The sequence below is a fragment of the Streptomyces sp. NPDC047982 genome (assembly GCF_043204165.1).
Taxonomy (GTDB): domain Bacteria; phylum Actinomycetota; class Actinomycetes; order Streptomycetales; family Streptomycetaceae; genus Streptomyces.
The window spans coordinates 172875-230545 of the sequence record NZ_JBIDBS010000001.1 but is presented as its reverse complement, the minus strand read 5'-3'; the positions used below and the strand labels follow the sequence as shown (position 1 = coordinate 230545).

The 57671-nt window shown below is 69.1% G+C and carries 50 protein-coding genes, 3 pseudogenes and 1 riboswitch (1 of these 54 only partly in view); of the genes and pseudogenes, 26 read left to right on the top strand and 27 right to left on the bottom strand.

Annotated features, from left to right (window positions below; translation table 11 throughout):
- From rpsF to rplI, 4 genes are all read left to right on the top strand, one after another.
- A protein-coding gene (gene rpsF, locus ACGF2V_RS01020) for a 30S ribosomal protein S6 (protein WP_015609864.1) crosses the window boundary here: on the top strand, positions 1-233 show its 3' portion. Its footprint begins 58 nt before the window's first position; only the last 233 of its 291 coding nucleotides appear in the window; the start codon falls outside the window, past its left edge; the stop codon is at positions 231-233.
- A gap of 73 nt (positions 234-306) precedes the next feature.
- Positions 307-891 (top strand): single-stranded DNA-binding protein, encoded by a 585-nt coding sequence (locus ACGF2V_RS01015; protein WP_362705725.1) that lies wholly within the window; start codon positions 307-309, stop codon positions 889-891.
- 42 nt (positions 892-933) lie between these two features.
- Positions 934-1170: a 30S ribosomal protein S18 gene (rpsR, locus tag ACGF2V_RS01010; RefSeq protein WP_003967857.1), complete on the top strand. Its 237-nt coding sequence runs from the start codon at positions 934-936 to the stop codon at positions 1168-1170.
- 18 nt (positions 1171-1188) lie between these two features.
- Positions 1189-1635, top strand: coding sequence for a 50S ribosomal protein L9 (gene rplI, locus ACGF2V_RS01005; protein ID WP_073790804.1), 447 nt, complete (start codon positions 1189-1191; stop codon positions 1633-1635).
- Between the two features lie 230 nt (positions 1636-1865).
- Here the strand turns inward: rplI and ACGF2V_RS01000 are convergent, their stop codons facing one another.
- Positions 1866-3203, bottom strand: coding sequence for an MATE family efflux transporter (locus tag ACGF2V_RS01000; protein WP_362705728.1), 1338 nt, complete (start codon positions 3201-3203; stop codon positions 1866-1868).
- A 459-nt stretch (positions 3204-3662) separates the two neighbouring features.
- On the opposite strand from ACGF2V_RS01000, the gene dnaB reads away from it, so the two are divergent.
- Positions 3663-5135 carry a replicative DNA helicase gene (gene dnaB, locus ACGF2V_RS00995; protein WP_389043626.1) on the top strand — a complete coding sequence of 491 codons (1473 nt, stop codon included), beginning with the start codon at positions 3663-3665 and terminating at the stop codon, positions 5133-5135.
- Positions 5136-5482: 347 nt separating this feature from the next.
- Here the strand turns inward: dnaB and ACGF2V_RS00990 are convergent, their stop codons facing one another.
- Positions 5483-5830: a hypothetical protein gene (locus tag ACGF2V_RS00990; RefSeq protein WP_362705731.1), complete on the bottom strand. Its 348-nt coding sequence runs from the start codon at positions 5828-5830 to the stop codon at positions 5483-5485.
- A gap of 201 nt (positions 5831-6031) precedes the next feature.
- Between ACGF2V_RS00990 and ACGF2V_RS00985 the strand changes: the two genes are divergently transcribed.
- From ACGF2V_RS00985 to ACGF2V_RS00975, 3 genes and pseudogenes are all read left to right on the top strand, one after another.
- On the top strand, positions 6032-6652 hold the full coding sequence (locus ACGF2V_RS00985) for a hypothetical protein (RefSeq protein WP_362705733.1): 621 nt from the start codon (positions 6032-6034) through the stop codon (positions 6650-6652).
- 886 nt (positions 6653-7538) lie between these two features.
- Positions 7539-7855, top strand: a pseudogene (locus tag ACGF2V_RS00980) (dihydrofolate reductase family protein); the annotation flags it as partial.
- A gap of 112 nt (positions 7856-7967) precedes the next feature.
- Complete coding sequence (locus ACGF2V_RS00975; protein ID WP_362705735.1) at positions 7968-9350, top strand: serine hydrolase domain-containing protein; 1383 nt, start codon at positions 7968-7970, stop codon at positions 9348-9350.
- A 266-nt stretch (positions 9351-9616) separates the two neighbouring features.
- Here the strand turns inward: ACGF2V_RS00975 and ACGF2V_RS00970 are convergent, their stop codons facing one another.
- The 3 genes from ACGF2V_RS00970 to ACGF2V_RS00960 all read right to left on the bottom strand — a co-directional run bounded on the left by ACGF2V_RS00970 (position 9617) and on the right by ACGF2V_RS00960 (position 11923).
- Entirely contained in the window at positions 9617-10069 is a 453-nt protein-coding gene (locus ACGF2V_RS00970) for a GNAT family N-acetyltransferase (RefSeq protein WP_362627159.1), read from the bottom strand.
- Between the two features lie 450 nt (positions 10070-10519).
- Positions 10520-11392 (bottom strand): GNAT family N-acetyltransferase, encoded by an 873-nt coding sequence (locus ACGF2V_RS00965; RefSeq protein ID WP_362627196.1) that lies wholly within the window; start codon positions 11390-11392, stop codon positions 10520-10522.
- Positions 11393-11641: 249 nt separating this feature from the next.
- Positions 11642-11923, bottom strand: coding sequence for a hypothetical protein (locus ACGF2V_RS00960; protein ID WP_362705738.1), 282 nt, complete (start codon positions 11921-11923; stop codon positions 11642-11644).
- Between the two features lie 461 nt (positions 11924-12384).
- On the opposite strand from ACGF2V_RS00960, the gene ACGF2V_RS00955 reads away from it, so the two are divergent.
- Positions 12385-13566 carry an FAD-binding oxidoreductase gene (locus tag ACGF2V_RS00955; RefSeq protein WP_362627155.1) on the top strand — a complete coding sequence of 394 codons (1182 nt, stop codon included), beginning with the start codon at positions 12385-12387 and terminating at the stop codon, positions 13564-13566.
- 197 nt (positions 13567-13763) lie between these two features.
- Here ACGF2V_RS00955 and ACGF2V_RS00950 read toward each other — a convergent pair whose 3' ends face one another.
- From ACGF2V_RS00950 to ACGF2V_RS00935, 4 genes are all read right to left on the bottom strand, one after another.
- Positions 13764-14243 carry an NUDIX hydrolase gene (locus tag ACGF2V_RS00950; protein ID WP_362627153.1) on the bottom strand — a complete coding sequence of 160 codons (480 nt, stop codon included), beginning with the start codon at positions 14241-14243 and terminating at the stop codon, positions 13764-13766.
- A 63-nt stretch (positions 14244-14306) separates the two neighbouring features.
- Positions 14307-15203 (bottom strand): LysR family transcriptional regulator, encoded by an 897-nt coding sequence (locus ACGF2V_RS00945; RefSeq protein ID WP_362627150.1) that lies wholly within the window; start codon positions 15201-15203, stop codon positions 14307-14309.
- 185 nt (positions 15204-15388) lie between these two features.
- On the bottom strand, positions 15389-16519 hold the full coding sequence (locus tag ACGF2V_RS00940; protein ID WP_362627147.1) for a cystathionine gamma-lyase: 1131 nt from the start codon (positions 16517-16519) through the stop codon (positions 15389-15391).
- Between the two features lie 66 nt (positions 16520-16585).
- Positions 16586-16963 (bottom strand): phage holin family protein, encoded by a 378-nt coding sequence (locus tag ACGF2V_RS00935; RefSeq protein WP_362627144.1) that lies wholly within the window; start codon positions 16961-16963, stop codon positions 16586-16588.
- 69 nt (positions 16964-17032) lie between these two features.
- Between ACGF2V_RS00935 and ACGF2V_RS00930 the strand changes: the two genes are divergently transcribed.
- From ACGF2V_RS00930 to ACGF2V_RS00915, 4 genes are all read left to right on the top strand, one after another.
- Positions 17033-17350, top strand: coding sequence for a cupin domain-containing protein (locus tag ACGF2V_RS00930; protein WP_362627141.1), 318 nt, complete (start codon positions 17033-17035; stop codon positions 17348-17350).
- A 171-nt stretch (positions 17351-17521) separates the two neighbouring features.
- Complete coding sequence (locus ACGF2V_RS00925; protein WP_362627138.1) at positions 17522-17734, top strand: DUF5326 family protein; 213 nt, start codon at positions 17522-17524, stop codon at positions 17732-17734.
- 249 nt (positions 17735-17983) lie between these two features.
- Complete coding sequence (locus tag ACGF2V_RS00920) at positions 17984-18754, top strand: helix-turn-helix domain-containing protein (protein WP_362705741.1); 771 nt, start codon at positions 17984-17986, stop codon at positions 18752-18754.
- A gap of 101 nt (positions 18755-18855) precedes the next feature.
- Positions 18856-19293, top strand: a complete 438-nt coding sequence (locus ACGF2V_RS00915) for an SsgA family sporulation/cell division regulator (RefSeq protein WP_362627132.1) — start codon at positions 18856-18858, stop codon at positions 19291-19293.
- A 119-nt stretch (positions 19294-19412) separates the two neighbouring features.
- On the opposite strand, the gene ACGF2V_RS00910 is transcribed toward ACGF2V_RS00915, so the two are convergent.
- Positions 19413-20747, bottom strand: a complete 1335-nt coding sequence (locus tag ACGF2V_RS00910; protein WP_362627130.1) for a YibE/F family protein — start codon at positions 20745-20747, stop codon at positions 19413-19415.
- 71 nt (positions 20748-20818) lie between these two features.
- Positions 20819-20952: riboswitch (TPP riboswitch) on the top strand.
- Between ACGF2V_RS00910 and thiC the strand changes: the two genes are divergently transcribed.
- Together thiC and ACGF2V_RS00900 are read left to right on the top strand one after the other, a co-directional pair.
- Positions 20947-22761 (top strand): phosphomethylpyrimidine synthase ThiC, encoded by a 1815-nt coding sequence (thiC, locus tag ACGF2V_RS00905; protein ID WP_362705744.1) that lies wholly within the window; start codon positions 20947-20949, stop codon positions 22759-22761. (Overlaps the previous riboswitch by 6 nt.)
- Before the next feature lie 99 nt (positions 22762-22860).
- Entirely contained in the window at positions 22861-23088 is a 228-nt protein-coding gene (locus ACGF2V_RS00900; protein ID WP_362627124.1) for a GNAT family protein, read from the top strand.
- Positions 23089-23194: 106 nt separating this feature from the next.
- Here ACGF2V_RS00900 and ACGF2V_RS00895 read toward each other — a convergent pair whose 3' ends face one another.
- The 3 genes from ACGF2V_RS00895 to ACGF2V_RS00885 all read right to left on the bottom strand — a co-directional run bounded on the left by ACGF2V_RS00895 (position 23195) and on the right by ACGF2V_RS00885 (position 26578).
- A complete protein-coding gene (locus ACGF2V_RS00895; RefSeq protein ID WP_362627122.1) occupies positions 23195-24013 on the bottom strand; it encodes a hypothetical protein in 819 nt (272 codons plus the stop codon).
- A 194-nt stretch (positions 24014-24207) separates the two neighbouring features.
- On the bottom strand, positions 24208-25266 hold the full coding sequence (locus ACGF2V_RS00890; RefSeq protein ID WP_362627119.1) for a metallophosphoesterase: 1059 nt from the start codon (positions 25264-25266) through the stop codon (positions 24208-24210).
- A gap of 199 nt (positions 25267-25465) precedes the next feature.
- Positions 25466-26578, bottom strand: coding sequence for a LacI family DNA-binding transcriptional regulator (locus ACGF2V_RS00885; protein WP_362627116.1), 1113 nt, complete (start codon positions 26576-26578; stop codon positions 25466-25468).
- Positions 26579-26992: 414 nt separating this feature from the next.
- On the opposite strand from ACGF2V_RS00885, the gene hisC reads away from it, so the two are divergent.
- The 5 genes from hisC (at position 26993) to ACGF2V_RS00860 (ending at position 36340) form a co-directional block, all read left to right on the top strand.
- Positions 26993-28072 (top strand): histidinol-phosphate transaminase, encoded by a 1080-nt coding sequence (gene hisC / locus ACGF2V_RS00880; RefSeq protein WP_362627113.1) that lies wholly within the window; start codon positions 26993-26995, stop codon positions 28070-28072.
- 383 nt (positions 28073-28455) lie between these two features.
- Positions 28456-29967 (top strand): cytochrome ubiquinol oxidase subunit I, encoded by a 1512-nt coding sequence (locus tag ACGF2V_RS00875; RefSeq protein ID WP_362705748.1) that lies wholly within the window; start codon positions 28456-28458, stop codon positions 29965-29967.
- Between the two features lie 17 nt (positions 29968-29984).
- The gene (gene cydB, locus ACGF2V_RS00870) at positions 29985-30986 is read left to right on the top strand and encodes a cytochrome d ubiquinol oxidase subunit II (RefSeq protein ID WP_362627107.1); all 1002 of its coding nucleotides are present in this window, start codon (positions 29985-29987) and stop codon (positions 30984-30986) included.
- A gap of 84 nt (positions 30987-31070) precedes the next feature.
- Positions 31071-34610: a thiol reductant ABC exporter subunit CydD gene (cydD, locus tag ACGF2V_RS00865; protein ID WP_362705751.1), complete on the top strand. Its 3540-nt coding sequence runs from the start codon at positions 31071-31073 to the stop codon at positions 34608-34610.
- 140 nt (positions 34611-34750) lie between these two features.
- On the top strand, positions 34751-36340 hold the full coding sequence (locus ACGF2V_RS00860; RefSeq protein WP_362705754.1) for a GAF domain-containing protein: 1590 nt from the start codon (positions 34751-34753) through the stop codon (positions 36338-36340).
- A 205-nt stretch (positions 36341-36545) separates the two neighbouring features.
- Here the strand turns inward: ACGF2V_RS00860 and ACGF2V_RS00855 are convergent, their stop codons facing one another.
- Entirely contained in the window at positions 36546-37394 is an 849-nt protein-coding gene (locus ACGF2V_RS00855; protein WP_389043655.1) for an HAD hydrolase family protein, read from the bottom strand.
- Positions 37395-37586: 192 nt separating this feature from the next.
- Here ACGF2V_RS00855 and ACGF2V_RS00850 point away from each other — a divergent pair, with 192 nt between their 5' ends.
- Entirely contained in the window at positions 37587-37841 is a 255-nt protein-coding gene (locus ACGF2V_RS00850) for an LLM class flavin-dependent oxidoreductase (protein WP_362705760.1), read from the top strand.
- A gap of 97 nt (positions 37842-37938) precedes the next feature.
- Here the strand turns inward: ACGF2V_RS00850 and ACGF2V_RS00845 are convergent, their stop codons facing one another.
- From ACGF2V_RS00845 to ACGF2V_RS00820, 6 genes are all read right to left on the bottom strand, one after another.
- The gene (locus tag ACGF2V_RS00845) at positions 37939-38172 is read right to left on the bottom strand and encodes a hypothetical protein (RefSeq protein ID WP_362705762.1); all 234 of its coding nucleotides are present in this window, start codon (positions 38170-38172) and stop codon (positions 37939-37941) included.
- On the bottom strand, positions 38172-39818 hold the full coding sequence (locus tag ACGF2V_RS00840) for a putative T7SS-secreted protein (RefSeq protein WP_362705765.1): 1647 nt from the start codon (positions 39816-39818) through the stop codon (positions 38172-38174). Before ACGF2V_RS00840 ends, ACGF2V_RS00845 begins: the two co-directional genes overlap by 1 nt.
- Positions 39819-39820: 2 nt before the next feature.
- Complete coding sequence (locus ACGF2V_RS00835) at positions 39821-40453, bottom strand: hypothetical protein (RefSeq protein ID WP_362627088.1); 633 nt, start codon at positions 40451-40453, stop codon at positions 39821-39823.
- The gene (locus ACGF2V_RS00830; RefSeq protein WP_362627085.1) at positions 40450-40917 is read right to left on the bottom strand and encodes an SseB family protein; all 468 of its coding nucleotides are present in this window, start codon (positions 40915-40917) and stop codon (positions 40450-40452) included. Before ACGF2V_RS00830 ends, ACGF2V_RS00835 begins: the two co-directional genes overlap by 4 nt.
- A gap of 274 nt (positions 40918-41191) precedes the next feature.
- Complete coding sequence (locus ACGF2V_RS00825; protein ID WP_362705767.1) at positions 41192-42835, bottom strand: hypothetical protein; 1644 nt, start codon at positions 42833-42835, stop codon at positions 41192-41194.
- A 491-nt stretch (positions 42836-43326) separates the two neighbouring features.
- Positions 43327-44229 (bottom strand): LLM class flavin-dependent oxidoreductase, encoded by a 903-nt coding sequence (locus ACGF2V_RS00820; RefSeq protein WP_362705769.1) that lies wholly within the window; start codon positions 44227-44229, stop codon positions 43327-43329.
- Between the two features lie 779 nt (positions 44230-45008).
- Between ACGF2V_RS00820 and ACGF2V_RS00815 the strand changes: the two are divergent.
- Positions 45009-45689 (top strand): annotated as a pseudogene (locus ACGF2V_RS00815) (LLM class flavin-dependent oxidoreductase); the annotation flags it as partial.
- 143 nt (positions 45690-45832) lie between these two features.
- Here ACGF2V_RS00815 and ACGF2V_RS00810 read toward each other — a convergent pair.
- From ACGF2V_RS00810 to ACGF2V_RS00800, 3 genes and pseudogenes are all read right to left on the bottom strand, one after another.
- Positions 45833-46375, bottom strand: coding sequence for an RNA 2'-phosphotransferase (locus ACGF2V_RS00810; RefSeq protein ID WP_362705772.1), 543 nt, complete (start codon positions 46373-46375; stop codon positions 45833-45835).
- Between the two features lie 165 nt (positions 46376-46540).
- Complete coding sequence (locus ACGF2V_RS00805; RefSeq protein WP_362705776.1) at positions 46541-47521, bottom strand: MerR family transcriptional regulator; 981 nt, start codon at positions 47519-47521, stop codon at positions 46541-46543.
- Positions 47522-47651: 130 nt separating this feature from the next.
- Positions 47652-48027, bottom strand: a pseudogene (locus tag ACGF2V_RS00800) (hypothetical protein); the annotation flags it as partial.
- 207 nt (positions 48028-48234) lie between these two features.
- Between ACGF2V_RS00800 and ACGF2V_RS00795 the strand changes: the two are divergent.
- Genes ACGF2V_RS00795 through ACGF2V_RS00780 form a run of 4 tightly spaced genes read left to right on the top strand, consistent with a single transcriptional unit; the run spans position 48235 to position 51931 of the window.
- Positions 48235-49365, top strand: a complete 1131-nt coding sequence (locus ACGF2V_RS00795) for an ABC transporter ATP-binding protein (protein ID WP_362705780.1) — start codon at positions 48235-48237, stop codon at positions 49363-49365.
- A complete protein-coding gene (locus ACGF2V_RS00790; RefSeq protein WP_362619724.1) occupies positions 49362-50273 on the top strand; it encodes an ABC transporter permease in 912 nt (303 codons plus the stop codon). Before ACGF2V_RS00795 ends, ACGF2V_RS00790 begins: the two co-directional genes overlap by 4 nt.
- Entirely contained in the window at positions 50270-51181 is a 912-nt protein-coding gene (locus tag ACGF2V_RS00785) for an ABC transporter ATP-binding protein (RefSeq protein ID WP_362619726.1), read from the top strand. Before ACGF2V_RS00790 ends, ACGF2V_RS00785 begins: the two co-directional genes overlap by 4 nt.
- A 30-nt stretch (positions 51182-51211) precedes the next feature.
- A complete protein-coding gene (locus ACGF2V_RS00780) occupies positions 51212-51931 on the top strand; it encodes an ABC transporter permease (protein WP_362619728.1) in 720 nt (239 codons plus the stop codon).
- Positions 51932-52363: 432 nt separating this feature from the next.
- Here the strand turns inward: ACGF2V_RS00780 and ACGF2V_RS00775 are convergent, their stop codons facing one another.
- The 4 genes from ACGF2V_RS00775 to efeB form a co-directional block, all read right to left on the bottom strand.
- Positions 52364-53161: an HAD family hydrolase gene (locus tag ACGF2V_RS00775; RefSeq protein WP_362705783.1), complete on the bottom strand. Its 798-nt coding sequence runs from the start codon at positions 53159-53161 to the stop codon at positions 52364-52366.
- Entirely contained in the window at positions 53158-54447 is a 1290-nt protein-coding gene (serS, locus tag ACGF2V_RS00770; RefSeq protein ID WP_362619732.1) for a serine--tRNA ligase, read from the bottom strand. The genes ACGF2V_RS00775 and serS overlap by 4 nt, the downstream gene beginning before the upstream one ends.
- A 670-nt stretch (positions 54448-55117) precedes the next feature.
- Positions 55118-56053 (bottom strand): prephenate dehydratase, encoded by a 936-nt coding sequence (gene pheA, locus ACGF2V_RS00765; RefSeq protein ID WP_362619734.1) that lies wholly within the window; start codon positions 56051-56053, stop codon positions 55118-55120.
- Between the two features lie 268 nt (positions 56054-56321).
- Positions 56322-57551, bottom strand: coding sequence for an iron uptake transporter deferrochelatase/peroxidase subunit (gene efeB, locus ACGF2V_RS00760; RefSeq protein WP_362619932.1), 1230 nt, complete (start codon positions 57549-57551; stop codon positions 56322-56324).
- Positions 57552-57671 lie beyond the last annotated feature (120 nt).

Genomic DNA, 57671 nt, shown 5'->3' with positions numbered 1-57671 from the left:
CCCCGCTGATCGAGAACTTCCTCTCCGTCGTCCGTGAGGGCAACGGAAAGGTCGAGAAGGTCGACACCTGGGGCCGTCGTCGTCTCGCTTACGAGATCAAGAAGAAGCCCGAGGGCATCTACTCGGTCATCGACCTGCAGGCCGAGCCTGCGGTCGTCAAGGAGCTCGACCGCCAGATGAACCTGAACGAGTCGGTCCTCCGGACCAAGGTCCTCCGCCCCGAGATCCACTGAGCATTCCGCTCAGCGGTCATCGGGTCCGAGTAGCAGCAAGCAGCCAGAAGCAATCCCCGCCGAGAGGTTCACCATGGCAGGCGAGACCGTCATCACGGTCGTCGGCAATCTCGTCGACGACCCCGAGCTGCGCTTCACCCCGTCCGGTGCGGCGGTCGCGAAGTTCCGCGTCGCGTCCACTCCCCGCATCTTCGACCGGCAGACCAACGAGTGGAAGGACGGCGAAGGCCTGTTCCTCACCTGCTCGGTCTGGCGGCAGGCGGCGGAGAACGTCGCCGAGTCGCTCCAGCGAGGCATGCGCGTCGTCGTGCAGGGCCGGCTGAAGCAGCGGTCGTACGAGGACCGCGAGGGCATCAAGCGCACGGTCTACGAGCTGGACGTCGAGGAAGTCGGCCCCAGCCTCAAGAACGCCACGGCCAAGGTCACCAAGACCACCGGCCGCGGTGGCCAGGGTGGGTACGGCGGCGGCCAGCAGGGTGGCGGCAACTGGGGCGGCGGTCCCGGTGGCCAGCAGGGCGGCGGCGGCGCTCCCGCCGACGACCCGTGGGCCACGAGCGGTCCGTCCGGCGGCCAGCAGGGCGGCGGAGGCGGCTGGGGCGGAAGCTCTGGCGGCTCCGGCGGCTCCGGCGGCGGCTACTCGGACGAGCCTCCCTTCTAGGGCGGCTCGACCCCCACTTCTTGATCACACAGGAGAAACATCATGGCGAAGCCGCCTGTGCGCAAGCCTAAGAAGAAGGTCTGCGCGTTCTGCAAGGACAAGACCCAGTACGTGGACTACAAGGACACGAACATGCTGCGGAAGTTCATTTCCGACCGTGGCAAGATCCGTGCCCGCCGCGTGACCGGCAACTGCACGCAGCACCAGCGTGACGTCGCCACGGCCGTGAAGAACAGCCGTGAGATGGCGCTGCTGCCCTACACGTCCACCGCGCGATAAGGAAAGGGTGACCGATTCATGAAGATCATCCTGACCCACGAGGTCTCCGGCCTCGGCGCCGCGGGCGACGTCGTCGACGTCAAGGACGGGTACGCCCGTAACTACCTGGTTCCGCGTGGCTTCGCCATCCGCTGGACCAAGGGTGGCGAGAAGGACGTGGCGCAGATCCGCCGCGCCCGCAAGATCCACGAGATTGCCACGATCGAGCAGGCCAACGAGGTCAAGGCCAAGCTGGAGGCTGTGAAGGTCCGCCTGGCCGTTCGCTCCGGCGACGCCGGCCGTCTCTTCGGCTCCGTGACCCCGGCCGACATCGCCTCGGCGATCAAGGCCGCCGGTGGCCCCGACGTCGACAAGCGTCGCGTCGAGCTCGGTTCGCCGATCAAGACGCTCGGCGGGCACCAGGTGTCCGTGCGTCTGCACCCCGAGGTTGCCGCGCAGCTCGGTATCGAGGTTGTCGCTGCCTAAGGGCGCAGCTCATCAGAGCAGAGTGAAGGGCCGCACCCCCGCCGGGGTGCGGCCCTTCATCGTTCTCGTGCCGAGTGACTGTTCCCGTGCGCGGGTGATGCCGTTCTCGCGCTGATCGCTGCCGTTCTCGTGCGAGGCCGGTTCCGCGCGGAGTGCCCGAAGCTGGTGGGCGCAAACCGCCGGCATGTTTCACGTGAAACGCGGCGTTTCACGTGAAACATGCCGGCGGCTCAACGTGTAGCGCCCGTCACCACCCACTTGCCTGACCTGGTGCGAAGCCAGAGGGTCGCCATGCGAACGGCCATCATCAGCGTCATCGCCCACCACAGTGCGGTCAGGCCGCCGCCGAGTACCGGCACGAGCAGGGCGGCCGGGGCGAAGACGGCCAGCGTGACGATCATGGCCCAGGCGAGATAGGGCCCGTCCCCAGCCCCCATCAGCACGCCGTCCAGGACGAATACCACGCCTGCGATCGGCTGGGACAGTGCCACGACCAACAGCGCCGGGAACAAAGTGTCCTGAACGGCCTGGTCGCCGGTGAACAGGGGCACGAACAGCGGCCGCGCGAGGACGATCAGCGTTCCGAGTGCGATCCCGGAAGTGATGCCCCACTGCACCATCCGGCGGCAGGCCTGGCGTGCGCCTTCGGAGTCACCGGCTCCCAGGTAACGGCCGATGATGGCCTGCCCCGCTATGGCGATGGCGTCGAGTGCGAAGGCCATCAGGCTCCAGAGCGAGAGGACGACCTGGTGTGCGGCGATCTCGGTGTCGCCGAGGCGTGCGGCGACGGCCGTGGCGATCATCAGTACCGCCCGGAGCGAAAGCGTACGGACCAGCAGCGGAACGCCGGCCTGGGCGCTGGCCCTGATGCCCGCCGCCTCGGGGCGCAGCGAAGCGCCGTACTGCCGAGCCCCGCGTACTACGACGACCAGATAGGCGGCGGCCATGGAGACCTGCGCGATGACGGTTCCCCAGGCCGATCCGGCGATACCGAACCCGGCGCCGTAGACAAGCCCCGCATTGAGGACAGCGTTGGCCGTGAAACCGCCGAGGGCGACGTAGAGCGGGGTTCTGGTGTCCTGCAGGCCGCGCAGAACGCCGGTGGCGGCCATCACCACGAGCATGGCCGGGATGCCGAGGCTGGAGATCCGCAGATAGGTGGTGGCATAGGGGGCCGCAGTGTCGGAGGCTCCGAGGACGTCCACGATCAGGGGTGCCGCGGGGAGTACGACGGCGACGACGCATGTGCCGAGCAGAAGGGCCAGCCAGATGCCGTCCATGCCCTGTTGGATCGCGGAGGCCCGATCGCCCGCTCCGACCCTGCGTGCCACGGCCGCCGTGGTGGCGTAGGCGAGGAAGACGAAGACGCTGACGGCGGTGGTCAGCAGGGCGGCCGCAACGGCCAGACCGGCCAGCTGCGCCGTGCCGAGGTGGCCGACGATGGCACTGTCGACCATCACGAAGAGCGGTTCGGCGACGAGTGCGCCGAAGGCCGGTACGGCGAGAGAGATGATCTCGCGGTCGTGCCGTCGACGGCGGGTCGGGGATGGTGCCGGGGCCTGGGTCATGGGGGTCAATCTAATCTTCCACAGGTAATAGACGCAATGTAGACGTAGTCCTTACATATGCTGCGGCTCGGCGCTCCTCCGTGTGCAGTTGGTCGTGATCTTGCGTGGACCTGAAAAGTTTTTCTCTCCCACAGCCGGTGGATGGGGAAGTGCCAGGTCAGGGCGTCGATGCGGGGGCGGCTATGAATTTGTCCACAGTGCTGTCCCCTGCTCCGTGCACAGGTTCTGCGGAGTTCTCCACAGCATCTGGTCTGTCGTCCACATGCCCTGTGGATAACCAGATTGGCTGACGGTGCCGAGCGGCCTACCGTGGTCCGGCGCCCGCACCCTGTTCCGGCCCTGAAGCCTTGTAGAACTCGACGCGCCGGAACCGGAGTCGGGCGTCTTGTTTGTCGGTGCCGTGCCGTAAGAAAGAGTGGCACGGCGAGGTCCGCGGAGCGGACGGGAGGAGGTGGCCCGGTGAGCATTCCCGAGCCTTTGGACTGGGCCGACACCGGTCCCGGCGACCGTCTGCCCGTGTCCCGCCAGCGCCGCGGTGGGGGCCGTGACCGCGCCGACCGGCGCGAGGACGGCATGGGCGACGACGGCTGGGAGGGGGGCCCTCCAGGCTTCGAACGGGTGCCGCCCCAGGACCTCGACGCCGAGCAGTCGGTGCTGGGCGGCATGCTTCTGTCGAAGGACGCCATCGCCGACGTCGTGGAGATCATCAAGGGCCACGACTTCTACCGCCCCGCCCACGAGACCGTCTACCAGGCCATCCTGGACCTCTACGCCAAGGGCGAGCCGGCCGACCCGATCACCGTGGCGGCCGAACTGGTCAAGCGTGGCGAGATCACGAAGGTGGGCGGAGCGCCGTACCTGCACACGCTCGTGCAGTCCGTGCCGACCGCGGCGAACGCCTCCTACTACGCGGAGATCGTTCACGAGCGGGCCGTCCTGCGGCGGCTCGTCGAGGCCGGTACGAAGATCACGCAGATGGGATACGCGGCCGACGGCGATGTCGACGACATCGTGAACTCGGCCCAGGCCGAGATCTACGCCGTCACGGAGCAGCGCACCAGCGAGGACTATCTGCCACTCGGCGACATCATGGAGGGTGCCCTCGACGAGATCGAGGCGATCGGTTCGCGCAGTGGCGAGATGACCGGCGTGCCGACCGGCTTCACCGATCTCGACGCCCTGACGAACGGCCTTCATCCGGGGCAGATGATCGTCATCGCGGCTCGTCCCGCCATGGGCAAGTCCACCCTGGCACTGGACTTCGCACGGGCCTGTTCGATCAAGAGCAACATGCCCAGTGTGATCTTCTCGCTCGAAATGGGGCGCAACGAGATCGCGATGCGCCTGCTCTCGGCCGAGGCGCGGGTGGCACTGCACCACATGCGTTCGGGCACCATGACCGACGACGACTGGACGCGGCTGGCCCGGCGGATGCCGGACGTGTCGGCCGCTCCTCTCTATATCGACGACTCCCCGAACCTCTCCATGATGGAGATCCGCGCCAAGTGCCGTCGTCTCAAGCAGCGCAACGACCTCAAACTCGTGGTCATCGACTATCTGCAGCTGATGCAGTCCGGTTCCTCGAAGCGTGCCGAGAGCCGCCAGCAGGAGGTCTCGGACATGTCCCGCAACCTCAAGCTGCTCGCGAAGGAGCTGCAGGTCCCGGTCATCGCCCTCTCCCAGCTCAACCGCGGGCCCGAGCAGCGCACGGACAAGAAGCCGATGGTGTCCGACCTTCGTGAATCGGGGTCCATCGAGCAGGACGCCGACATGGTTATACTCCTGCACCGCGAGGACGCGTACGAGAAGGAGTCCCCCCGCGCGGGCGAGGCCGACCTGATCGTGGCCAAGCACCGCAATGGCCCCACGGCGACGATCACCGTGGCCTTCCAGGGGCATTACTCCCGATTTGTGGACATGGCTCAGACCTGATCCATCTGTCCCAGCGACGGCTGCCTGCGTGCTGCTGGTTGACAGCCGCACAGCCCTCGATTCCGCCGCCCGAAAACTCGGCAACGTGATCGACGGAGTCGATGCCTTCCGCATCCTCCAACTGCTTGATGATCACTCTTGCTGGCCCGACGTTGTCACTGCCCTCGTCCATCTCGCCGACCACTTCGATGCCACCGAGATCCCCATCGACTGCGCGCGCCGCCGCAGCCTCGACTACTTGCGTCTGCTGCCGTCCGAGGATTGGGCAGAGAGCTGCCACGAGACCGGCACACCGCCTGGCACTGGCCTCCGCGAGGAGAGCACGCGTTGCCACCTGTTCCGCCGGATCAGCGGACGACCCACTCGAAGCCACCCCAGGCCATCCAGGCATCCACGACGCCGACTTCCGCACGGAATGCGTCCGCTTTACCGCACTGCGGACCCCCGCAATGGCCCGGGCTCTCGACGTCGAAGCACGGCCTTCCTCGCCGCCCAAAACATCCACAACGAAACCGGTCAGTCGGCATGCGCCCATCAGCTTCCTGGGCGGACTCGTACTCCCCGGTGCGGACCCCGACCACACTGATGTCCACCTCTTCCACGGGCTTGTCCGTCAGCGCGAGAACTCCGTCCGACATGCCGCGGAGATCCTCGGCACCGGTGTCGAGGCAGTCCGCCACCTCCTCGATCAGCACCCGGCCCCTACGCCTCCCGCCGGAGCCACAGGAAAGGTCCTCAAGCGGGCGAGGGAGACCTGCCGAGGACTGAACCGGCCCGCTTCTGTCTCGACCAGCACCGCTCTCTCGAAAAGATCGGCGATTTGACCGGCTTCTCCCGCAGGGTGTTGAGCTGCTTCGCCCGCGAGTAAGAGGTCGCGCAGGTAGGTGCAGAGGCTGATGTCGGTCATGCACGACAACGGCACCGTCCGCCGCCAGGCAGTTGATAGCGTGATCGTCGTGACAGAACTGGAAGAGCTGGTCCTGAGCCCCGGCGAACGGGCCCGGGGGGTTCACGTCGACAGCGTGATGTTCACGATGGACTGGGCCGGTGAGGACTACCCGGGCCAGCTGGCTGCGTTCGTGGCTGGTCGAGTACAGGCCTTCGGGGCGGAGCCGACAGACGTCGACACCAACGTCGTCTACCGAGCGGCCGAGACCGACCCGACTCTGCGCCGCGGTGATTTGCCGGTCCGTCAGCTCGATCATCTGTCCGGTGTGCTGGCAGATCTCCGCTGCACGCTCATGGTGTGGGAGAACGGCACCGACACCTACGAGGTACTGGTCGCGCTGACCGATGAGCGTGTGCCGCCCGGGTTGATGCACCAGGGCCTCCCGGTGCGGGCCTGGGGCTCGGAACCCGAAGAGACCCTGGTCAGCCTGGACTGCCCGAACTGCTCGCAGATGCTGGTCTGGGAATTGTCGGCGGACCAGACCCTGGCCGACGAGCGCTGCGATTGTGGAGCCGCGTTGTTCGACGCCACTGGCCGTCCGCTGCCTCACGTCACTCTCCACGGCTGAGCCGCTCAGCGCCCTCTGACCCGACTCGTCCTCACCGATGCACTGCTCATCGAATGCAGCGCCCACTGATCCGCACCAACCCCGCCTGCCCGTCTTCACGTCACAGCGATCTACACCCAGCACTTCATGCTCGTCGGGTGCGGATCGCGCCCAGAGACGCCGGTGGTCAAGGCCGTGGCTCGATGGCGGGGCCCGGCAGCAGGACAGGCACGGGTGCCGACGATCAGGGAGTTGCGACGTTCTGTGATCACTGGGGAGACTTGTGCCCCGCAAGGCGGCTGCCGAGGTGCTAGGGAAGCTGCACATCGACAGTTCGGCTTGTCCGTCGTCTGCCTGTCCGTCGCAGCCGCGAACCCGCGCCGACCGAGCCCGGCACCTGGCGATATGGCTCGGCTCGTGTGATGCCGTCGGCTGCGTCCAGGCCGCGCCGACCGCCCCGCTGACCGTCCGGTTCGCCGCGGTGCATGCCGTCTCCGCCAACACCGCCGCTGCCGGGAACCTTCCGACCGAGCGGTACTGGACCACGCCACCGCCGACCATGCCGAAATCAACGCCGGGAGCGTCGCCGGATCCGATCTCCCGGCCGAACCGGCGGCGCCTCAGGCCGGCCCTTGCGTGCCGCTCGGTTTTCCCCGTTCAGCGCGTTCGGCCCTGAGCGCGCTGAGCCCCGGTCCCGGATCGGGCGGCAGCCCCGCCGAGAAATACGATCGCGTGCTCATTCACGAGGGGAGATCATGCGCAGCCCAGGCCCCATGGAACGCTCCGGGCAGCGGTCTGCGTCATCACCGTCGACGGGAAGAAGGTCGCCGACAACCGACGCGGCACGTCCGACACGATGTGCCGGTACCGGCGAAGCGAGGACCCCCGGGCGTAACAACGGCCGGAGCGAGAGCTCGTCGCCTCGCGGTCCCTCGGAGAGTCCCCCGACCCGAACGTCGAGCTCATCACCGGTGAGTGGTTGCTAGGGTCCGGGAACTCAAGGCGGAGAAGAACGGGCTCGGGATCTGGCTCTGCGGTGGTTCGCAGCTCGCCGGAGAGCTGATCGGTGAGGTCGACGAGCTGGTGATCAAGACGTATCCGCTGGTCTACGGCTCAGGCATGCCGATGTTCCGTTCGGACTTCGCGGTCACCGAGTTCGCCTTGGACTCGGTCCGTTCCTTCGGCAACGGCACCTTGGTCAGGACCTACAGCAGGAAGCGCTGACGGTCTGCGGGCCGGACCGCTGCCCCGGCCCATCGGAGAGGCGCTGCGGCAGAGTGCCCGCCGCGTCGAAACGAGTTCGCCAGGACTGTGCCCCTGTGGGTAGTTGTTGAGCATGACCTCTTCACACGAACACCTGCTTCCCAGTACGCAGCGCGCGTTGCTGCACCGAATCGCCACCGCGCAGTCGGAAGGACGGACCCCTTCGCTCGTTGCCGCGGTACAGAGGCGGGGACGAACGGTCTGGAGCGGCTCCCGCAGTTGCGTGGACGGCCACGCGCCTGATGCGGACACGCAGTTCAGGGTCGGTTCGATCACCAAGATCTTCACCGCCGTACTGGTTCTGCGGCTCCGGGACGAGGGGCTGCTGGACCTGGACGACCCTCTGGAGAAGCATCTGTCCGACACGGGCGTCGGCACGGTCACCATCCATCAACTCCTGGGCCACAGCGCGGGGCTGGGCGCCGAGTCACCCGCGCCGTGGTGGGAGAGGACTCCCGGCGCGCTGCGTCCCGAGCTGGCCGACGTGCTCGGCGAACGCACGGAGCTGCACACCCCGGGCCACCGCCACCACTATTCGAACCCCGGCTACACACTGCTGGGTTCCCTGATCGAGCAGCTGCGGGGGGCGAGCTGGGAGGAGGTGCTCCGGCGCGACATCCTGGAGCCGCTGGGCATGCACCGTACGAGCGTTCACCCCCGGGCACCGCACGCGGGTGGATGGGCCGTGCACCCCTGGGCGGACGTCATGCTGCCCGAACCGGCGGAGGACCTCGGGCTGATGGCCCCGGCCGGCCAGCTCTGGTCCACGACCGAGGATCTCCTCCGGTTCGCGGCCTTCCTGGCCGAGGGGGATGACCGAGTGCTCTGCGCCGCCTCCGTGGAACAGATGCGCGAACCTTCCGCGCCGTCCCAGCCCGGCGACTGGGACGGCTCATACGGTCTGGGCCTCCAGATCGAGCGAAGGAACGGCCGTACGCTCTTCGGCCACACGGGCTCGCTGCCGGGCTTCCTCGCCGCCCTGTGGTTCAGCATGGACGACGACGTGACCGCCGTCGTGCTGACGAACGTCACGTCGGGGCCGGTGGTCGGCGGTGTCGCCGGCGACCTCGTCGAGATCGTCGCCGAGGCCGAGCCCCGTATTCCAGAGCCCTGGCGTCCCCTGCCGGAGGCGGATCCGGAGCTTCTCGCGCTGACCGGCCCCTGGTACTGGGGTACACGGGCGCATGTCCTTCGCCTGGAACCGGGCGGCGGGCTGGATCTGCAGCCGCTGCGAGGCATTGGCCGCGGGGCCCGGTTCACCGCTCTGCCGGACGGCACCTGGATGGGTCGGGACAGCTATTACGCGGGAGAGATTCTGCGCGTCGTCCGAAACGACGACGGCAGCGTGAATCACCTCGACCTTGGCTCGTTCGTCTTCACACGGGAGCCGTACGATCCCGGGGCGGCGGTTCCCGGTGGTGTGGACGAGGGCGGTTGGCGGGGCCTCGGAGCCTGACAACAGCGCTTCGAGTGATCTGATCGCCGCGCTTTGTGGAATTGTCATTGACTCGTGCGATCTGGTCACCGCGTTTCACGTGAAACAGGTCGCGCCCTGCTCAGGGCGTGCATTCCCTCTGCGCGGCGGAATGCGCGGGTCTCGGGGTCCTGTCCAGGCATTGCTCGCCGCCGACGTGGTACGGAGAGGATCCCGGGCCGGTTCCTGGCAGACGTTCCAGGGCCGGCTCCGGGCAGAGGCTCCCGGTTCGGGCTCCGGGCCGTGGGTCAGAGCGCGAGCTTGAAACCCACATGGCTGGCGGTGAAGCCGAGACGCTCATAGAAGCGGTGGGCGTCGGTCCGGGAGACGTCGGACGTCAACTGGACCAAACTGCAGTCCAGGCGCCTGGATTCGTCCACGGCCCACTCGATCATCCGGGTCCCCAGTCCGCTTCCGCGCTCGGCGGTGTGGACCCGGACACCCTCGATCACCGAGCGGGTCGCGCCTCGCCGGGAGAGGCCCGGGATCACTGTCAGCTGCAGGGTTCCGACGACGCGGCATTCGCGAACGGCGACCATCAGATGCTGGTTCGGGTCGTCCGCCAGCCGCTGGTACGCCGCGTGGTACGGAGCCAGGTCGGCCGGCGACTCGCGTCGGGCGCCCAGCGGATCGTCGGCGAGCATGGCCACGATGGCGGGAAGGTCGGCGGGGGTGGCGGGGCGTATATCCACATCGCTCATGACCAGCAGGCTACGCAGGCTACGCGGGTGATGCGTGAACGGCGACCGGACGGCGAGTGGATTCACATGGCCGGTGCGGGGGCGCCCGGACTGTGCGTGTACCGCCCGGCTGATATGCGTACGACAGCGGCGCCCACCCCGCCGCCAGGCTTGGGCGGCCAGTCCGGGCCGATCGGTGAGCCATGAGGTCCACGTTGGAGCTTTCAGATGTTCGACGACCCTGCCGAGGGGCGGGTTCCTTCGCGGCCCCCACTCCGAGCCTCCGCTGCCGGCGTCGGGCCTTCGTCCCCAAGCCCGCCCGCACCGGGCCCGGCTCGCGTGGCGCGTACCGGCCGATGCATCGGGAGGTGCGGCGGGAAGCCGGAGCCGCCTGCGGCGCGCCGAAGACGGCAAAGTGATACTGCGTGGGGACCAACGGGAGCAGGCGGGGCCCACGGTGGGCCGGAGGCGTCAGCCCATCGCCACGGTCAGTGGGGCATAGCGCCGAGTCCAGTCGCCCGGCAGGTCCGGGACGCCACACATCATCACTGTGGTCTCGGAGACCGCTCGCAGACCAGACTTCTTGAGTCCGGCGAGCAACGCCCTGTGGCGCGCGTCGATGTCCGCGCGCAACGGCAGGTCCGTCGCCTCCGCGAGGGAGGCGACCAGCGCCCGGGCCGTGCGGCTGTCGGGGGCGATCAGCGGCCCGATGACCTGGGTGCCGGCGCTCGGCCAGCCCGCCGCGTAGCCGACGAGACCGCCGTCGTCCTCCGCGACCCGGAGATGATCGGCGTACGCGGGCAACCGGGCGAGGACATGGGTCCGGTCACTGCCAAAGACTTCCGCGTCGAGCCGGACGAGGGCACGCAGGTCATCCGCCGTGGCTGGACGGATGTCCACGGCGCACCCGTCGTCGCCCGTCGGCCGGAAGCGGCCGGTGACCCGGTCGGCGCGGCCCACCGCCTTGAAACCGAGCTGTTCATAGAGCGGCCGTCCCTCGGATGTCGCGTACAGGCTGAGGGGGATGCCATCTGCCTCGTCGATCACATGGCGCATCAGGTACCGGCCGAGCCCCTGACGTGCATGGCGTCCAGCGACGAGCAGCATGCCGATGGCGGCCAGTCGCGGACCGTAGGAGGTCACCACGCACGTGGCGATCAGTCCTCCGCCCCCTTCGGGGTCGTCGATGCCGTAGCCCGTCCCCGCAGCAAGGAGTAGGCCCCATCGGTGCTCGTCGCGTGGCCAGCCGCGGTCCTCGCAGAGATCGGAGCAGGCGACCAGGTCGCCCGGGGTGAGACGCCGGACGGGCAGTCCGGTGAGTGGGCGGGGCAGCGAGGTGGGCATGGGGGCCAGGCTGTCCGACGGCATGACGCCGCGTCCACTTCTTTACTCGTACTGGTTGCGCGGTGCAGCCGTCGGCCGCACCGGATCGTCCCCCAGGGCTTCAGTACCGATACTGCCGTGCCGAACAGATGCATGGCCGTCGCTATCGAGGTAGGGGGCTACCAGGCCGAAGCCGACGGAGCCACGGGCCGCCTCGTCGATGGCGGGTCGCAGTGCGAAGACCGACAGTGCCGCGGCGACCAGGGCGAGTCAGAACTTCGTCCAGACCCACCGATGCCGGGCGAGCCCCCAGGGCCTACCGAGCGACAGAGCGAGGCCGCTGAGCGGGGAGAACAGCGCGGACGGGACGATCAGCCTGTCCCCGAGGATCTTCATGGCCCGGGTGGCTGCCCGAGCGGTTTCCGGCTTGTTCGTGCGGAAGGCCGCGATCCCGAGCGCCAGAAGTCCGGCAGGCAGCCCCAACCGGCTCACGGACACGGTGGCATGGGCGACGAGGAGCCTGCGGTGGGCGGTGCGCTTGAGTGGTTTCACGTGAAACACGGTGCCGGGTACGGGTCGGCCGGGCGTCCGGTGGCGGGAGTAACCGCACGTCACTAGCCTGGGCGTCTGACCTGCCACTTCCCGGTTCGGTCCGGCGGGGCACTTGCTTGCGTCCCGGTGAGGTCGGCGCCGGTTCTCGGTACCGGCCGGACGGAGTGCGGCCCGGTATGGCGAGCATGCGAACGGCCGCGTGGGTTCATGGCCCGCACAGGGGGCAAAGGAGCGTAACGGGAAAGCTGATCCGGATACGTAGAACCTCCGCCACGTGTCCGGTCCGCGCTCACGACGGACTGCGTTCATGGCATGGCGAGCTGGCGGGGAACCGTCGGCGGTGAGCCGTCCGTCGACCGCAAACAGGGACCCGACCACGTCCGCGGACAGCGACCGCGAACGTCCGGGTACGAGACGACCAGAAGACGTTCAAGGCGAGGCACAGTAAGGCGAGGCACAGTATGGACGCTCCGGCCACCAGATGGACCGAAGGCGAGACGGGCAGATCTCCCGACGCGATTCTGATCCACCGCACGCTGACCGAGATGTCGCCCGTTGCCGACCAGGCGACCTCGTACTTCTACGCCCTGCTCTTCACCCGGCGCCCCGACCTGCGCTCCATGTTCCCGGTCGCGATGGACGTGCAGCGCGATCGCCTGTTCTGCGCGATCCTCGGCGCGGCCGAACGGTTCGAGTCCCCCCGTGCGCTGACCGAGTACCTCGGCGAACTGGGCCGGGGGCATCGCAAGTACGGAACACTGGCCACCCACTACCCCGCGGTGGGCGAGGCCCTCCTCGGCGCGCTGAGCCGTTACGCGACCACCGTGTGGGACGCGGAGGCCGAGGCGGCCTGGGTCCGTGCCTACACAGCGATATCGCAGATCATGATCGACGCGGCTGCCGACGACGAGCAGTGGGCACCGGCCTGGTGGCACGCGGAGGTCGTCTCGCACGAGCTGAGGACGCGTGACATAGCAGTCCTCACCGTGCGGCCCGATCAGGTCTATCCCTTCGTCGCCGGTCAGTACGCGGCCATGGAGACGCCCTGGTGGCCCCGGGTCTGGCGGCACTACTCCTTCGCGTCGGCGCCCCGCCGCGACGGTCTGCTCACCTTCCACGTCAAGGCGGTCCCGGCCGGGTGGGTCTCCAACGCCCTGGTGCACCGGGCCCGACCCGGCGACATCGTGCGCCTCGGCCCGCCCACCGGCTCGATGACGATCGACCACTCCACCCACAACGGCCTCCTCTGCCTGGGCGGTGGCACGGGCATCGCGCCGATCAAAGCCCTTGTCGAGGACGTCGCGGAGCACGGCGACCGGCGCCCCGTGGAGGTCTTCTACGGGGCTCGCAGCGATTGCGACCTGTACGACATCGAGACGATGATGCAGTTTCAGAAGACCTTTCCCTGGCTCGTGGTGCGGCCGGTGGTCTCCATCGGCCGACCGGAGCGGGAGGGCGGTCTTCGAGGACTGTTGTCGGAGGCCGTGCGCGAATGCGGTCCGTGGCACGAGTACGACGCCTATCTCTCGGGCCCGCCGGGCATGATCCGCAGCAGTGTGGACGCGCTCAGAGGCATCGGCATGCCGGTCGAACGCATTCGGCACGACTCCGTCGAGGAACTGGCCGCCGTCGCCCCCACCTGACGAACGCCGGGCGACGGGCGAGGAGTGCGCACGCCCTCACGGCAACGGCACACCCCCCGACGTGGCACGCCCCGATGTGGCCCGGCACGCCCTGATGCCCCCGGCACGCTCCGTTGGGGCATGCCCCCGGCCCGCGGGCGTGGCACTGGCCGGAGCCATGGCACCGGCTGACCGGCCCGCCTGCCGGGGCTGGTGCATCAGCCCAGGTCGGGTGCGTGCATCGCCCGTACGCCCTCGATGTTGCCGTCCAGGTAGTGCCGCAGTGACAGCGGTACGAGATGAACGGCCGCGATGCCCATCCGGCTGAACGGCACCCGGACGACCTCGTACTCGCCGCAGGGGGCGTCGATCTCGGGACCGTGGCGCCGGGACAGGTCCATCGACTCCAGTCGGCAGACGAAGAAGTGCTGGACCTTGACGCCCTTCACCCCGCCGCCCTCGATGTGCTCGACGGTGTCGACGAAACAGGGGACCACATCAGTGATCTTGGCGCCCAGCTCCTCGTCCAGTTCACGGTGCAGGGCGTCGACGACGGTCTCGTCCCCGGGCTCGACGCCACCGCCCGGCGTGAGCCAGTACGGGTCCATCCCGGGCTTGGTCCGCTTGATGAGGACGAGGTCGTTGCCGTCGAGCAGAATGGCGCGTGCGGTGCGCTTGACCACGGGACGTTCGGTCATGGCAAGAGCGTGGCCCACTGAATCGGTTCTGAAACACCCGGACGGCGCTGGGCCGTCCTGCGCTCACCAACTGGCGGCGGCACGCAGCAGCCACTCGTGCGCCCGCGCGATGTGCGGCAGCGCGAGCGTCCCGGTCCGCACGGCCAGGAGGTAGGTGCGTAACGGGGGCACCGGAGGATCGAGGAGCGCGACGACCTCTCCGCGTTCCAGCGCTCCCTCGCACAGATAGCGCGGCAGCACGGCGAGACCGGCACCCGCTACCGCGCACTCCAGGACGGCCCGGAGATCCGGGGCGATGACGGTTCCCGCGGAGGCGGGCCGGCCGTCGAACACGGCGGACCAGTACCGGGAGACGAACGGCAGGCTTTCGTGCACCTCCACGACCGGAAACTGCTCCAGCACCACGGGGCCGTCGTGCCGCAGGGCTCCTGGGCCCAGGCGCGCGGCCCAGCGCGGTGCGGCGACCAGTACGTGTTCCTCGTCGCAGAGCGGAGTCGCCGTGAGCAGCCCGCCGCGGGGGCGGGACGTCGTGATGACCAGATCATGGTGCCCGGCGGCGAGTCCCTCCAGGGTTTCCTCGGCGCCGGTGAAGAACGAACTGCGCAGGGTCAGCCCCTGGGCGACGAGCGGTGCGAGCGCGGGGAGGGCGCGCGCCGATGTGAACTCGGGCGGTCCGGCCAGATGCAGGGTCCGTACGGCCGACTCCTCGTCCAGCTCGGTCTCGGCGATCTCGACCAGCGCGTCCAGATGGGGCGCCGCCCGGTGCGCGAGTTCGTCGCCGACGGTGGTCGGCGTCACCCCCCGGGCTCCCCGGAGGAAGAGCGGTCGCCCCAGTTGGCGCTCCAGGGTGCGGATCTGCGAGGTCACCGCAGGCTGGGAGAGACCGAGCAGCGCGGCGGCCCTGGTGAAGGAACCGGCCCGGTGCACCGTGATGAACGTACGCAGCAGGGACAGGTCCATCTCCTGTCCCCTCTCACCGTTGCGACACTTCGGACCTGTACAACTATAAATATGTCGATAGGTCGGTGCCGCTTCGGTGATTGGACACTGACGGACGGTCAACTAGCCTGGGGCAGGCGGTTCTTCACATGAGGAACCGGGGCGGCCCGAGCCGCGAGGGGGGAGGCTCGGGCCGTCCGTGACGGTCAGTCCACACCCAGCGCCGCGTCCAGCGCGCGCTTCACGTCGGCCACCAGGTCGTCCGCGTTCTCGGCGCCGACGGAGAAACGGATGAAGCCTTCCGGCACGGCGTCGCCGCCCCAGCGCGCCCGCCGCTCGGCGGTGGAGCGCACGCCGCCGAAACTCGTGGCGTCGTCGGCCAGCCGCAGCTCGGCCAGGAAGCGCTCGGCCCGCTCCCGGTCGGGCAGCACGAACGACACCACGGAACCGAAGCGCCGCATCTGCCGCACGGCGATCGGGTACGAGGGGTCCACCGGAAGGCCGGGATACCGCAGCCCGGTCACCTCCCGGCGCCCGGCCAACGCCTCGGCCAGGACCAGGGCGTTGGCGCACTGGCGGTCGACGCGCAGCTCCAGTGTGGCGAGGGAACGGTGTGCGAGCCATGCCTCCATCGGGCCCGGGATCGCGCCGACGACCTTGCGCCAGCGCCGCACCCCCGCCGCCGGCCCGGGGGCGCGGCAGGTCACATGGCCGAGCAGGATGTCCCCGTGGCCGGTCATGCCCTTGGTGTCGCTCGCCACCGAGAAGTCCGCCCCCAGCACCAGCGGGCGCTGGCCGAGCGGTGTGGCGAGTGTGTTGTCGACGGCCACCAGCGCGCCCGCCGCGTGCGCGGCCTCGACGAGCCGGCGCACGTCGCAGACGTCGAGCCCCGGGTTGGACGGCGTCTCGATCCACAGCAGCGCGGCGCCCTCGAGGACCGCGAGCTGGGCGTTGCCGCCGGTCGGCGCGGTCCGCACCTCGACGCCGTAAGCCTCCAGCTGCTCGCGCACCAGCGGCAGCAGCTGGTATCCGTCGTCGGGCAGCACGACCACGTCGCCGGAGCGGACCCGGGACAGCAGCACGGCCGAGACCGCCGCCATGCCGGAGGCGAAGACGATGGTCTCGACTAGTTCCCCCGGTGCCTCCAGCTCGCTGATGGCGCGTTCCAGGTGGGTCCAGGTGGGATTGGTGTCCCGGCCGTAGGTGTACGGCCCGGTGGGGTCGCCGGAGAGATGGAAGTGCGCGGCGAGGACCGGTCCGGGCAGGGTGGGCTCGTACTGCTCGGGTTCGGGCAGCCCGGCCCGCACCGCCCTGGTTCCCTCGCCCATGGTGTCCATGCGGCTCCTCCTCGCTGCTCCCGGCCCGTGGCCGGTCTTCCACGCACTGTTCCAGTGGTTGCCGGATCAGTCCTCGTCGGGCAGCACCACGTTCAGCGCCCAGGACACGATCGAGATGATCAGACCGCCGAGCACGGCGGTCCAGAAGCCTTCGACGTGGAAGCTCAGGTCGAAGACACCGGCCAGCCAGGAGGTCAGCAGCAGCATGAGCGCGTTGACCACCAGGGTGAACAGGCCCAGCGTGAGGAGGAAGAGCGGCAGGGTCACCAGCTGCACGACCGGCTTCACCACGAAGTTCACCAGGCCGAAGAGCAGGGCGACCAGAATCAGCGTGAGCGCCTTGCGCCCGGTGCTGCCGCCCTCCAGCGTGATGTCGTCCAGCAGCCAGATGGCCACGGCCAGCGCCCCCGCGTTGGCGATCGTCTTGACTACGAAATTCTTCATGTGTCTGATCGTGGCAGACGCGGTCGGTGGCGGACACCGGCAGGATCGGGAAACAAAGGGCGGACGGGCATGAAGGCATTCAGACTGGATGAACTGGAAGCGGAGCGGGCCGCCAACAACGGCGCCTACCTGCAGTTCCTGAAGGAACGGAACATGTCCGTCGGCCTGTACGCGCTGAGCGCCGGCGAGCTCGACCCGCAGCAGCCGCACCAGGAGGACGAGGTCTACCTCGTCGTCAGCGGGCGCGCCTCGATCACCGTCGGCATGGAAACCACGCAGGTGGGCAGGGGAAGCGTGGTGTACGTACCCGCCGGAGTCGCCCACAAGTTCCACCACATCACCGAGGACCTGCGGGTCATGGTCGTCTTCTCCCCGCCGGAGAGCTGAGCGTCCCTCCGGGCAGAGTGGGCGCTCCTCCGGAGGGACGGGCTCCGGTGTCAGGGATCCCTAGGGGGTCGATCAGGGGACGGCAAGGGGTGCGGAGCGCCCCTCCGGCATCGTCGCGCCTCTAGCATCGGGACTGTCGGAGCAGGGACTCACAGAGACGAGGCGAGGACAATGGCCGTACGGGAGATATTCGCCGGGATGCCCTGGTGGGTGAAGTGGATCGCGGTGCCAGTGATCGCGATCGTCGTTTTCGGCGGGCTGATCGCCAACCTGCTCGGGTTCGTGATCGGTCTGCTCTTCAAGATCCTGCTCTTCGTGATCCTGGTCGGCGGTCTCGTCTTCGTCGTGCGCAAGGTCATGTCCTCCTCGGGCGGTGGCTGGTAGGCAGTAGGAAGATCGGAAACCAGCCATGGTGTTAGCCCAGCTGAGCTAAGCCAGGGACGAAACCACGCACCCTGAGGATACGGCCGATATGGTGGCATTCCACTGCCGCCACCTGGGGAATTAACTGACCGTCACCACCATGACCAGGTTTGCACGGTGTTCGGCCCTCGGACCCCAGCCATGCGGCGGTCTGTGGGGGAGGCCCCCACAGGCGGGCTGACCGCCCGTCACCACGCCTGGGGGTGACCGTTGACCACGGCATCGAGCACTGCTTCCCCGACGCTGATCGGTTCGGTGCAGCGAGCACTGAGGCTGCTGGAAGCAGTGAGCGCGCATCGCGACGGGGCACCCGCGAAACAGCTGGCCAGGGAGGCGGGGCTCCCCCTTCCCACGGCCTATCACCTGCTGCGCACTCTGACGCACGAGGGCTATCTGCGCCGCGACAACGGAGTGTTCCGCTTCGGGGCCGCGGCCGAGCGCCTGACCGCCGAGGGTACGCCGCAGAACCGTCGCAGCAGGATGGCCGAGTCGCTGAGCCGCTGGCGCGACACCATCGGCGCCCCTGTGTACTGCGCCATCTACCGCGAGGGCGAGATCGAACTCGTCGCGGTCGCCGACGCCCCCGCCACGCCCGCCGTGCACGAGTGGGTGTCCTTCCGGGAGACCGGGCATGCCCATGCGATCGGCCAGTGCCTGCTGAGCCGGATCGACGAAAAGGCCCGCGAGGATCATCTGGACCGGTATCCGGTACGGCCGCTGACCCGCTACTCGGTGAAGGATCGCGCGACGTTCCTCGAGCGGCTGAAGGCGCTGGAGCGCATGGAACCTGTCGTCGAACGGGAGGAGTACGCGCTGGGAACGGTTTGTGCGGCCATTCCGATCACCGTCGGCTTCACCGCCGCCGCGATGGCGATTTCGCTACCCCTGGAACAACAACACAGATTGCGCCCCGCAGTCGAACAACTACGTGGCGAAGTGGCCAGCCTCTTGCGTTCGTTCGTGTTCTCTATCAGTATCTGAAAAATCACTCCTTGTGATCTGCTATCGCGTGCACCACGATGGCGTCAATAGGGCCATGGGGGATCATTCCTGGCCAGATTCATCTACTGCGGGGTTGAACGATGCGCGAGTCGGTTCAAGCTGAGGTCATGATGAGCTTTCTCGTCTCCGAGGAGCTCTCTTTCCGGATCCCGGTGGAACTCCGGTACGAAGTGTGTGATCCGTATGCGATTCGGATGACCTTCCATCTTCCAGGTGACGCCCCCGTCACCTGGGCATTCGGCCGTGAGTTGCTGCTCGACGGCCTCAACAGCCCCAGTGGCGACGGCGATGTGCACATCGGGCCCACGGAACCCGAAGGGCTTTCCGATGTGCACATCCGGCTCCAGGTGGGTGCTGACCGTGCTCTCTTCCGGGCTGGTTCGGCGCCGCTCGTAGCCTTTCTCGACCGGACCGACAAGCTCGTGCCGCTCGGGCAGGAGCGCACGCTGGGTGACTTCGAGGGAAATCTCGAGGAGGCCCTGGGCCGGATCCTCGCCGAGGAGCAGAACGCCGGCTGAAGAACACGGTGTCGCCGACCGGGGGCCGCCGGTCGAACATGACATCCGCCGAATGGGCGAATCGCTCTCCGTGTTCGGGACCGCTCCTCGTCAGCCGACCGATGTGCGTTCCGGGGTGCTCACGGCTTCGTCCTGCGACGGCGGCCCTTCCCGGTCCGTACGGGTGCTGGAGCTCCGGCTTCCGCGCCGAGCCCTGTGCGGTCCGCGGACACCACCAGCGCGGCGAGCACCGTCGTCACCGGCACAGAGGCGACCAGCCCGATCGAACCGACCAGCGTCCGTACGACCTCCTCCGCCACCAGCTCGCTGTTGGCCACCGTGCCCACGCTGCTCCTGGCGATCGAGAACAACAACAGCAACGGCAGCGCGGCGCCCGCGTAGGCGAGCACCAGCGTATTGACGACTGAGGCGATGTGATCGCGCCCGATCCTGATCCCTGCCCGGTAGAGCCCCCGCACGCCCATCGTCGGGTTCGCCTGGTGGAGCTCCCAGACAGCCGACGTCTGGGTGACCGTCACGTCGTCGAGCACCCCGAGCGAACCGATGATGACACCGGCCAGCAGCAGGCCGCTCATGTCGATACGCGGATACAGCCCGTGGATGAGGCCGGTGCTGTCGTCGGTGTTGCCGGTCAGGCTCGCCCAGCCGATGAAGAGCGAGCCGAGCAGCCCGATCAAGAGGAGCGAGATCAGCGTGCCCACCACCGCGACCGAGGTGCGGGCGGTGAGCCCGTGACACATGTAGAGCGCGATCAGCATGATCGCGCTGGACCCCACCACCGCGACGATCAGCGGATTCGAGCCCTGGAGGATGGCCGGGAGGATGAACAGGGTCAGTACGGCGAACGACACGGCGAGCGCGACCAGCGCCATCACCCCGCGCATTCTGCCCACCGCGACCACGACCAGGGCGAAGATCCCGGCCAGCAGTGCCATCGGGAACTTCCGGTTCACATCGGTCACCGAATACTGCAGGTCACGGGGCGCGTCAGGGGCGTACGCCACGACCACGCCCTGCCCCTCGCGCAACTGACGTGATGCGTCGGGCTGGACGACCTCCACGAACCTCCGCCCGCTGTCGTGACCGGTCGTCACCTCGACCGTGGCCTTCGCGCACAGCCCGGTGCGGCCGGTCGACGGCGGAGCGGCTTCGCCCCCGACCGGCATCTGGGAGGCGTTCACCTCCTTGCAGCCCACGGGGGCGACATCCACCACCTTGCCCTGCTGGGTCTGCCGGTCGAAGCCGACACCGGTCCGTTCGTGCGGTGGCGCACCGCCCGGCCAGAGCGCCACCAGTCCGACGAGGACCGCGGCGGCGAACGGGATCAGTACGGCCGCGATGACCTTCCGCAGATGCCTGGAGACGGGCGCGGCGGGTCCGTGGGCGTGCGCATGGCCATGTGCGTGGTCGTGCTGATGGCTCGGTGGTTCGGAAGCTCTGGGGAGGGACGTCACCGGGCGATCATCGCAAGGAGGCAAGGGACCCTCTGTTCATTCCACCGGACAGGGCGCTAGCGTGGAGGAACCTTTGCACACGCGGGAGCTCGGAGCACCGGGCTGAGAGGGCGCTGATATCCGTACGTCCGTACGGGAGGGGCTGCGCCGACCGCCGAACCTGTTACCGGGTAATGCCGGCGTAGGGAGATAGGTCTCCATGACCACATCGGACACACGCACGCCTGCCTCCAGCCAGAGCGACGAGGCCGGGAAGTCCATCGGCTGGCACAAGGGATACGTCCAGGGCTCACGCCCCGACATCCGTGTGCCCGTCCGTCAGGTGCACCTCACGAACGGCAAGGACGTGACGCTGTACGACACGTCGGGGCCGTACACCGATCCCACCGTCGAGACCGACGTCCGTCGCGGACTCGCGCCGCTGAGGGGGAATTGGATCACCGCGCGCGGCGACACCGAGGAGTACCCGGGCCGCCCCGCCCGCCCCGAGGACGACGGGCTCAAGCACACCTCGCCGCGTATGGGGTCTCCCCTGCTCGGGCGAAGCCGAGAGCTTGGAGAAGGGCTGCGCAATCTCGACGCGGTCTTCCCCGGTCGGCCCCGGCTGCCGCGCCGCAGCCGGGACGGCCGGCCCGTGACCCAGCTCGCGTATGCCAGGCGGGGCGAAATCACTCCGGAAATGGAGTACGTGGCGATCCGGGAGGGCGTCGAGCCGGAGGCGGTGCGCGAGGAGATCGCCGCAGGCCGCGCCGTGCTGCCGGCGAATGTCAACCATCCCGAGACCGAGCCGATGATCATCGGAAAGCGGTTTCTGGTGAAGGTCAATGCCAACATCGGCAACTCCGCGGTGACGTCCTCCATTGAGGAGGAGGTGGAGAAGATGACGTGGGCGACGCGCTGGGGCGCCGACACGGTCATGGACCTTTCCACCGGGCGCGACATTCACACCACCCGTGAGTGGGTTCTGCGCAACTCCCCGGTGCCGATCGGCACCGTGCCCCTCTACCAGGCCCTCGAAAAGGTCGACGGCAAGGCCGAGGAACTGACGTGGGAGATCTACAAGGACACCGTCGTCGAACAGGCCGAGCAGGGCGTCGACTACATGACGGTGCACGCCGGCGTACGCCTGCCGTACGTTCCGCTGACCGCCCGCCGCAAGACCGGCATCGTCTCGCGCGGCGGCTCGATCATGGCGGCGTGGTGCCTCGCGCACCACAAGGAGTCATTCCTCTACGAGAACTTCGAGGAACTCTGCGAACTCCTCGCCTCCTACGACGTGACGTACTCGCTCGGCGACGGGCTGCGCCCCGGCTCGATCGCGGACGCCAACGACGAGGCGCAGTTCGCCGAACTGCACACGCTCGGTGAGCTGAACACGATTGCCAAGCGGTACGGCGTCCAGACCATGATCGAGGGCCCGGGCCATGTCCCGATGCACAAGATCAAGGAGAACATCGACCTCCAGCAGGAGATCTGCGAGGAGGCGCCCTTCTACACGCTCGGCCCGCTGACCACCGATGTCGCTCCGGCGTACGACCACATCACCTCGGGCATCGGCGCGGCGATGATCGCCTGGTGGGGCACGGCGATGCTCTGTTACGTGACGCCCAAGGAGCACCTCGGGCTGCCGAACCGGGACGACGTGAAGACTGGCGTGATCACGTACAAGATCGCGGCCCACGCGGCGGACCTCGCCAAAGGGCATCCGGGGGCGCAGGACTGGGACGACGCGCTCTCCGACGCCCGGTTCGAGTTCCGGTGGGAGGATCAGTTCAACCTGGCGCTCGACCCGGTCACGGCACGGGGGTTCCACGACGAGACGCTGCCCGCGGAGCCGGCGAAGACGGCGCACTTCTGCTCGATGTGCGGCCCGAAGTTCTGTTCGATGAAGATCTCTCAGGACATCCGGCGTGAACACGGGGTGTCACAAGCGGAGATCGAGGCGGGGATGTCGGAGAAGTCGAAGGAGTTCGCGGCGGCCGGCAACCGTGTCTACCTGCCCGTCGCGGACTGAGGTGACGGCCGGCCGGGGCGACAGAGGGGGCGGACCGCCGGGTTCCGCACCCTCGTCCCTCGTTGCTCGCTCGCTCCCGGGCCCACGGACGCCCTGGACGTGCTGACGGACCTGGCGTTCGGGGAGCTTCCCCTGTATCGCCTCCGGGCCATCAGCCACGCGGACAACGCGGCTGCGCTCGCCGTCCTCGACAAGTCGGGGTTCACCCGGGAGGGAGTGAGCCGGTCGGCGTGCCTGCACCGGGGGCGGCGGTACGACATCGTGGTGTTCTCGCTCCTCCGTCCCGAGTGGGAGGGGCTGGCGCGTCCGAGGTCCTGGGACCTGTGATCGGGTGCGTCTCGCCCGCGTTCTTCGTCGGCCGGGTCCGAGCGGGGGAGGGGCGCGCGGGGCCTGCGTGACGGGGGACGGGGAAGGGGCGTGTGCGGCGGCTCGGTCATTCCACTTCGTGCTCGGAGCTGCCGAAGTCGGGGCTGGTGAAGTCCGGACTGGTGAAGGTCGGGCGGGGACCTGCGGCAGGTCCCTCGTCCGGGCCGGAGAAGTCGGGTCTGCTGTAGCCGACTTTCGGGATGCGGTTCGGTGAGCGCTGCGGTGTGCGTGCGGCGGAGGCGGCCTCGGGGTCGTCGAGGGCGTCGCGCAGGAACGGCAGGATGCCGCGTTCCAGCAGTGCGTGGCGCCAGGCTTCCCGGGCACGTGCCACGTCCTCCGGCAGCTCGATCTCGTCGCGGACGGCGTTCTCCGACGCGGAGCCGTTGCGCAGCGCGGTGATCAGCAGCCCGACGGCGGCGACCAGGATGGCGGCGGCCATGACCACGGCGAAGAACCAGCCCGCGGTGACCATGGTGGAGGCGAAGGCGGGCGGCGGACTGAGCAGCTTCAGCAGATAGCCGACCAGCAGGAATATGAACGCGGCGGTGCCGGCGAGCACGGGCGCGAGGACCGTGACGACCGCTCCCGCTCCGGCGCTCGACCGGCTCGGAAGGTCCGTGCCGGATCCGGGGCTCGGGTCCTCCCCGTCGGCCGTGCCGCGCAGTTCCTCACGGGCCCTTACGTAGTGGTCGTACTCGGTGGCGGCCGTCGCCGTGATCATCTCCGTGGCGGCCAGCGCCATGGTGCGCAGCTGTACGGCGTTGAGCCGTTCGCCGACCGCGGCCAGATCCGGCCGTCGATGGGCGTGGCGCAGTGCGTCGTCGAGGATCCGCTCGTACTCGGGGCGGTCCTCGGTGAGCAGGTGCGGCGCGCTTCTCATGTGCATCCCCCGATGCTCCGTCGGGCCCGATCGCCCGTTCGTGCCGGGCATTCGGGCGGAAACGGAGGAGAGCCTGCTACGGATACGCCGATGGTAGAGCGCCCACGGCACGGGGTGACAGGGGGTTTCCGGAAATAGGCCCAGTGCGCGGCCCGGTGCTCGGCGTGGTCAGGTCGTGGATGCGTTTCCCCGTAAAACCGTCAGTCATGCAGGGGGAGTTGGACGACCAGCAGCTTTCCGGCCATGGTCACTCCGCCGTCCATGGCGATGGCGAGCCCGTCGGCGTACACGTGCGGGCCTTCGACCACCGGACCGGAACCGTCCTCTCCGTCCTCCGACCCGACCTCGCCGAGGAGGTAGGGAATGGGGCTGTGACCATGGACGATGCGCTGTCCGCCGTAGGCGGCCATCAGTTCCCGCACAGCCTGCGGTCCCGCGTCGTCACGGAAGGCGAACCGTTTGGTGAACTTGCGAAAGAGGTCCCAGCACTCGTCGGCGTCGTTGCGCGTGAGAATGGCGTGCACTGTGTCGTTGACGTCCTCGATGGTGCTGCCGTAGTCGAGGTACGCCGTCGTGTCGGAGTGCATCAGCAGGTGCCCGTCCTCCTCGACGATGGCGTCGAGGCGGGACATCCACTGGAGATGGACGTCCTGGAGCCGCTCCATGTCGTTCTTCTGGCCGCCGTTGAGCAGCCAGGCGGCTTGGAAGGTGGCGGTGCCCGCCCCCGAGTTCACCGGCGTGTCGCCGAACCGTTTGGCGCCGATGAGCAACAGTTCGTGATTTCCCATCAACGCCTTGCAGTACCCGCCCGCGGCGGCGGCCTCGGCGGAGAGGCGCATCACGAGGTCGATGACGCCGATGCCGTCCGGACCGCGGTCGGTGAAGTCGCCGAGGAACCAGAGCCGGGTATTGCCTGCGGACCATCTGCCGTCGGAGTCGATGAGGCCCTGCTCGGCGAGGGCGGCGAGCAGCTCGTCCAGATAGCCGTGGACGTCGCCGACGACGTAGAGCGGCCCGAGCCCCGGCTCGCGGGCCGGCCAGGGTTCGGGCACGGCCCGTACCTGGACGGTGTCGCCGCGGTTGATCACCGGGAGGTCGCGTTCGGTGGGCGTGTACCCCTCCGGCAGCGCGTCCGCGGGCAGGACGTCGCCCGGATGCGGTGACGCGGGCGGCACCGGGGTCTGCGCGTAGGGCGGCACGCGGAAGTCGCGCAACGTCGCAGTCCGCACCACGGGTTCCTGACCGGCCCCCTGTGTCATCGACCCCTCCACCACCGTCGCGCCGCCGTACACCTGACGGGCCTGCTGGTCGGGGCGGTCCGCGGTGTCGTGCGCCCATCATAGGAATGCGAATCGTGCTGTGTGACGCACCAGGGGTGGTGAATCCCGGAGCATGTCAGGCTCACCGGCCGTTTGGTCCGAAATCACCTGTTCAATCCCTGGCGGGGGAGCTGCCGGTTCAGTCCCTGGCGGGAGAGCGCGGCGGGCTGACCGTGGTGCGGGGCGGACGGCGTTGGGAGGACGTCCGGACGATGAGCTCCGTCGGTATGACCTGCTCCACCGGGCCGCCGTGATCCACGCCCTCGATGGCGTCGATGAGGAGCTGGACGACCGCCGTGCCGATTCTGCGCGGCTTGAGCGAGAGGGTGGTGATGGGCGGCTCGGTCGTCGCGTACACGGTGGACTCGCTGCAGCAGACCAGCAGCAGGTCCTCGGGGACGCGCAGCCCGTATCTGCGGGCGGCCGCCAGGAGGTCGGTGCCGTTGGGGTCGAAGAGCCCGTAGACGGCGTCGGGGCGGTCCGGGCGGGCGAGCAGCCGGTCGGCGGCGACCGCGCCCGCGCACGGGTCGTGGGCGGGATACGACTCGTACACCGGGTCCTGGCCCACGCGCTCGCACCAGCGCAGGTAGGCGGAGGTGGAGAGGCGGGTGTACGTGTCGGTCGTGGTGCCGGTGAGCAGGCCGATGCGGCGGGCCCCGGCGGAGGCGAGGTGGTCGAGGAGGTCGAGCACGGCGGCTCCGTGGTCGTTGTCGACCCAGGCGGTGACCGGGAGGGCGCCGGCCGGGCGTCCGTCCGACACGACGGGCAGCCCCTGCCGTACGAGCTCCGTGACGACCGGGTCCTGGTCGGAGGGGTCGATCACGACGGTGCCGTCGAGAGCGACGTTCGACCAGACGTCGTGGCGCGAGGTGGCGGGCAGGATGACGAGGGCGTAGCCGCGGGCGAGCGCCGCGGAGGTGGCCGCTCTGGCCATCTCGGCGAAGTACGCGAACTCGGTGAAGGTGAACGGTTCGTCCCCGTACGTCGTCACGGTCAGGCCGATGAGGCCGGACTTGCCGGTACGGAGGGTTCGGGCCGCGGCGGACGGGCGGTAGCCCAGGCGCTCTGCGACCTCGCGGACATGGCGTCGGGTGGCGTCCGGGAGCCTGCCCTTGCCGTTGAGCGCGTCGGAGACGGTCGTGATGGAGACCCCGGCGGCGGCGGCCACGTCCCGGATTCCCGCTCGTCCTCGCCGGCTGCCGCGCCGGGGCGTCTCCGCCCGGCTCACCTGGTGCTTCCCTGCTGCTGTCATGGCGAGCCGATAGTAGGGCGCGCGCGGGAGGTCGGACCGGTCACATATTCACGCGTTGACGGGCACGTTTCTGCATGATCAGAGTGCGTCAAATACCTTGTAACGCCAGGTCGTTGGGCGTATGGGCCGTGGCGTGTGATGTGCTGAACCCGATGGCCCTACTAAATGGTCGATATCTCGAAGAGGTCTCATCTCACCTCTTCGAGGGACGCGCGCCACGGCGTGAGCCACGGCGCGCGTCAAGGCTGAACGCGCTCCCCCATTCCCGGTCGCACCGGACGATTGGGTGCACGGACCCTCCCCGTACGCCCGGCCGCACCGGGCGTCCGAAGGCGCCTGGGCCATTCGCAGCGGCGCCCAATCCTCATAAGGTGAGCAGTATTGATGTGTACAGACGGTCGAGGAGGATCTGCGGTGAGCGAGACGAGCCCCAAGTTGCGCGCCGAGCTGGACGGCGTTCCCGCCTATGTGCCGGGCAAGCCGGCGGCGGCCGACGGACCGGTCGCCTTCAAGCTGTCCTCCAACGAGAATCCGTACCCCCCGCTGCCCGGAGTGATGGAGTCCGCGCTGGCGGCGGCCGCGACCTTCAACCGCTACCCGGACATGGCCTGCACCGGGCTGATGAACGAGCTGGCCGACCGTTTCGGCGTGCCCGTCTCGCATCTCGCCACCGGGACCGGGTCGGTCGGTGTGGCGCAGCAACTGATCCAGGCGACATCGGGCCCGGGCGACGAGGTGATCTACGCCTGGCGTTCCTTCGAGGCTTACCCGATCATCACCCAGGTCAGCGGCGCGACCTCGGTGAAGGTGGCCCTGACCGCCGGTGAGGCGCACGACCTCGACGCGATGGCGGGGGCGATCACCGAGCGCACCCGGCTGATCTTCGTCTGCAACCCGAACAACCCGACCGGCACCGTGGTGCGCCGGGCCGAGCTGGAACGTTTCCTGGACCGAGTGCCGGGCGACGTCCTGGTGGTGCTCGACGAGGCGTACCGCGAGTTCAACCGCGACGCCGAGGTGCCGGACGGCATCGAGATCTACCGGGACCGGCCCAATGTGGCGGTGCTGCGCACCTTCTCCAAGGCGTACGGTCTGGCCGGACTGCGCGTCGGCTTCGCCGTGGCGCACGAGCCGGTGGCGGCCGCGCTGCGCAAGACGGCGGTGCCGTTCGGGGTGAGTCAGCTCGCGCAGGACGCCGCGGTCGCCTCGCTGCGCGCGGAGGACGAACTCCTGGGGCGGGTGGGTTCCTTGGTGGTCGAGCGCGACCGGGTGCAGCGGACGCTGGCGGAGCAGGGGTGGACGGTGCCGGAGTCGCAGGCGAACTTCGTGTGGCTGCGGCTTGGGGAGCGCACGGCAGACTTCGCCGCGGTGTGCGAGCGGGCCGGTGTGGTGGTCAGGCCGTTCGTGGGCGAGGGCGTGCGGGTCACGATCGGTGAGGACGAGGCGAACGATCTGTTCCTGAAGGTGGCGGAGTCGTACCGCAGGGAGCTGTAGAGCCGCAGCGCGGCGCCGCCCCGCGGGAAGGCGCGGGGCGGCGCGGTCCTGCGGGGAGCCGTGGAGCGGCGTGCGGACCGGGGCTCGCGCACGGGGTTTTTCGGGCCCCGTATCCCGATCGGACGGGATACGGGGCCTTTTCGTGCGCGGGTGTCCGGGTTCGGGCGTGCCGGGGCGCCGGTGTGCCCATGTGTCTGCTTCAGGCGGATTGATCGGAACATCCCGAGAGAGGGGTACCCCGCCCGAACGTCCCGAAAGGCTGTGCGTCATAATTTTAATTGTGAATGTGAACGCGTTCACAAGCATGTCTGTTCTTCCCGTGATTAATCGGATTTAACGGGCAGACTGCCCGTGCGGTCACGGCGATGTAAGGAGAAGGCGACGTGGAGCTAGCGCTGGCGCCAGAAACACTGGCGCGTTGGCAGTTCGGGATCACCACCGTCTACCACTTCCTGTTCGTTCCGCTGACGATCTCTCTCGCCGCGCTCACCGCGGGTCTGCAGACCGCCTGGGTACGTACGAACAAGGAGAAGTACCTCAGAGCGACGAAGTTCTGGGGCAAACTCTTTCTGATCAACATCGCCATGGGCGTGGTCACCGGCATCGTCCAGGAGTTCCAGTTCGGCATGAACTGGTCCGACTACTCGCGGTTCGTCGGCGACATCTTCGGTGCCCCGCTCGCGTTCGAGGCGCTGATCGCGTTCTTCTTCGAGTCCACGTTCATCGGGCTGTGGATCTTCGGCTGGGACAAGCTTCCGAAGAAGATCCACCTCGCCTGCATCTGGATGGTGTCCCTCGGCACCATCCTGTCCGCCTACTTCATCCTGGCGGCCAACTCCTGGATGCAGCACCCGGTGGGCTACCGGATCAACGAGGAGCGCGGCCGGGCCGAGCTGACCGACTTCTGGCAGGTGCTCACGCAGAACACCGCCCTCGCCCAGTTCTTCCACACCATCACCGCCGCCTTCCTGGTCGGAGGCGCGTTCATGGTCGGCATCGCCGCGTTCCACCTGGCGCGCAAGAAGCACATCCCCGTGATGCGGACCTCGCTGCGGCTCGGCCTGGTCACGGTCGTGATCGCCGGACTGCTCACCGCCGTCAGCGGTGACCAGCTCGGCAAGGTCATGTTCAAGCAGCAGCCGATGAAGATGGCCGCCGCCGAGGCCCTCTGGGAGGGCGAGAGCGGTGCGCCCTTCTCGCTCTTCGCGGTCGGTGACGTGGCCGAGGGGCACAACACCGTGGAGATCTCCATCCCCGGCATGCTGTCCTTCCTCGCCGACAACAGCTTCACCTCGCACGTCCCCGGCATCAACGACATCAACAAGGCCGAGCAGGAGAAGTTCGGTCCCGGCGACTACCGGCCCAACATCCCGGTCGCCTTCTGGAGCTTCCGCTGGATGATCGGCTTCGGGATGGCGTCCTTCGCCCTCGGCCTCCTCGGGCTGTGGCTGACACGCAGGAAGTTCATGCTGCCTCCGGCGCTGCGCACCGGAGAGGACGAGGTACCGCATCTGGTCCTCTTCAAGAACAAGGCACTCAGCCCCAAGTTCGCCAAGTGCTACTGGATCCTGGCGCTCTGGACCATGGCCTTCCCGCTGATCGCCAACTCCTGGGGCTGGATCTTCACCGAGATGGGCCGCCAGCCCTGGGTGGTCTACGGAGTGCTCCAGACCCGGGACGCGGTTTCCCCCGGCGTCTCGCAGGGCGAGGTGCTCACGTCGATGATCGGCTTCACCCTGCTCTACGCCATCCTCGCGGTGATCGAGGTCAAGCTGCTCGTGAAGTACATCAAGGCCGGACCGCCGGAGCTCACGGAGGCCGACCTCAACCCGCCCACCAAGATCGGCGGCGACGAGCACGCCGACGCCGACCGGCCGATGGCCTTCTCCTACTGAGGCCGAGGAGCTGAGAGATGGAACTCCACGACGTCTGGTTCGTGCTCATCGCCGTCCTCTGGACCGGCTACTTCTTCCTGGAGGGGTTCGACTTCGGGATCGGGATCCTCACCAAATTGCTGGCCCGTGACCGCAAGGAACGGCGGGTCCTGATCAACACGATCGGGCCGGTCTGGGACGGCAACGAGGTGTGGCTGCTCACCGCGGGCGGCGCGACCTTCGCCGCGTTCCCCGAGTGGTACGCCACCCTGTTCTCCGGCTTCTACCTGCCGCTGCTGATCATCCTGGTCTGTCTGATCGTGCGGGGCGTCGCCTTCGAGTACCGGGCGAAGCGCCCGGAGGACCGGTGGCAGACCAACTGGGAGCACGCGATCTTCTGGACCTCGCTGATCCCGGCCCTGCTCTGGGGCGTGGCGTTCGGGAACATCGTGCGCGGCGTGAAGATCGACGCCGACATGGAGTACGTGGGCAACTTCTGGGACCTGCTCAACCCGTACGCCATCCTCGGCGGGCTGGTCACGCTCACCCTCTTCACCTTCCACGGCGCGGTGTTCGCCGGGCTCAAGACCGTCGGCGACATACGGCACCGGGCGCGCACCCTGGCGATGAAGCTCGGTGCGGTCACCGCGGTGCTCGCGCTCGGCTTCCTGATCTGGACCCAGATCGACCGCGGCAACGGCTGGAGCATGGCGGCGATGGTCGTCGCGGCGGTGTCGCTGGTCGCCGCGATCGGCGCGATCGCGGCGGGGCGCGAGGGATGGTCGTTCGCGTTCTCCGGTGTGACGATCGCGGCTGCCGTTGCGATGCTCTTCCTGACGCTCTTCCCGAACGTCATGCCGTCCTCGCTGAACGACGCCTGGAACCTCACGGTCACCAACGCCTCGTCCAGCCCGTACACACTGAAGATCATGACCTGGTGCGCGGGAATCGCCACCCCGCTCGTCCTGCTCTACCAGGGCTGGACCTACTGGGTGTTCCGCAAGCGCATCGGTACGCAGCACATCGCCGAAGCGCACTGAGCGCACCGGGGGCCTGTCCGGCGCCGAAGCTCCGGACAGGCCCCGCCCCGGTCCACCGACGAGCTCATTTTGGGGCTGTTTCACGTGAAACCGATCGATCCGCGTCTCCTCCGCCACGCCCGAGCCACCCGCTTCTTCCTGGCGGCCGTGGTGGCACTCGGAGCGATCGGGGCGGCGCTGGTCATCGCCCAGGCCATGCTCATCGCCGACATCGTGGTGGGCGGTTTCGAGGACGGGTTGACCGCCTCCGGGCTGCGGACCCCGCTGCTCCTGCTCGCCGCGGTCGCGCTCGGCCGGGCACTGGTCTCCTGGCTGACCGAACTGGCCGCGTATCGCGCCAGCGCGGCGGTCAAGTCCGAACTGCGCGGCCGGCTGCTGGCGCGTGCCACGGAGCTCGGGCCCGGCTGGCTGAGCGGTCAGCGTTCCGGCTCCCTGGTGACGCTCGCCACCCGTGGTGTCGACGCGCTCGACGACTACTTCGCGCGCTATCTGCCGCAGCTCGGACTCGCGGTGGTCGTTCCGGTGGCCGTGCTGGCGAGGATCGTCACCGAGGACTGGGTGTCAGCGGCGATCATCGTGGTGACCCTGCCGCTCATTCCGCTCTTCATGATCCTGATCGGCTGGGCCACCCAGGCGCGGATGGACCGTCAGTGGCGGCTGCTGTCCCGGCTCTCCGGGTACTTCCTCGACGTGGTCGCCGGGCTGCCGACGCTGAAGGTCTTCGGCCGGGCCAAGGCGCAGGCCGAGTCCATCCGGGCCATCACCTCGCAATACCGGCGGGCCACGCTGCGGACCCTGCGGATCGCGTTCCTGTCGTCCTTCGCCCTGGAACTGCTGGCGACCCTGTCGGTGGCCCTGGTCGCCGTCACCATCGGCATGCGGCTCGTGTACGGCGGACTCGACCTCTACACCGGACTGGTGGTGCTGATCCTGGCCCCGGAGGCGTATCTGCCGATCCGCCAGGTCGGAGCGCAGTACCACGCCGCTGCCGAGGGGCTCTCGGCCGCGGAGGAGATCTTCGCGGTCCTGGAGACCGAGCCCCGCAAGGGCGGCACGGCGGACGTCCCGGAGCCGCTGCGGCTGGAGCTGGAGGACGTGACCGTACGGCACGAGGGCCGCACCGCGCCCTCCCTGGACCGGGCCTCCCTGGTGGTGGAGGAGGGGGAGACCGTCGCCCTGACCGGTCCCAGCGGCGTCGGGAAGTCCACCCTGCTCGACGTGGTGCTGGGCTTCACCGCGCCCGACGAAGGGCGGGTACGGGTCGGTGGCGCCGACCTGGGAACCCTGGACCTGGAGCGCTGGCGCGAACAGATCGCCTGGGTTCCGCAGCGCCCCTATCTGTTCGCGGGCACGATCGCGGAGAACGTGCGGCTGGCCCGGCCGGATGCGGACGACGCGGCGGTCATGGCGGCACTGCGGGACGCGGGGGCGTACGACTTCGTCGCCCGGCTCCCGGACGGCGAGCTGACGGTGCTCGGCGAGGACGGCGCGGGGCTGTCCGCCGGTCAGCGCCAGCGGCTCGCGCTGGCCCGTGCCTTCCTCGCCGACCGTCCGCTGCTGCTGCTCGACGAGCCGACCGCGAGCCTGGACGGTGAGACCGAGGAGGGGATCGTCGACGCGGTACGCAGGCTCGCGGTGGGGCGGACCGTGCTGCTGGTCGTGCACCGGCCCGCGCTGCTCGCGGTGGCCGACCGGGTGGTGGCCCTCGAACCTGCTGCGGATTCCGGCACGGCGGGGACCCGGACGACGGGGTCCGGGGAGGCCGTCCCGGTGCCCCGGAAGCCGACGACACACGGCGACGGACCCGGTGAGGCGCTGGAGCCCGAGGTGTCGCGGCACCCGGGGGCCGGCACCGGACATGTTCTCGCCCGGGTCCGGAAGGCGGCGGGTGCGCGGCGCGGACAGCTGGCGCTCGCGCTGCTGCTGGGAAGCCTTGCCCTGGGCTCGTCCGTAGGGCTCATGGCCGTCTCCGGCTGGCTGATCTCCCGCGCCTCCGAACAGCCCCCGGTGCTCTATCTGATGGTCGCCGTGACCGCGACCCGCGCCTTCGGTCTGGGCCGGGCCGTCTTCCGCTACGCCGAGCGCCTGGTGTCGCACGACGCGGTGCTCAGGATGCTGGCCGAACTGCGCGTGGCGGTATACCGGGGCCTGGAGCGGATCGCACCGGCCGGTCTGCGCCGCACCCGGCGTGGGGACCTGCTCTCCCGGCTGGTCGCCGACGTCGACGCCCTTCAGGACCACTGGCTGCGCTGGCTGCTGCCCGCCGGGACGGCGGTGGTCGTCGGAGTGGCCACCGTCGGATTCGTCGGCCTGCTGCTCCCCGCGGCGGGCGCCGTGCTGGCCGTCGGGCTGCTGCTGGCCGGAGCGGGGGTGCCGTGGATCAGCGGCGCCTGCTCCCGCCAGGCGGAACGCCGACTCGCCCCCGCCCGCGCCGACCTGGCCACCCGGGTCACCGATCTCCTCGGCGGGACCGCCGAACTGACCGTCGCGGGCGCACTGCCCGCCCGCGCGCAGCGGGCCCGGGAGGCCGACGGGGTACTGACCCGGATCGCGGCCCGCGCCGCGACTGCCACGGCGCTCGGCGGCGGCCTCACCGCCCTGATCGGCGGCCTGACCGTCGTCGCCACCGCGCTGGTCGCCCTGCCCGCCGTGCGGGACGGACGGCTCGCGGGCGTGGAGCTCGCGGTCGTGGTGCTCACGCCGCTGGCCGCCTTCGAGGCCGTGACCGGTCTGCCGCTGGCCGTGCAGTTCCGGCAGCGGGTCGCGCGGAGCGCGGAGCGGGTGTACGAGGTGCTGGACGCCCCGCTGCCCGTACGCGAACCGGACAGCCCGGCACCGGCCCCCGGCTCGCCCTTCCCGCTGGAGGTACAGAGGCTTTCGGCCCGTTATCCCGGGGCGGAGCGGGACGCTCTGGAAGCCGTGGACCTGACGCTGACGGCGGGCCGGCGCATCGCCGTCGTCGGGTCGTCCGGCTCGGGGAAGACGACCCTGGCGCAGGTCCTGCTCCGCTTCCTCGACGCCCGCGCGGGCACGTACCGCATCGGTGGCGTCGATGCCTCCGCGCTGGACGGGGACACGGTCCGTACGTTCGTCGGCCTGTGCGCCCAGGACGCCCACGTCTTCGACAGTTCCATCCGGGAGAACCTGCGGCTGGCCCGCCCCGGGGCGGCGGACGAGGAACTGCGGGCGGCGCTCGAACAGGCACGGCTGCTCGACTGGGCCGAGGCGCTGCCCGAGGGGCTCGACACCCTCGTCGGCGAGCACGGCGCACGCCTCTCGGGCGGTCAGCGCCAGCGGCTCGCGCTCGCCCGGGCCGTTCTCGCCGACTTCCCCGTACTCGTCCTGGACGAGCCCGCCGAACACCTTGACCTGGCGACCGCGGACGCGCTGACCGCGGACCTGCTGGACGCGACCCGGGGACGTACGACCGTGCTGATCACCCATCGGCTGCGGGGGCTCGAAGCCGTCGACGAGGTGCTGGTGCTGGACGCGGGCCGGATCGTGCAGGCCGGTCCGTACGCCGATCTCGCCGCCGAGGAGGGGCCGTTGCGGCGGATGCTGGAGCGCGAGAACGAGGTCGAGAGCATGGGCTCGGTGAGGGCCGTCGCGGGCGTTCCCACGTGAGCGCGCACGCGCCGGGGAGCGGGAGAGGGACCGCGGCGCGACGAGCCGGTTGGATGTACGGAGAGGAGTCTGGCGGGCTGCCGGTCAGGCGGGAAATTCGCCGAGTTTCCTCCCCAACCGGTACTAACTAGTCTCGGGGTATGTCGGAGCCGGACCCGAAGGACCCACTCGAAGCCGCGACCGAGGCGACCCGCGGCCTGGGGGGTCTGTCCGCCGAACTGGCCGCACGTGTACCGGAACTGCTGGAAGCCATGCGCTTCGTCGGCACGGGCCTGGAACTGCACTCCACCCTCGACCGGATCTGCGAGACGGCTGCCGAACTCGCCCGCTGCCGTTACGCGGCCATCGGCGTCGTCGACGAGGAGGGCACGGGGCTCGCCGATCTGACGGCCGATCCGAGGTTCGCCGGATTCCCGCCGGGCCACCCACCTGTACGGACCTTTCTCGGAGTCCCGATCCGTGTGCAGGGCGAGGTCTTCGGGAACCTCTACCTCGCCGAGAAGGAGGACGGGGCCGAGTTCGGCGACGACGACCTGCACATGGTGCGGGTGCTCGCCGCGGAGGCCGGGATCGCCATCGGCAACGCCCGGCTGTACGAGGCCGCCCGCCAGCGCGAGCGGTGGATCGACGGCTCGGTGGCTGTGACCACCGCGCTGCTCTCCGGCGGTGACGCCGACGACGCGCTGTCCGTCGTCGCCGAACAGGCCCGGCATCTCGCCGCGTCCGCGGCCGGGATCGTCCTGCTGCCAGCCGCGGAGGGCGGGCTGGAGGTCGTCGCCGTCTGCGCGGACGACTCCGCCGTACCCCTGGGGGCGATCATCGGGCCGGAGAGCCCGGTGGCGGCCAAGCTGCTGGCCGGTGAGGCGGTCTTCGTGGACGGCTCGGGCACCGATCCCCGCGCGACCACCGGGCTCGCCGACCGTTTCGGCCCCAGCATGCTGCTGCCCCTGCACAGCGGCGGCCGGGTGCTGGGGGCGCTCGCCACCCCTCGCGCCCGCGGCGAAAGACCGTTCACGCGGGCCGAACGGACCCTCGCCACGCAGTTCGCCGCGCAGGCCGCGCTGGCGCTGATGATGGCGGAGGCCCAGCGGGACCGGGAACGGCTCGCGGTGTACGAGGACCGTGACCGGATCGCCCGCGACCTGCACGACCTGGTCATCCAGCGGCTGTTCGCCACCGGGATGACCCTGGAGAGCGCCCAGCGCTCGTCGGCCGTGCCCGAGGTGCGGACCGGCGTCGGCCGGGCGGTCGACGAACTGGACGTGACCATCCAGGAGATCCGTACGGCGATCTTCGCGTTGCAGCAGGAACCGGCGGAGGCGCCGTCGGGGCTGCGCACGCGCGTCCTGCGCGAGATCAACATGGCGGCGGTACCGCTGGGCTTCAAGCCCGCGCACCGCTTCGTCGGCCCGGTCGACTCGCTGGTCGGCGAACTGACCGGGAAGAACCTGATCGCCGCGTTGCGGGAGGCGCTGTCCAACGCCTTCCGGCACGCCGGGGCATCGGTGATCGACGTGGTCGTCGACGCGACCGCCGCACTGCCCGACGGGAGGGACGCGGTGCGCCTGTCGGTCGCCGACGACGGCGTGGGCATCCCCGAGGGCGGACGGCGCAGCGGTCTGCGGAACCTGGCCCGCCGGGCGGAGTCGTTGGGCGGTGCGAGCCGGTTCGGTCCCGGCATCGGGGAGGACGGGGCCGGGACGACGGTGGTGTGGGAGGCCCCGCTCTGAGCGGGGCCGTGGACGGTCACGAACCGGTGCCGTACCGCCGGGACCGGAGCGGCCGGGACCGCGTGGACGACGCGGGCAGGGCTTGGAGCGGCCGGGGCCGTGGACGATCCCGGCCGCGGGGCCGGCCGCCGGGGCCGTGGACGGTCACGGGGCGCGAGGACGAGGCGGCCGCGGCCGAGTTCCGGCAGCGCACTGCAGCGGGTGGTCAGCTCGCCGTGCCGGCGGGCCGCCGCTCGGCGAGGATCCGCTCGATGACGATCGCGACGCCGTCCTCGCCGTTGGTTGCGGTGCGGCCGGAGGCGGCGGCAAGCGCGGCGGGGTGGGCGTTGCCCATCGCGTACGACGTGCCCGCCCAGCGGAGCATCTCCACGTCGTTGGGCATGTCGCCGAAGGCGACGACCTCGGCGGGCGAGATGCCGCGCTCGGCGCAGCAGAGGGCCAGGGTGCTCGCCTTCGACACCCCCGGCCCGCTGACCTCCAGCAGGGCCGTGGGGCTGGACCGGGTGAAGACGGCCCGGCCCCCGGCCGCGGTGCGGGCCAGGGCGAGGAAATCGTCCGGGGCCAGTTCCGCATGATGGGCGAGCAGCTTCAGCACGGGGGCGCCAGTGCCCGGCGCGTCCTCGTGGAGCAGCTTCTCGGCCACGGCGACGGAGGCGCCCGGGTCCAGGTGGAGCGGCGGATAGGCCGGCTCGTAGTGGATGCCGGTGGTCATCTCGACGGCGAAGGAAGTGCCGGGAGCGGCGGTGCGGAGAGTGCGCACGGCGTCCAGGGCGATGTCGCGCGCCAGTGGGCGGACCTTGACCAGCCTGCCGCCCGCGTGCAGATCGGCGACGGCGGCGCCGTTCCCGCAGATCGCCAGCCCATGGCCGTGCACATGATCGCTGACGACGTCCATCCAGCGGGCCGGGCGTCCGGTGACGAAGAAGACCTCGATCCCGGCCTCCTCGGCGGCGGCGAGCGCGGCGACCGTGCGCTCCGAGACGGTCTTGTCGTCGCGCAGCAGGGTGCCGTCGAGGTCCGTGGCGATCAGCCGGGGGACGGCAGGCGAAGGCATGTCGATAGCTGAGGTCACCCGGCCATTCTCGCGTACGGAGGTGCACGGCCGTGCGGAGGGGCGCACAGATGAGGATGCGTGCCCCTGACCGGGGAGCATGCTGGCGGCATATGCCAAAAGCTGGGCCGAGGAGGAGCGGCCGGTGCCGCTGGGAGGGCCGGACTCTTCTGGGACGGACGTAGGCTCGGGGGCATGAGCCTGCGTCTGAGCACCGTGATCCTGCCCGTCGACCGCTGGCACGAGGGAGGCCGCGCCAAGTGGCGGCGCGCCGAGGAGCTCGGCTTCCACGCCGCGTACACCTATGACCATCTGTCCTGGCGGTCGTTCCGGGACGGCCCGTGGTTCGGTGCCCTGCCCACCCTCACCGCCGCGGCGACGGCCACCGAGCGGCTGCGCCTGGGCACCCTCGTCACCTCAGTCAAGCCTTGTTCACCTATCCCAGCCTGACCTGTGACTTCAGCGCTATCCGCTCGTGCTCCACGGCCCGGACATCGGCAGCACCCTGGTCGACGAGGGACTGTACTGAAGCCATGGCAGAGGCCGGTCAACTCACGCTCATGCCACGGTCCGGCCACCGACCGCGCTCCTCGCGCATCGCGTTGATCTTCCGGGACGCCTTGAGGAACGAGTAGTCCGTCCGGCCGTCGTCGGCCGACGACGTGCCGGATTCCTTGTCCATGGTCAGGTGTCGCGAAAAGCTGTCCGGATCGTCCCCGAACTCGTAGCGGACCAGCTCCGCGTCCTCGGAGATCTTCCGGAAGTAGACGAGTGCGGCCACTACCACTCACCCTCAAAGTCTTCCCGCTTGTTCAGCGGTACGGAATCCTGCCAATTGTACGTTTCGTTGGCTACCCGATGCGCTTCCTGGTAGGTCGCTCCGGGGTTCTCCCGCAGGTAGGTGAGCTCAGCCAGCTCGTGCTCCAGCAGGAGTCTGTCCTCGGGCAGAGAGTTCCCGGCCCTCAAGCGAATCCACGCGTCTGCGATCTCCGCATCGGCGTCGAACTTGCGCACGACGACCTTTCCTGTTTCGTAGTCTTCGATGGGGTGTTCCGTGTCGAAGACATGCTTCTTGATCGCCGTGATCTCCTCCGAGGAGAATCCCGTCGCTCCATTGTCGCGAGCCAGCCCCTGCGTGTGATTGCTGATGGCGTCGATGTCCCGCGAGTCCCGCATGAAGTCCGCGTACGCGTCCTCGGCCCACCGTGTTTGGGCGGGATCGTCCAGGATGTCCCTCGGGCGCCTGCGGGCACCTGTCAGCCACTCGTCGGAGTGCCGGATCCCGGATTGGGCCACCCCTTCAAGTCCTTCCCGTGCGGCGACGCGGAGTCCCGCCCGAGCCCCGCCGAACCCCTTCGTACCGATCAGGTCCGGGACCAGCCGGCCCAGCCCTTCGCTGGGATCCTTGCTGAAGCTGTCGATGAGCGCTCCGGGGATGCGCTCGGGGTGGGCTGCCGTGGAGACGAGGCCCGCCAGCGTCATACTGACGTTCTGCTGGTACTCAGCCGGATGAGTCAGGTTGTAGGTGTCGAGCGGGTTGAGGCCGCGTACGAACGTGAGGAGCCCCGCCGTTCCTTTGACCACCCCGCCCACGAAGTGGTTGAACTCTACGGCGTTGGCCCCTCGCGAGTCGACCCATGAGGCCATGGCCCGGTCGAGCGGCGGCGGCTCGGCGGGCGCGTGCTCCGTCGCGGCCGCGATGGCCCGCTCAGCGGTGGCAGCGGCCGCGTTGCGCTGACGCCGTGCCTCCTTCAGCGTCTCGAAGGCCAGTTTGACGTCCCCCACACCCGGATCGCTGAACGGGGGAGGTTTCGGCCCCGGGGCGCGGCCGGCCCGTACGGCCGCGTTGTAGCCGTCGACCTTGGAGTTGTAGGCGCTGACGGCGTCCTCGGACGCTTTCTTGCCCTTCTTGTACAGGTCGATCGCCTGTTGGGCCTGCGTCTGTGCCCACTCCACGGTCTCCGTGTAGCGGAGAAGCGCGTTGCCAGCGGCTTCACAGGCGTCGGCCGCCCGAAGCCAGTCCGCTGGATACATCGCGAACTTCTCCCGGAAGGCGTCGGCGGCCCGCCCCTTCCAGTGGCCTGAGTCCAGCGCGCGCATGCCCTGGCCAACGCGGTCGAAGGCTGCCTGGAAGTGCTTGAAGTGCGTCGCCGACTCCCGGAGAGCTGCAGGCGATCCGTGGATCAGCTCATTGGCCTGTTCCGTCTCACCGAGCTGCTGCTCACGTATCGAGGCCCCGAGATCGGAGGCGACATCATCGCCCCAATCCTCGACTTTGTCCGCCCAGTCGTGCGCGCCGACGTAGTCGAGCCCCTTCCCGGCCCGGTCGGTGGCCTGGTCGATACCCTCGCCCAGGGCCTTCTTACCGGTCTCCCAACCTTCCTCCAGCTTTCCCAGGCCCTTGCTGGCCAGGCTTCCCCAGTCCACGATCAGCCCTCACCACCCTGTTGAGGCTTCGGCGGCGGCCCAACCACGTCCTCCACTGCGGCGTCCACCTCTTCGCGCATCCCCGTTGCGTCGATGAGCTGGTTGGGCAGGAGGATCTTGGAGCTGTTGAGGTCCCGGACGGTCCCCTTCCACGCCTCCTTGCTGTTCTCGGCGGCCCGGTCCAACGACTCCTGGCTGTAGTCGGCATCTCGGATCTGGGTGTAGGCGTTGTCCGAGAAAACCCCGCCCCAGTCCTTGGCGATGACCTCCTCCTCGGTGGCATACGGATTGCCCATCCCGGAGTTGACGAGCACCTTGAAGGAGCCCTGGATGTACTGATCCTGCTCATGCAGCATGCCTGCCGACAGCCCGACATTCGCCGCGAATGTGTTGCCCTGCTGCACCAGCGCCCGAACGCCCCACTCCCAGCGCTCGCAGAACGTGCCCAATGTGGTCGCCAGCCCCCCGTGGCCCGTCTCCATCCCGGACAGCGCGGTGTCGGCGAAACCTCGCCCCATACTCGCCATCCCCACCATGCCGAGCTCTTTGAGCTCCTCCAGCGCCTGGGTGATGCCCAGTGCGATCTGTCCCAGCGCCTCCTTGGAGGAGCTGAGATCAGGTCGGTCGCCGCTCATGCCGCCTCCCCGTCAAGTGCCACCTCATCCGGCACAATCCCGCGCACCGGCGGGAACACGGCCCCATCCGGCCCCGCGGCGTCCAGTGCCACGCCACACGGGAAGTCCAACGCCGGTACAACCTTGTCCAGCAGCCGCGCACCGACCACCCGCCGGTACGACCACTTTCTACCTTCGTCGCCCCGGGCGACGGCGAAACGGGCCAGCGCCTCCTCATCCGAGAAGGCACAGATCCAGTCCAGCCCCCCGAACTCGGCAGTCCACAGCCCGTCCCGCTCATCCAGCGGCACCAGCACCACGCGGCTGCGGAAGTCCGCCAGCCGCTCCAGTACCGCCTCCCGCGCCTGCTCCACGGGATCGACCTCTGCTGGAAGCGCACGCGCAACCGGCGGCGCCGTCGGCGTTGAAGCCGCCCGTTTGGCAGCCTCGGCCTTCAGCTGAGCCCATTCCTCCTCAAACCCCACCCAGAACCTCCATCGGCTCGCTGGTCAACTCCAGGCTGCCAGCTTGTCCTCCCTGGCTGTGTGAGCTGGACGTACCTCAGACTCATCAGGACTCGGCCACGTCGAGAGCCAGTGGCTCTATTCACGTCGCAGCCCGTGAACAAAGCCAGACCTGTGACTTCAGCGTTATCTGCCGGTGCCACCACGGCCCGAGACGCTGATAGCGCCCCGTTCCGTAGCGCTTCCAGCAGTCAGCCGCTGGCCGGGTAGCGCCAACGTCGAACCAGGGACAGCCTCAGGGAACGGAACCACACGCGCCCGAGACAAGCTGATCACGGCGACAACTACGGCTGTCAGGACAACGGCGGCGAGCGGCCCCCAGGGGCTGTCGCCCAACCGGGCGCATGCTGTGCGACGGGCCCACCAGAGGCCAAGGCGGGCAGCATGGCCAACAGTGCCGCACCGGCGGCCCACCGCCGCTTGACCCTGTACGCGAACACGCCGCAGCAGCCAAGGCCGCGAACAGAATGGTGGCGAGTAGCGGCGCTCCAGGTGAGCGAACATCCCACGTCGGGTGCAGATCCGACAGCACCCTCAACCACAACGCTCCGTAGAAGGCGAGCACGGCGCCGATCGCCAATGATAGGGATGCAGTGGTCCGAAACTCGGGTGGAATGATCCTGACGGGCGGGTCGGGCCGCGGTTCCCCTCTCAACTCCGCGTCGAGCAGGGCGACCATCTCCCGGTGGCTCCGCCGGCCGCGCCAGGTGAACACAGCGCTCAGTACCACCGTCGTCAGCCCGAGGGGCAGCCACCCTCCGAGGACCGCCTCGACCAGGGTCGCTCCGCTCGCCATGCGGGGCACCAGGACAGCGAATGCCACCCACAGCATGAGAACCGCTTGAAAGCAGCGACGTCGGTCATGCTGCTTGCGCAAGGCCCGTTCGTAGCGGGCGACTGTCTCCGTCCATCTCCGTCCTCCAAGGCTCTCGCGAGTTGAGGATTCGATGTCCGTAAGCAGCCCGGCCGTCAGACCGCGCGTGAGCATTCCCTCGCTGTCGAAGTACTTCGTGTGGTCGCGCAGCGGGTGCCCCAGTACCGGCGTGGCTTCCTGTTCCACTCCCGGAGGGAGCCTGGGCAGCAGCATTCTGCCCACCATGTCGTGCTGGCTGCTGTACTCATGCCACTCCAGCGCCTTCGTGCCGTTGGGTGTCGGAAGGACGAAGGGGGCTTTTGCACCGGGTGCGATACGGAACTTGACGATCAACCCGCACACGACGGTCAGCGTCACGCTTACCGCGATGGCTGCCCACCGCTCCCAGGACATGTCGCCCACGAGGAAAATGCCTGACTGAATCCGCTCCAACGACTCAGCCATGCCTTGCATCATGGTCGTACCGAACTCGGGGGACTGCGCAGCCAGCGGAAGGGCCAATGATGGCGTGGTCGCCGTCAGCTGCATCAGCATGCCCGCTGCGACTTCTGAGCTGCTTGGCTCGATGAGTGGCGAGGCCCCCCAGGCTAAGCAGACGGATGCGAATGGCAATACCCATGCCATGGCTGCGACGAACGGTCGCCTGGCCTGCTGAAGAATCCAGATGGGCTTGAGCCCTGATCCAACCCCCACCAGCCGAATCACCTTCCGCTGGTTGCTGCCCCGTTGGCGAGCCATGAGCTGGTGGGCCAGAAAGCCCCCTTGGGAGTGGGCGATGATCACTATCTTGTCGCAGCGCCCTTGCATCCAGCGCAGCCGATCTTCCAGATAGTCGAGCAGCTTCTCGCGTTCCTGGTCCCTGACGGCCGCCATGATCACGTGATCGGCGACGTTCAAGCGGGTACTCAGCAGGACCACGAGTGCGACGACGCCACCGCCGGCAATCAGGTGATGCTCCGAGAGGAGCGCCATGAATGCGGCCAGGAGTACGTGAGAAATCGCCACCCCATGCGTCCCATGTGACGCGTTTCCGGACTGGTGAGGAAGCCTATGGGCCACAGTCCATTGCGGATGGAACGCAGGAAGGTGCTCTTGAAGGAAGTCTCAGTCGACACCCAGAAAGAGCGATCGCGGCGATCGGGCCCGACCAGGAGAAGCACTGCGGGCAGACTTCTCATGAGGTAGCACGGTCAGCAGCCACCGGAAGTATCACGGGGTTCGGCGGAAGCGATGCGACCACAATGCCTCCGCGATGAGTACCCTCCTGACGCGCGGCTCGGTGCCCTTCCTGCGGACCTTTCGCTCAAGGGCAACTTCCCCCAGACATACCCTTATGGCGAGCCTTGCCCGCCTGAGCCTGACTGCACCGCCGTTGTGACCGCTTCATTGCGCTCCTTGCCAGTTGTACTGAGCCAGGAGCGATCATTCAGCACGGTGGAAACCAACCGCATCCGTACAAGTACTCAAAGCAACAAGGCGCCGATCGATGACAGGCTTCAGCCGAGCTGGGCGAGGGCCTCGGTGGCGATCTTCTCGAAGACGGCCTGGTCGGCGGCGAAGTCGGAGTCGGGAATCGGCCAGTGAATCACGATCTCGGTGAAGCCGAGGTCGCGGTGGCGTCCCGCGAAGTCCACGAAGGCGTCCACGGACTCCAGCGGGCGGCCCCGGTCCGGGGTGAAACCGGTCAGCAGGATCTTGTCGAGGCCGGCCACGTCCCGGCCGGCCTCCGCGCACGCCTTCCCGAGCTTCTCGGCCTGCACGCGCAGGGCCTCCACCGACTGCTCCGGGGTCCCCTCCTCGTACAGCTTCGGGTCACCGGTCGTCACCCACGCCTGGCCGTACCGCGCCGCCAGCCTCAGCCCGCGCGGCCCGGTCGCAGCGACCGCGAACGGGAGCCGGGGGCGCTGGACACAGCCGGGGATGGTGCGGGCCTCGTGCGCGGAGTAGTGCGTGCCGCGGTGGGTGACCGCGTCCTCGGTGAGCAGCCGGTCGAGCAGCGGCACGAACTCGCCGAACCGGTCCGCGCGCTCCTTCGGCGTCCACGCCTCCTGCCCGAGCGCGGTGGCGTCGAAACCGTTGCCTCCGGCGCCGATGCCGAGCGTGATCCGGCCGCCGGAGATGTCGTCGAGCGAGATCAGCTCCTTGGCCAGGGTCACCGGGTGCCTGAAATTGGGCGACGTAACGAGGGTGCCCAAGCGCAGGTGATGCGTGGCGGTAGCGGCGGCGGTGAGGGTGGGCAGGGCACCGAACCAGGGGCCGTCGCGGAACGACCGCCAGGACAGATGGTCATAGGTGTACGCGGCGTGGAAGCCGAGCTCCTCGGCGCGCTGCCACTTGGCGCGGCCTCCCTCGTGCCAACGGTCGGCGGGCAGGATCACGGTGCTCAGGCGCAGGCTCATGCGACCGAGCCTACGTCGGCGTCAGCGGTGTCTCCCCGTGACTCCGGGGCGTGACGTCCTCACGCCTCGATCAGGGCTTCCCAGGCTGCTGCGATCCTGTCTGGGGCGAGATGGGCGACTCCTTCCCGGCCAGAAGAGGTGTTGTCCGGCCTTGGAACCAGCGGGCCACAGGGCCTCGTCGAAGCGGACCGCGACAGCGACATCGGGAGCCGCGGCAGAGTCGAGTTCCCAGGTCATGCACCAAGTCACGCCGTCGTGGATGCCGGGGGCGGTAGCAGCAGTTGAAGACCTCGACGTGGTGGCCTCGGGCGGCGAGGGCGCGGGTGAGGAGGACCAGGGAGGCTTCACAGCCGCCGAGTCCGGGGTTGTCGTAGTCGGGCGGGTAGAAGCTGGTGCGCTTGAGGGTAGTGGAACTGCCATCGCATCGGGGCTCCCTGGGTTCCTCGGGTTGGCGGGTCAGTTGCGCCAGGTTTCCTGGCGGACCGCTGCCGGGTTAAGGCCGAGCCGGTAAGCGGCCTGGACGGCGGCAGCGGCCCACGCCTGCCGCTCCTCCGACGACACCTCCCGGCGGCTGAAGTCCGCGCTCGCGGAGCGGGCCGAGACCGGCATGCCGCACTCGGGCAAGCGGCGGTTCGGGTACGAGCCCGACGTAGGCCGCGCAGCAGGCTGGCCAGGCCGCGGCGCTCGGCGATCTCCCGGCAGATACGTTCCTGCCGGTCGACGCCGGTCTGGTCGTCATCGTCGGCCTGGGATATTCGGCAGTACAGGGCGGCCGGTTCTCGCCCAATTTCAGGCACCCGGTGACCCTGGCCAAGGAGCTGATCTCGCTCGACGACATCTCCGGCGGCCGGATCACGCTCGGCATCGGCGCCGGAGGCAACGGTTTCGACGCCACCGCGCTCGGGCAGGAGGCGTGGACGCCGAAGGAGCGCGCGGACCGGTTCGGCGAGTTCGTGCCGCTGCTCGACCGGCTGCTCACCGAGGAGGCGGTCACCCACCAGGGCACGCACTACTCCGCGCACGAGGCCCGCACCATCCCCGGCTGCGTCCAGCGCCCCCGGCTCCCGTTCGCGGTCGCTGCGACCGGGCCGCGCGGGCTGAGGCTGGCGGCGCGGTACGGCCAGGCGTGGGTGACGACCGGTGACCCGAAGCTGTACGAGGAGGGGACCCCGGAGCAGTCGGTGGAGGCCCTGCGCGCGCAGGCCGAGAAGCTCGGGAAGGCGTGCGCGGAGGCCGGCCGGGACGTGGCCGGCCTCGACAAGGTCCTGCTGACCGGTTTCACCCCGGACCGGGGCCGCCCGCTGGAGTCCGTGGACGCCTTCGTGGACTTCGCGGGACGCCACCGCGACCTCGGCTTCACCGAGATCGTGATTCACTGGCCGATTCCCGGCTCCGATTTCGCGGCGGACGAGAAGGTCTTCGAGCGCATCGCCGCCGAGGCCGCGGACCAGCTTCGCTGACCCTTGCGTCTTCGCCGGTCCCTGCGTCACCGGACTGCGGGGGTGAACGGCAGCGCCCGCACTCGTCCGCCTCGCCCCGGGGCCGGTTTCCGTTGTTTCCGGGGCTCGCGTCTCCGAGCTCGCCCCGCACGACGCGCTGCGGTTCAGTCGCGGAAGCGCACGAACGGTGGCGGCACGGCGGCGGTGAGCCAGACGCCGTTGGCGCTGACGTAGAAGGTGTGGCCCGCGCGGTGCATCGCGGCGGCGTCCACGGACAGGACGACCGGACGGCCGCGGCGTGCCCCGACCCTGGCCGCCGTCTCGCGATCGGACGAAAGGTGGACGTGCGTGCGGTTCATGGGGCGCAGGCCCTCGCTGCGGATCGCGTCCAGCACACGGCCCACGGTGCCGTGATAAAGGTACGCGGGCGGCTCGGACGGCGGGAGGCCGAGGTCCACGGGGACGGTGTGGCCCTGACTGGCACGGATGCGGCCGTCCTCGACGGCGAAGCGCTGCTTGTCGTTGACGGCCACGACATGGTCGAGCTCAGCACGGGTGAGGGAGAAGCCATGGCGGGCCGTGGCACGCAGCAGCTCGTCGATCGGCACCCAGCCATGGGCGTCGAGCGTGATCCCGATCCGTTCCGGTTGATGCCGCAGATGTTTCGAGAGGTATTTGGACACCTTTACGGCGCGTTTCGCGTCCATGTCCTCAGAATGCCCGGGCTGTTTCCGGAGCGCATCCGCATTTCATGGTGATTCACCAAAGCAATTATATTTGCTTCGGCAATCTTTCGCTCTCGGGTTTGATCCACAACCAACGCGGCTTATCCACAAGCGTGTTGAGTGCGCTGTGGACAAGTCGCTGGCAACTTAAGGGGTTTGGTCAAACTCCTCCGCTTTGATGCGAGATGAGGCAAGTGCGTCCAAAGTCCGTGACTGCACCTCGCGTTCCGCTGCGGCGGTGATGAACGCGCAGACGTTGTCCACCCCAACCAGTCGACCCACACGACCGATTGTCTGCCGTGGGAGAGGTACCGGGGTCGTTCCGGCGGCCGAGGATCCGGTGGCGGAGGCCGCGTGCGTGCTCAGCTGATGACGTAGGTGGAGGGTGGCCAACGTCCTTATGGCACGGGCGAGGTCCGCGTCCACCGTCTGCTGGGCGAGCGGGCGCGGTCTGCGCACCAGGGCGGCTGCCTCCGTCGCGTCCGTCTCGGTCGACGGGTGATGACCCAGGTGGCGCATGAAGACGGGTTCGGCGGTGAACTCCAGGAAACGCGCCGCTATTTCCTCCACCTGGTCTCGAAGCTCCTTCAGATAGACGGAGATCGAGCGGAGCGGAACGCCGACTGCGTGCAACTCCACTGCCAAGGCGAGTTCCTGCGGACTGGGCACCAGGAACTCGTCGTCCCGCCCCGGGACGCGCTCCAGCACGCCGAGGCCCACCGCCTCGGCGACCGCCTCGTCGTCCGGGCTGCCGCCGAACCGGGCGTTCAGCTCGTCCCGCGTGATCCGGCCGGCCCGCTCGTCCGTCCAGGGACCGTGCACTTCGGCGACGAGTCCGAGCACACCGCCCAGACTGCGGCCGGCGTCCCAGGCGTCCAGCAGCTCCTTGATGCTGGCCAGGGTGTAACCGCGGTCCAGCAGGTCCGCGATCCGCCGGAGCCGGGCCACGTGGCCGTCCCGGTACACATTGGCCCGGCCGCGCCGCTCCGGCGTCGGCAGCAGTCCGCGGTCCTGGTAGGCGCGGATCGTGCGGACCGTGGTTCCGCTGGCATGGGCCAGGTCCTCGATCCGGTACTCGGCGGCGGACCGCTCGGTCGCCGTCGGCGGCGACTGCCCGGTGCCGGTCACAGCGGCGGCTTCAGACGCGCGATCCCGCGCAGCGCGCCGGGACTGAACCGGGCCGGGAGCCGGGCGAGGTGGGTTCGACCCCCCACAGCCCCGACCGCGGCGGGTGGTCGGAGAAGCGGTACGGGCTTCACAGCGGCGACCAGCCCTCCCGGTGGCCGTGCACCGCGTCCTGCAGCAGCACTTTGAGGGACTGGGGGCCGAAGCCGAACGCGTGCGGGGACCGTCGGCGCCGGGGAACGCGGTCGACCCTGTGGGCGATGGCGCCGAAGGGACATGCGCGATGCCGGAACGCCGTCCGGGCCCCGAAACCAGGCGAACGGGAGGTGGAACCAGTCCCGGACTCCGCGCTCCCGCGGCCAGTAGCGGTGCCTCGCGGTTGCCGCGCGCTCCGTCACCCCCGGCGCGAGCCGCCCGGCGACCGCCTCGGCGCAGGCGTACGCGAGACGCTGCACCTCCGCGAACGCCCGCAGTGCCGGGGCTCGTTCGTCCTTCGCTGTCGACGTCATGCCACCGTCCGTCCCCCGCCGCGTGCGGTACGTGTTCGTAACGTGACACTGATGAATGTGACAATGCCCCGCGGCTACGTCAAGGGGTGCGCGGGGACCTGTGGAAGACCGCGGGCACCCGCGGCGGTTGCGGATCTCCATCCGTGCGGTGGTCCCCCTACGGGCCTGTCCACCTGGAGTCTGAGGCACGATCCAACCCCAGGGCTGATGTCTGGTGTGGCCCGCGCCACTACCGTCGTAGCCGTGACTGTCATCGCGACCGAAAGCTTGAGCAAGCGGTTCCCACGGGTGACCGCGCTCGACCGGCTCTCCCTGGACATCGGGGCCGGTGTGACCGGCCTGGTGGGTTCCAACGGAGCCGGTAAATCCACATTGATCAAGATCCTGCTGGGTCTGTCCCCCGCCACCGAGGGCCGGGCCACGGTGCTCGGTCTCGATGTCGCCACCGACGGCGCCGCCATCCGGGAGCGGGTCGGGTACATGCCCGAGCACGACTGCCTGCCGCCGGACGTCTCGGCCACCGAGTTCGTCGTCCACATGGCGCGGATGTCCGGTCTGCCGCCCACGGCCGCGCGCGAGCGCACGGCGGACACCCTGCGCCACGTCGGCCTGTACGAAGAGCGCTACCGCCCCATCGGCGGCTACTCGACGGGCATGAAGCAACGCGTGAAGCTGGCCCAGGCGCTCGTGCACGACCCACGGTTGGTCCTGCTCGACGAGCCCACCAACGGCCTGGACCCGGTCGGCCGCGACGAGATGCTCGGGCTGATCCGACGCGTCCACACCGACTTCGGCATCTCGGTCCTGGTCACCTCGCACCTCCTGGGCGAACTGGAGCGTACCTGCGACCACGTCGTCGTCATCGACGGCGGCACCCTGCTGCGCTCCAGCTCCACCAGCGACTTCACCCAGACCACTACGACCCTCGCGGTCGAGGTCACCGACAGCGACACCCACCCGGACGGCACGGACGCGCTGCGCCGGGCCCTTGTCCGGGCCGGCGTCGGTCTCGTGGGCCAGGACGGTCTCGACGGGCAGGGGCTGCCCGGCGCGGGCCACATCCTGCTGGTCGAGGCCACCGGCGAGGAGACGTACGACATCGTGCGCGACAGTGTCGCCGCGCTCGGGCTCGGACTCGTGCGGATGGAACAGCGGCGCCATCACATCGCCGAGGTCTTCCGCGCCGAAAGGGAGCCTGTGACCGGCGCCGCGGAACGGGCCGCGGGAGGGACCACGCCGATGCCGACGCCCACCGATTCCGCGTCCACGCAGCGTGCGTCCGGGCCCGTCGCGGCCGTGGACCGCAAGGGCCTTGCAGCAGAGGGGGAACGGCCGTGACGAGCACACAGACCGGGGCCGTGAGCGGAAACGACACCTCCCGGATCCACAACATCGGGTACCGCTCCTACGACGGCCCGCGGCTCGGCCGCGGCTACGCGCGCCGCTCGCTGTACTCGCAGTCCCTGCGGGGCGCCTTCGGACTGGGACGTTCCGCCAAGTCCAAGGTGCTGCCGATGCTTCTCTTCGGCGTGATGTGCGTGGTGGCGGCGATCATCGTGGCCGTATCCATCTCCATTCCGGGCAGCACGGCCCTGCAGATCAAGTACACGTCGTACGCGATCTACATGCAGGCCGTCATCGGCCTGTTCCTGGCCGCACAGGCCCCGCAGTCGGTCTCCCGGGACCTGCGGTTCAAGAGCGTGCCTCTGTACTTCTCGCGGCCGATCGAGCGTGTCGACTACGTGGTCGCGAAGCTGGCGGCGATGGCTTCCGCGCTCCTCGTCCTCACCGGTGTGCCGCTCGTCATCCTCTACGCGGGCGCGCTGTTGGGGAAGTTCGACTTCGTCGAGCAGACCAAGGGGTTCGGACAGGGAATGGTATCGGTGGCGCTGCTCTCCGTGCTCTTCGCCGGGCTGGGACTGGTCATGGCGGCCCTGACACCGCGCCGCGGCTTCGGCGTCGCCGCAGTGATCGCCGTACTGACCATCTCCTACGGCGCGGTCTCCACGGTGCAGGCCATCGCCTGGCAGACGGGTGCCGAGGGAGCCGTCGAGTGGCTGGGGCTGTTCTCCCCGATCACGCTGATCGGTGGAGTGCAGGCCGCGTTCCTCGACGCCGGTTCGCCCTTCCCCGGCGGGGCGGTCCCCGGGGTCGGGGTCGGCGTGGTCTATCTGATCGTTGTTCTCGCGCTCGTCGCCGGCTCGTACGCCGTACTGATGCGCCGCTACCGGAGGGTCGGGCTGTGACCACCATCGAGATCGACCACACCTCGCGCTGGTTCGGCAATGTGGTCGCCGTCAACGACGTGAGCATGACGGTGGGGCCGGGCGTCACCGGGCTGCTCGGGCCCAACGGCGCGGGAAAGTCCACGCTGATCAACATGATGGCCGGCTTCCTCGCCCCGTCCACGGGCACCGTCACGCTCGACGGACGGGCGATCTGGCGGAACGAGGCGGTGTACAAGGAGATCGGCATCGTTCCGGAGCGGGAGGCGATGTACGACTTCCTCACCGGCCGTGAGTTCGTCGTCGCCAACGCCGAACTCCAGGGCCTCGGCGACGCGGAGGCGCGACGGGCGCTGGCCACGGTCGAGATGGAGTACGCGCAGGACCGGAAGATCTCCACGTACAGCAAGGGCATGCGCCAGCGCGTGAAGATGGCGTCCGCCCTGGTCCACGAGCCGTCGGTGCTGCTCCTCGACGAACCGTTCAACGGGATGGACCCGCGTCAGCGGATGCAACTGATGGAGCTGCTGAGGCGGATGGGGGCCGAGGGACGTACCGTGCTCTTCTCCTCCCACATCCTCGAAGAGGTCGAACAACTCGCCTCGCACATCGAGGTGATCGTGGCGGGACGGCACGCGGCGTCAGGTGACTTCCGGAAGATCCGCCGGCTGATGACGGACCGCCCCCACCGCTATCTCGTCCGCTCCAGCGACGACCGCGCCCTCGCCGCCGCGCTCATCGCCGACCCGTCGACGGCCGGTATCGAGGTGGACCTGGGCGAGCGGGCATTGCGTATCCAGGCGGTCGACTTCGGGCGCTTCACCGAACTGCTGCCGAGGGTGGCACGCCAGCACGGAATTCGTCTTCTGACCGTTTCGCCGTCCGACGAGTCCCTCGAATCGGTCTTTTCCTATCTCGTAGCCGCCTGAGTAGTGGCCTGAAAGGAGCTGTGAATCGTCATGTACGACCCCACAGTCGCCCGGCTCACCTACCGGGCCCTGCTCGGCCGGCGCCGGGCCGCCATCCTCTTCGTCCTGCCGGTGCTGCTGGTGGCCATCGCCGTGGCGGTACGGGTGTTCGCCGGAGCCGACGACCAGATCGCGTCGGACGTACTGGGAGGCTTCGCCATCGCCACGATGGTGCCGCTGATCGGCGTGATCGCCGGAACCGGGGCCATCGGTCCTGAGATCGACGACGGATCGATCGTCTATCTGCTGGCCAAGCCGGTGAAGCGGCCGACGATCATCGTCACCAAGCTGATCGTGTCCATCGCGGTCACGATGGTCTTCTCCGCGCTGCCCACGCTGATCGCGGGCCTGATCCTCAACGGCAACGGTCAGCAGATCGCGGTGGCGTACACCATCGCGGCACTGGTCGCCTCGATCGCGTACAGCTCGCTGTTCCTGCTGCTGGGCACCATCAGTCGGCACGCGGTGGTTTTCGGCCTCGTCTACGCGCTGGTGTGGGAGGCCCTGTTCGGCACGCTGGTGCCGGGGGCGCGCACGCTCAGCGTGCAGCAGTGGTCCCTCGCGGTGGCCGAGAAGGTCGGCGGGGCCGGTGCGATCACCTCCGACGTCGGGCTGCCGGTCGCGACCGTCCTGCTGGTCGTCGTCACGGTGGCGGCGACCTGGTACGCCGGTCAGAAGCTGCGCACGCTGAAGCTGGCCGGGGAGGAGTGAGCCCGGCCAGGGAGGAGGGGCGCGTCCTCCCTGGTGAGTCGTCCTTGTCAACCCTCGTCCGAAGGACGGGGGTTGACGTGTGTCGGGCTCAAGTGCACGTAACTGCACGGTTATCGGTTCGTTCTGCGGGGTGCGTGGAGGCACCTGGAATCCGTGGCGTCGTGGCGTTCGTGAATCGGGGATTGCCGATGCCGACGGGGGAGAGCCCACTGGGTCGGTCATCGAGCGTTCGGCCCGAGGCCGGGCCGTGCGGCGTCTGCTGCGTGCAATGGCAAGGCGGAGGATCGGTCTCGTACGGGACGTACGGTGACGACTCCGACAATGCCGAGGGATGGTGTCTCGCGAGCGGAGCCGAGAGCTCGGGCAGGTGCGGGCGTCGCACGGCAGGCGGCGGTTCGACGAGAGGGCTTGGAGCCAATTTTGGTATGGGGCTCAGAGGAGCCGCTCCAGGAACACGGCGATACCGTCGTCCTCGTTGGAAGCCGTGACCTCCTGGGCCACGGCCTTCAGGTCCTCGTGCGCGTTGGCCATGGCCACACCCCGCCGCGCCCAGGCGAACATCGGGATGTCGTTCGGCATGTCACCAAAGGCCAGCGTGTCCGCCGCCTTCACGCCGAGGCGGCGTGCGGCGAGCGAGAGCCCGGTCGCTTTGCTCAGCCCCAGTGGGAGGATCTCCACCGTGCCCGGGCCGGCCATGACCACGTCCACCAGATTGCCGACGGCCGCTCGCGCGGCCGTCGTCAGTGCGTCGTCGTCCAGCTTCGGGTGCTGGATGTACACCTTGTTCAGCGGGGCCGCCCACAGCTCGGCCGGGTCCTTCGCCATGACGGACGGCAGCGGTCCGTCATGGACTCGGTAGCCGGGGCCGATCACCACTTCTCCGTCGAGCCCGTCACGGCCCGCCGCCAGCGCCAGCGGGCCGACCTCGGCCTCGATCTTGGACAGCGCGAGTCCGGCGAGTTGCCGGTCCAGCGTCAGCGAGGTCAGCAGCCTGTGCTCGCCCGCGTGGTAGACCTGCGCTCCCTGGCCGCAGACCGCGAGGCCCTCGTAGCCGAGGGCGTCCAGGATGTGACGAGTCCACGGCACGCCGCGGCCGGTGACGATGAGGTGCGCGGCACCGGCCGCGGCAGTCGCGGTCAGTGCCGCACGGGTGCGCTCGGAGACCGTCTCGTCGTTGCGCAGGAGCGTGCCGTCGAGGTCGGTCGCGACGAGTTTGTACGGAAAGGTCACTTGGCGACCGGTTCCAGCACCTCGCGCCCGCCCAGATACGGCCGGAGCACCTCGGGGACACGTACCGAACCGTCGGCCAGCTGGTGGTTCTCCAGCAGCGCCACGATCGTGCGCGGTACGGCGCAGAGCGTGCCGTTCAGGGTGGCCAGCGGCTGGAGGACCTTCTTGCCGTCGTGGGTGTCGCGCATCCGGACGGACAGGCGGCGCGCCTGGAAGCTGTCGCAGTTCGACGCGGACGTCAGCTCGCGGTACTTGCCCTGGGTCGGGATCCACGCCTCGCAGTCGAACTTGCGGGCGGCCGAGGCCCCCAGATCGCCGGTGGCGACATCGATCACCTGGAACGGCAGCTCAAGGGAGGTGAGCCACTGCTTCTCCCAGTCGAGGAGCCTGCGGTGCTCGGCCTCGGCGTCCGCCGGGTCGACGTACGAGAACATCTCCACCTTGTCGAACTGGTGGACGCGGAAGATGCCCCGGGTGTCCTTGCCGTACGTGCCGGCCTCGCGGCGGTAGCACGGCGAGAAGCCCGCGTACCGCAGCGGCAGCTTCTCGGCCTCGATGATCTCGTCCATGTGGTACGCGGCGAGCGGAACCTCGGAGGTGCCGACCAGGTAGAAGTCGTCCTTCTCCAGGTGGTACACGTTCTCCGCGGCCTGGCCGAGGAAGCCGGTGCCCTCCATGGCGCGCGGGCGGACCAGCGCGGGCGTCAGCATCGGGACGAAGCCGGCCTCGGTGGCCTGCGCGATCGCCGCGTTGACGAGGGCGAGCTCCAGCAATGCGCCGACGCCCGTCAGGTAGTAGAAGCGCGATCCCGAGACCTTGGCGCCGCGCTCCATGTCGATGGCGCCGAGCATCTCGCCGAGCTCCAGGTGGTCCCTGGGCTCGAAGCCCTCGGCCCCGAAGTCACGGATCGTGCCGTGGGTCTCCAGGACGACGAAGTCCTCCTCGCCACCGACCGGCACGTCCTCGTGGACGATGTTGCCGATCTGCAGCATCAGGCTCCTGGCCTCGGCGTCGGCCTCGTCCTGTGCCGCGTCCGCCGCCTTGACCTCGGCCTTCAGCTGCTCGGCCCGCTTGAGCAGCTCGGCGCGCTCCTCGGGCTCCGCCTTGGGGATGAGCTTGCCGAGCGACTTCTGCTCGGAACGGAGTTCGTCGAAGCGGACGCCGGACGACCTGCGCCGCTCGTCGGCGGAGAGAAGGGCGTCGACGAGGGCGACGTCCTCTCCACGGGCGCGCTGGGAGGCGCGAACACGGTCGGGGTCCTCACGGAGCAGGCGAAGGTCAATCACCCCTCCAGGCTACCGGTGCGCGCTTCCACAGCTCGAACCGATATCGCCGAGCGTGTCATTTTGCCTGAATTGGTGGAATTGGCAACTCGTGAGGATATTGTGCACTCGGCATCGAGCCCGTTTGGCTTCGGCGTCGGATCTGCTTGGCCAACGAAAAAGACCTTACTCCTCAAATGATGGGGAGAGGGTGCTGGCTTCCTTGACGTATCTGGCGTGCGCGCGGCGAGAGTTGGGACCTGCTTGTCCACAGGTGTCGACGTTGATGCGAGTTATCCACAGGCTGTGAGGAGGGTCTGTGGATACCGGAGGGGTGTGCTCCAAAAGTGATGCCGTGGGGCACAAAATCTCCTCCCAAACCTGCCAGGAGCACCCGTTCGGGCGGTAATCCTCCGCTCCTCAGGGCTGATTGTCGGAATTGGGCCGACGTCGAGGAGTTTGGTCGGGCCGAGCGGCTGTGGATGCGCCCGAGTCGATCGGGGTGATATGTCGATCATGTCGCATGGTGATGTCGACTTGTCCCCAGGTCGAGATCCAATTCTGTGGATAACTTCTGGACAGTGCGCTGGCTGCCGAAAATCGACTGGTGGTATCGGTTCTGTGCTCGGCCCTGGCCTCGCTCGCGGTCCCGTCCCCACGCTCGGCTCCGCTCCCGTGCCTTCGTGGACGGGCGTCAGGCCCGGCCGTCCAGGTTCCGGGCCAGCCAGTCGGCGGCCTCGGTGAACTCCGCGTCCGACGTACCGGGCCGCAGCGGCCGTACATCCTTCGGCTCCACCCCGGCCCGCGGGTACGACCCGAGGAACCGCACGCTCGGGCAGATCCGCTTCAGGCCCATCAGCGCCTCGCCGACGCGCCGGTCCGCGATGTGACCCTCGGCGTCCACCGCGAAGCAGTAGTTGCCGATGCCCGCGCCCGTCGGCCGCGACTGGATCAGCATCAGGTTCACCCCGCGCACCGCGAACTCCTGGAGCAGTTCGAGCAACGCACCGGGCTGGTCCTCGCCGAGCCAGATGACCACCGATGTCTTGTCCGCACCCGTCGGCGCGGCGGGCCGGGCGGGGCGGCCCACCAGGACGAAGCGGGTCTGCGCGTTCTCCGCGTCGTGGATCTCGGTGACCAGCGCTTCCAGGCCGTACGTCGCCGCCGCGAACTCACCGGCGAAGGCGGCGTCGTACCGCCCCTCCTGCACCAGCCGGGCACCATCCGCGTTGGACGCCGCGGATTCCCACACGGCGTCCGGGAGATGGGCGGCCATCCAGTTGCGCACCTGCGGCTGCGCGGCCGGATGCGCGGCGACCGACTTGACGTCGGACAGCTGGGTCCCTGGCCGCACCAGCAGCGCGAAGCTGATGGAGAGCAGCACCTCGCGGTAGATCATCAGCGGCTCGCCGGTGGCCAGCTCGTCGAGTGTCGTGGTGATGCCGCCCTCGACGGAGTTCTCGATCGGCACGAGCGCCGCGGCGGCGGCTCCGCTGCGCACCGCGTCCAGGGCCGCCGGTACGGAGACCATCGGTACGAGTTCGCGGGTGGCGGCTTCCGGGAGCGTACGGAGGGCGACCTCGGTGAAGGTGCCTTCAGGGCCGAGATAGGCGTAGCGCGTGGCGGACATACCGTCACCCTAGTGCCCTCCTGGCATCGTCTTCCTCGTCGAGCCGTCCGCCTTGTCGTACCGCCTTTTCCTCGTCGCACCGTCGGCACGCTGCTCGCGGCGTTCGGCCACGAGCGCACCCCAGCGCCCTTCCCGAGCTCTCGACTTCGTTCGAGCAGGGGAGACCCCCACCGAGGGCTTCCGGCAGTCCCGCGCTGCCACGGCACCGGACGGACGCTCCTTCCCCGGGCAGCCATTGCCGGTCAGGGCGCGGGTGTGCTCCGAGGGCTCATGAATCCAGGAGTCGCTGCCCCACGTACTCGCCGTCCGCCGCTCCGCCGGGAACCGCGAACAGGCCACTGGCCTCGTGCCGGATGAAGGGCGACAGCGCGTCTCCCCGGTCCAGCTTGCGCTGCACCGGAACGAACCCGCGCAACGGATCCGCCTGCCAGCAGATGAACAGTAGTCCGGCATCCGGAGTCCCGTCCGCCGCGATGCCGTCGTGGTAGGAGAACGGGCGCCTCAGCATGGCTGCGCCACTGTTCTTCTGGGGGGAGGAGATCCGGGCGTGAGCGTTGTCCGGGATCAGGAGCCTGCCGTCGGGACCGGCCTTGTCGAGGTCCATGGGGGTGGTCTCGGAGCCACCACTGAGAGGGGAGCCGTCCTTCTTGCGTCGCCCTATGACCCGTTCCTGCTGGTCCACCGGAAGCTTCTCCCAGTCGTCGAGCAGCATCCTGATCCGGCGCAGGACCGCGTACGAACCATCGGCCAGCCACGCGTAGTCGGCGCCCGTCCCGGCCGGGACGAAGACGCGGCGGTCGAAGTCGTCGTCGGTGGGCTCCGGATTGGCGGTGCCGTCGACCTGGCCCATCAGGTTGCGGGCGGTCATCGGCCGCGCGGTGGCACCGGGAGTGCGGTTGAAGCCGTTCATCTGCCAGCGGACTCGGGCGGACCCGGCGGCCTCCTTCTGTACGGCGCGCAGTGCGTGGAAGGCGACGAGTGCGTCGTCGGCGCCGATCTGCACCCAGAGGTCACCGTCGGAGCGCTTGGGATCGATGTGGTCGTTGGAGAACGGGGGCAGCGGGTCGAGCCCCGGCGGGCGGCGGTCGACCAGGCCGGTGCGATCGAAGAACGTGCGTCCGAAACCGAAGGTGATGGTCAGCGAGGACGGTCCGGCGTCCAGGGAGATCCCGGTGTCGTGGGCCGTGCCGTCCGCAGCACCGCCGGCCGCGGGTTCACCGGCCATGAGACGCCGGGCCACGTCCGACCAGCGGCGCATCAGGGCGGCCGCTTCCTTCCGGCCCGCTCCGGGCGCCAGGTCGAAGGCGACGAGATGGCCGCATGCCTGAAGCGGAGTGGTAATCCCCGGTTGGTGTTTCCCGTGAAACATCACCCGCGTGGAGCCGACCGTGGTCAGAGCGGTCGGCGCGTCGGGCCGGGTCGCGGCATAGCCGGTCGCACCGCCGGCCGCCCCCAGCACCAGGCCGGCGGCGCCGGTCGCGCCCACACCGCCCAGCAGCCGCCGCCGGGAGAGGCCGCCGTGGCCGCCGCTCTCGCCGCTCCTGTCGGTGGCGTTGTTTCCACCGCTGCTTCCGTCCGTGCCTTTGTCGTTCCTGCTGGTCGTATTGCCGTTGGCGCT

Excerpts from the sequence above, each read along its gene's own strand:
- ACGF2V_RS00890 (WP_362627119.1), bottom strand. The coding sequence starts at position 25,266 with ATGACACAGGGGGCCGGTCAGGAACCCGTGGTGCGGACTGCGACGTTG.
- rpsR (WP_003967857.1), top strand. The coding sequence starts at position 934 with ATGGCGAAGCCGCCTGTGCGCAAGCCTAAGAAGAAGGTCTGCGCGTTC.
- ACGF2V_RS00950 (WP_362627153.1), bottom strand. The coding sequence starts at position 14,243 with ATGACCGAACGTCCCGTGGTCAAGCGCACCGCACGCGCCATTCTGCTC.
- pheA (WP_362619734.1), bottom strand. The coding sequence starts at position 56,053 with ATGTCCGCCACGCGCTACGCCTATCTCGGCCCTGAAGGCACCTTCACC.
- ACGF2V_RS00940 (WP_362627147.1), bottom strand. The coding sequence starts at position 16,519 with ATGGACACCATGGGCGAGGGAACCAGGGCGGTGCGGGCCGGGCTGCCC.
- ACGF2V_RS00935 (WP_362627144.1), bottom strand. The coding sequence starts at position 16,963 with ATGAAGAATTTCGTAGTCAAGACGATCGCCAACGCGGGGGCGCTGGCC.
- ACGF2V_RS00850 (WP_362705760.1), top strand. The coding sequence starts at position 37,587 with ATGAGCCTGCGTCTGAGCACCGTGATCCTGCCCGTCGACCGCTGGCAC.
- ACGF2V_RS00885 (WP_362627116.1), bottom strand. The coding sequence starts at position 26,578 with ATGACAGCAGCAGGGAAGCACCAGGTGAGCCGGGCGGAGACGCCCCGG.
- ACGF2V_RS00945 (WP_362627150.1), bottom strand. The coding sequence starts at position 15,203 with ATGGACCTGTCCCTGCTGCGTACGTTCATCACGGTGCACCGGGCCGGT.
- ACGF2V_RS00955 (WP_362627155.1), top strand. The coding sequence starts at position 12,385 with ATGGACGCTCCGGCCACCAGATGGACCGAAGGCGAGACGGGCAGATCT.
- rplI (WP_073790804.1), top strand. The coding sequence starts at position 1,189 with ATGAAGATCATCCTGACCCACGAGGTCTCCGGCCTCGGCGCCGCGGGC.
- ACGF2V_RS00795 (WP_362705780.1), top strand. The coding sequence starts at position 48,235 with ATGTCTGGTGTGGCCCGCGCCACTACCGTCGTAGCCGTGACTGTCATC.
- ACGF2V_RS00860 (WP_362705754.1), top strand. The coding sequence starts at position 34,751 with ATGTCGGAGCCGGACCCGAAGGACCCACTCGAAGCCGCGACCGAGGCG.
- ACGF2V_RS01015 (WP_362705725.1), top strand. The coding sequence starts at position 307 with ATGGCAGGCGAGACCGTCATCACGGTCGTCGGCAATCTCGTCGACGAC.
- ACGF2V_RS00970 (WP_362627159.1), bottom strand. The coding sequence starts at position 10,069 with ATGAGCGATGTGGATATACGCCCCGCCACCCCCGCCGACCTTCCCGCC.
- ACGF2V_RS00965 (WP_362627196.1), bottom strand. The coding sequence starts at position 11,392 with ATGCCCACCTCGCTGCCCCGCCCACTCACCGGACTGCCCGTCCGGCGT.
- ACGF2V_RS00820 (WP_362705769.1), bottom strand. The coding sequence starts at position 44,229 with ATGAGCCTGCGCCTGAGCACCGTGATCCTGCCCGCCGACCGTTGGCAC.
- ACGF2V_RS00925 (WP_362627138.1), top strand. The coding sequence starts at position 17,522 with ATGGCCGTACGGGAGATATTCGCCGGGATGCCCTGGTGGGTGAAGTGG.
- ACGF2V_RS00855 (WP_389043655.1), bottom strand. The coding sequence starts at position 37,394 with ATGCCTTCGCCTGCCGTCCCCCGGCTGATCGCCACGGACCTCGACGGC.
- ACGF2V_RS00915 (WP_362627132.1), top strand. The coding sequence starts at position 18,856 with ATGCGCGAGTCGGTTCAAGCTGAGGTCATGATGAGCTTTCTCGTCTCC.
- cydB (WP_362627107.1), top strand. The coding sequence starts at position 29,985 with ATGGAACTCCACGACGTCTGGTTCGTGCTCATCGCCGTCCTCTGGACC.
- thiC (WP_362705744.1), top strand. The coding sequence starts at position 20,947 with ATGACCACATCGGACACACGCACGCCTGCCTCCAGCCAGAGCGACGAG.
- ACGF2V_RS00985 (WP_362705733.1), top strand. The coding sequence starts at position 6,032 with ATGTCGGTCATGCACGACAACGGCACCGTCCGCCGCCAGGCAGTTGAT.
- ACGF2V_RS00930 (WP_362627141.1), top strand. The coding sequence starts at position 17,033 with ATGAAGGCATTCAGACTGGATGAACTGGAAGCGGAGCGGGCCGCCAAC.
- ACGF2V_RS00810 (WP_362705772.1), bottom strand. The coding sequence starts at position 46,375 with ATGGACGCGAAACGCGCCGTAAAGGTGTCCAAATACCTCTCGAAACAT.
- ACGF2V_RS00975 (WP_362705735.1), top strand. The coding sequence starts at position 7,968 with ATGACCTCTTCACACGAACACCTGCTTCCCAGTACGCAGCGCGCGTTG.
- ACGF2V_RS00895 (WP_362627122.1), bottom strand. The coding sequence starts at position 24,013 with ATGCACATGAGAAGCGCGCCGCACCTGCTCACCGAGGACCGCCCCGAG.
- ACGF2V_RS01000 (WP_362705728.1), bottom strand. The coding sequence starts at position 3,203 with ATGACCCAGGCCCCGGCACCATCCCCGACCCGCCGTCGACGGCACGAC.
- ACGF2V_RS00835 (WP_362627088.1), bottom strand. The coding sequence starts at position 40,453 with ATGAGCGGCGACCGACCTGATCTCAGCTCCTCCAAGGAGGCGCTGGGA.
- ACGF2V_RS00780 (WP_362619728.1), top strand. The coding sequence starts at position 51,212 with ATGTACGACCCCACAGTCGCCCGGCTCACCTACCGGGCCCTGCTCGGC.